Source organism: Helicobacter sp. MIT 01-3238 (assembly GCF_003364135.1).
In the GTDB taxonomy this organism is placed as follows: Bacteria; Campylobacterota; Campylobacteria; order Campylobacterales; family Helicobacteraceae; genus Helicobacter_B.
The window spans coordinates 1-46560 of the sequence record NZ_NXLN01000022.1 but is presented as its reverse complement, the minus strand read 5'-3'; the positions used below and the strand labels follow the sequence as shown (position 1 = coordinate 46560).

Sequence of the window (46560 nt, the reverse complement as noted above, 5' to 3'; positions counted from 1 at the left end):
TTTTGGTATAACTTTTTACGATATAATCCAAAAATGTTTTTTGCATTTTTTTTACCTTAGTTTTTTTTGCGCTTTCTTAGCGATTCTCAAACAAATTTTTAACTCTTCAAGGAGAAAAATCTATGACTACTTTTGATAGGACTTCATCACTTGGCTTCATCTCTTACTTATCTCGCATACCACATAGATTTAGCGGGGGGGGGGGGCGATATAAGTATCCTCTAAACGCGCTAGGTTTATGTTTTCTTAATCTCTCCTGCCATTTTTTCTTGCCACTCGTTTTTTTATTTGCTCTCACTTCTTGTGCTTCCAAACCAAAATACATAACAGATTCTAACGATTACACTTCCTTTGGCATTGATTACCACGATATAGAAAATATGCTAGATGACAATGTAAAATCTTTTTTAGGCTCTGATTTTGTGAAAAATTTAGAGGGCAAAAAAATCCTTGTGATTTCGGATATAGAAAATCTAACAGATGATGATATAGATATAGAGCTACTAAGTCGCAAATTTGCAAGGCAAATCCGCGATAGCAAAAAGTTCGTCCTTACAAACGCTATCTCAGGAAGCGGTAGCAAAAGAGATAAAATGATAAAAGATTCTCGCGCTCTACGCAATGATGAGGAATACAACCAATACACCACCAAAGAAAAAGGAAGTCTGCTCGCACCTGATTATTCTCTTGCTGGCAAAATCACGCAGTGCACAAAAAATATTGGCAAAAAGGTAAGAGTGGATTATCAGTTTTTGATAGTTCTAAGCGATATAAAAACAGGCGTGGTGCTATGGGACAATGAGGAAATCATCTCAAAAATCATAGCAAGGGATAAATTACAAGAATTTGATGGGATAGAATCTAAACAAAACAACCGCTATGAAAGATATACAAAACCAAAGAAAGACAAACAACATTCTTACGCGGGCGAGAAAACAAAGGAGTTTTTTAGAAATGCGGGGTATAAGACAAAGGAGTTTTTAGCCAAATCTTATGACATAACAAAAAATTTTATTCTTGGTTTTGGATATAAAAATCATATAGTTTTAGGAATGGATTTGGGACTTGGTGGAGGGAGAATAAATATGCCTCCAATTGATTTTAATTTGATAAGAGTAAACAATAATTATTGGAGTGGTCCTACCACCAAAACAGAAAACCACACTATGTATATGGATGACTTTGATAGCTCTCACACATTTATAATGCCAATCAATGTTCGTATGGGATATTTGCGTGATATTGGGGAAAATTGGGCTTTTGCACTAAATTTTATTTATAACTATACTGTTGCTTTTTTTGATTCCTACAAGCTAGAAGCAACTACTTATAGTATTGAGTTTGGAAGCAAAAAATTAACTTCTACAATCCAAAGACTTGGTGGTGAGATTTTGATTTATTATAAATTGCTAGAGAAACTTCATATTTTTGTGGGTAGTGGAGTATTGAAAGATATTAGCTCAAAATATAATATTTCATTTGAGGTCGGTAGTAGAAATTGGTTTGAGGACGATATATACATAAATGTTGAGGGGCAAAAAAGATTTAATTTTGAATCAAAAATAGATTCTTGGTATCCTATTGTAAAAATTGGTGGACTTTTTATTTTTGGCTACTTTGGCGTAGATAGCACAATTTATTGTAGCTGGGTTACGAAAGAAAGAAATTATTTGGGAACAAACTGCGGAGTTTCAATAGGAGGTCAAATAAAATATTAAATATTTCTAGCTATTTCCATACAAAAGTTATGGACTAAAAAAGTTAAATGATGCTATTTTTTGACATTGATGAAGTTTAAGAAATATTTTTATAAACTTCATCGTTTTTTTTTAGTTAGTTTTTTACACAATTATCACATTGACTTGCGCAAGCTGGCAAGACAATGCTTACACAAAAACTTAAACAAATACAACAGCCACAAGCCAAGCTAAAATCACGCTAGATTCTAGCTTGCTCCATTTTAGCGATTTGGTTTTGCGAAGTTTTGTGAATCTGATTTAGAAAATGTCGACTTAAAAATAGCCCCCTTAAGCCGACACAAATCTTATCACCCCAAATTTTCCTCTATTAGCTTATGAACTCTCGAGTTAAACTCTTTCACACTTTGCAAGCCGCCAGATTCTAGTAGCACTGCGCAGTCATAGAGTAGATGAGCGCATTCTTGCACTTTGGCAGATTCCGCACCTTTTAGCTTGCTAAATATGCTATGAGAGACATTGATTTGCAAAGTCTTGGGCGATTTTGGTGGCTCTTGTCCCATTTGTCGCATTAGATTTGCCATCATAGCGTTTGCCTCCTCGCCCACAAGCGCGATAGGTGAGCTCAAATCATCACTTAGCTCCACTTCTTTTATCTCACTTCCCAAAGCCTCTTTGAAGTCTTTAATGATTCCCTCAAATTCCTTTTTCACACCCTCATCTATACTGCTTTCTCCTAGCTCTTTTAGTGCTTCACTTGATGCGGCATCTTTTAGCGGAGTTTTGTCATACTCTCCGACACTTGGCATCACAAAGCTATCGATTTCATCGCTTAGAAGCAGCACGGTATAGCCCTTTTTGGCATATTTTTCCAAAATCGGCGATGCTTTTAGTAGCTCTTTGTTTTCGCCGATGAGATAGTAGATACTTTTTTGCTCTTTTTGCATTGCTTCTTTGTAGGATTTTAGGCTTACACTCTCGCTTAGCTTGCCATCGCTAGCCACACTATCAAACCGCAAAAGCTCCAAAATCTTTTCTTTGTTTTCAAAATCACTATAAAGCCCCTCTTTTAGTGCTTTGCCAAATTGAGTATAAAAAGTCTTATATTTTTGACTATCTTTTGCTAGATTTGCGATTTCGCCTAGAATCTTTTTTGTCGATGCGGATTTAATATTTGCTAAAATCTTGTTTTGCTGCAAAATCTCACGGCTGACATTTAGTGGCAAATCCTCACTATCAATGATTCCGCGCACGAAGCGCAAATATTGTGGCAATAGCTCTTTATCATCATCAGTGATAAACACACGCTTGACATATAGCTTCACACCACTTCTATAATCCACCCTAAACAAATCAAATGGCGCAACACTTGGGATAAAAAATAGTGTGGTGTATTCTAGATTGCCCTCTACGCGTGTGTGGATATAGCTTAGTGGCTCGCTATTATCGTGTGTAAAGCCTTTGTAAAATTCCTTATAGTCCTCATCTTTTAGCTCATTTTTTGGGATTTTCCATATCGCTTTGGCGTTGTTTAGCTGCTCTGTTTTGGATTCTTTGACTTCTTTTTTGTCGCCCTTTTTTGATTGTCCTTTGCCCTCGTCACTGGTATCTTCGCTTTTTTCATCGCTAGAATCCTCATACTTTGTTTCCTCATAAGTTAGAAAGATAGGGAAAGCAATGTGTTCAGAGTATTTTTTGATGATAGATTCTATCTCCCAGCGACTTGCGAAATGCTTCTCATCATCTTTTAGATATAGCGTGATTTGCGTGCCGTGTGTGTCTTTTTGACAAGGAGTGATTTCATACTCGCCACTACCATCACTTATCCAGCTATATGCCTGCTCATCTGCCTTACCAGCTTTTTTGGTGGTTACCACTACTTTGCTAGCCACCATAAAGCTTGAGTAAAACCCCACACCAAACTGCCCTATAAGCGCGGAATCTTTCTTTTTATCTCCACTTAGTGCATTTAGAAAGCTCTTTGTGCCAGATTTTGCTATCGTGCCTAGATTTTGAATCAGCTCCTCCTCGTTCATACCTATACCAGAATCCGCCACACTCAAAATGCCCTTTTTCTCATCAAATGTTATATCTATGCGCGGACTAAAGGTAATTTGCTTATATGCTTCATCGCTGATTGTTAGGTAGTTTAGCTTATCAAGCGCGTCAGAAGCGTTGCTTACTAGCTCACGCAAAAAGATTTCTTTGTTTGAATAAAGCGAATGAATCATCAAATCTAGTAGTTGCTTTATTTCGGTTTGGAATGCCATTTTTTTGCTCATTTGTAGCTCCTTAGATAAAAATTTGGCAATTATAGCATTTAATTGATAAATATTTGGAAACTTTATAGCTATAATATCAAGTTTAGTTAGTCTAAAGATATAAAGTTTTTTATATACAAAAAGTCAAATACATAAAAATCCACAAAAACAAGTAGTCCCAAAGATAGATTCTATCACACCCAAATATTCGCTCAAATCACGCAACGCCCCGCAAAATCTGCTACAATAGCACGACTTAATCCACAAAACCTAAATCCCACAAAATCCCCACAAAGAGTATCAATGCAAAATCACGAGCCTTTTTGCCCTTACTTAAGCAAAACACCAGACAAATGTGGTGGTTGCGAGATAGACGCACCCTATCCTGCCCAGCTAGCCAGCAAAAAAGAGCGGATTTTAGAGATTTTTGGCAAAGACTTAAATTGTGTAGATTTTCGTGTATTTGCCTCGCCAGAAGTGGGCTATCGTGCAAGGGCGGAGTTTCGCATTTATAGAAAAAACACAGCTAACCAAGTCGCAACTGCTAAAAATCTAGCCCAAATGGATTTGGCAATGATGAGCAAGCAAAAAACCACAAAAGCAAATCCCCAAAAAAATCTAGCAGACAAAAATCAAACAAACAAATCAATCAAAATCCCTATAAAATCTTGCCCGATTTTGCTACCAAATATCAGCCTTGCGCTCAAATCTTTTATAGATTTGATAAATGATTTGGCGCGAAGTGAAAACAAGCAAGACTATGAAGTGCTCTCTAACAAGCTATATGCCATAGAAGCACTTGGTGTGGCAAATCCACCACTTTCTACAAAAACTACAAATGACTTAGATTCTGCGCCCAAAAATTCTCATAGCGTTATTTTGACACTTATCTATCACAAAAAGCTAGATAAAAAATGGGAGCAAAAAGCAAAAGAGCTAAGCCAAAAACTCCCGCAAAATCTAGCTCTCATAGGACGAAGCAAAAACCAAAAAATAACCCTGCAAACCGACAAACTACTAGAATCTATCACACTAGAAAAAACATACATATTTTTGCGAAGCGAGGGGAGGTTTAGCCAGCCAAATGCCTATATAAATCCGCTAATGATAAACTTTGTCAAAGACGCGATAAAATCGCACAAAAAAGAGGATTTGTTGGAGTTGTATTGTGGCGAGGGCAATTTTTGCGTAAGTTTGGCTAGCGAGTTTAGGAGCGTCCTAGCCACAGAAGTGGTAAAGTCCTCTATCCCAGCATTGAGAGAAAACGCCCAAAACAATGACATAGCAAATATCACAGCACTGCGACTAAGCGGGGAGGAAAGCATAGAAGCATTGGAGGGAAAAAGGGAGTTTTTTCGCGCTAGAGAGGTGGATTTGAAATCTTTTAGATTTTCACATATTTTGATAGACCCGCCAAGAAGTGGGATTAGTGGAAGTAATATTAGTCAAAGTGAGATTAGTGGAAGCGAAATTAGCAGTAGCGCACCAAATACAAATCAAACAAATAACAAAACAAACACAAAAAATGCAATCAAAAATCCCTTGCAAAAAGCTAGAGAAATGCTAGATTTTATCGCCAAACACGACTATATCATTTATATTTCTTGCAATCCTTTAAGCCTAAAAAACGATTTAGAAATTCTGCTACAAACACACAAAATCACGCATTTTGGGCTTTTTGACCAATTCCCACATACTCATCATATAGAATCCGCTCTAATCCTAAAAAAGCACCAAAAATAACCACTTCACGCCAAACTTTGCCACGCTTTTTTTAATATTTTTACAAACCACACCAATCAAACACCCACACTCCACAAGCAAAAAATCTTAAAAATCCGCAAATTCCCTAACAAAAGCGCACCAAATCCTTATCCGCCCGACAAAAATGTGCTATAATCCGCCCTATGTGTAACCAAGACCACCTCCAAAACATTTCTCTAACCTCACTAAATGGCTACCTCTCACGGAGAATCGAAGCATACATAGCCACGCTTTTGCGCCCTTATGGATTGGGTGTGGAGCAGATGATTGCGCTAATGATTCTTGCCAAAAATAGCGATATTTTTGGCGATGAGTGCCAAAAACACAAAAAAAATAGCTGTATGAATGTCTCCCAACTAAGTGAATTTCTACTAAAAGACAAAACCACCACTTCGCGCCTTATCACCTCCCTAGAGCAAAAAGGCTTTGTCAAAAAATTTTATGACAGCAAAAAAGACAAGCGAATCGTGTATATAGAGCTAACAAAGCAGGGCGAAGAAAAATGCAAAGAAATACAATCAGGCAATATAAAATCCCAAACCGATGAAATATTTCAAAAAGCCCTAGATAAAAACGAGAAAGAAGCATTTAGACAATCATTACTAAAGATTTTGGAGGTGCTAGATGAAAAAGCTAAATAAAGACTTTATCTTTTTTGTGCTAGCTTTTGGGCTTTTTGCTTGCGCGTTGAGTGCTGCTCCAAACGCGACAAAACCTCAAAGCACAGCACAAAAAGGCACAGCTATTGAAGCACTACCTATCAAACAGGGTAGTCTAAACAAAAACGAATCTTTCATCGGCAGTGTGCGCTTCAAAGAAGTCAGCTCTATCGCTTCAAGCTCACAAGGCATAGTAAAAAGCGTATTTTTTAGCATAGGACAAAGCGTAAAAAAAGGGCAAAAACTCCTAAGCCTTGATACAGATTTGCTAGCCCAAGACATAAGCATAAAGCGCGCAAAAATCGCAGACGCACGCTACACGCTAGAGCGACAAAAAAACGAGCTAGAACGATACAAAAACCTACTACATTCCCAATCAATCTCTATCCAACAATACGAAAATTTAGAATACGAAATCAAATCTCAAGAAGCCAGAATCCAAGCCTTAGAGGGCGAGCTAGCTATCTCAAAAACCCAAATCGCCCAAAAAACTATCTACGCACCATTTGAGGGAATCATTGTCGAGCAGGGCGTGCGTGTGGGTGAGTGGGTGAAAGAGGGACAAGCGATATGCCAAATCCTAAATTCTCGCGACACCGAAGTCATCATTGATGTCTCAAGCGCAGTGGTTGGCAAGCTAAGCCTAAAACAAAAAGTAGATTTACTCATAGGTGGCAAATCTCACAGCGGGCAAATCTCCGCACTTATCCCCAAAGCAGATTCTCTCTCTCGCACCTTTCCTGTGCATATTGCTGTGCGAAATGATGGGAGCTTTTTGGACGGAATGGCAGCACAAGCAAGGCTTGACATCTCTGGACAAGCCCAAGAGGAGCAAAAAGGAGGACAAGCCGGATTCCTAGTCCCACGCGATAGTATCGTATATAGTGCTGGCAAGCCACATATTTTCATCGTGCAGACTATCTCTCAAGCTATGCAAGCTAGAATCGTGCCTATCACTATCATCACTACTCAAGGCTCTTTTGCCCTTATCAAAAGCCTAAAGCAACCACTAAAAGAAAACGACTTAGTCGTGGTGCGCGGACAAGATAGCCTAAAAGACGGCTCACAAGTGTGGATAACAAACCCCCGCAAAATCTCATACAAAGATTCTTACCCAAAATCTTAAAAGGGTAAAATCCCAAAACCCACACAAAAAACAAATAAGAGCAAGAGAGAGATAGAGAATGTCTGCGATATATTTATTTCTAAAAAACCGCGTGCTATGCGCTGTTTGTGCGATATTTATCCTGCTTTTTGGATTTATCTCGCTAGAGAAAATCCCATATCAGCTACTCCCACAGATAAATCGCCCCACCATAAGTATCTACACTACTTGGGCAGGAGCCTCGCTCTATCAAGTAGAAAAAGAAATCATAGACACCCAAGAAAAACACCTAAAAAACCTAACCCATCTCCAAAGTCTTACTTCCACTTCACGCGACGGTATGGGAATCATAAACCTAGAATTTTCCCTAGAAGCCGATATGCAAAGCGTATTTTTGCAAGTCAGCTCCAAGCTAGAAGAAATCAGTGGCTACCCCGAAAATGTCCAAAAACCTATCATCAAAGCCACAGGCGAGATAATCCCAATCAGTGTATATCTTTTTGCAAAAAGTTTGGATTCTAGGCAGCCCATAGAGAAGCAAAAAGACTTCATAAATGGCGAGATAGTCCCACTATATGAGCGAATCGAGGGCGTGGGCGAAGTGATAATTTCAGGTGGAGTATCAACCCAAGCCCATATCTACCTAAACGCCCAACAGCTAGCCTACAACAACATAACCATAGAGGAAATAATAAGCGCGATAAAAACCCAAAACCGCAATATCTCCGCAGGCAATATAGACTTTGACCAGCGCAACTATCGCTTACAAACTATCGGAGAATATCGCTCGCTAAATGAAGTGCTAAACACCATTATCAAAGTCCAAAATGGCAAGGTTACAAGGCTAAAAGACACGGCAAGCATTGAGATTTCTCACGAGAAAAAAACAAGCCACAATATCCACAACAACGATGAAACTATCTCTATCCAAATCCGCCCCACCGCAGAAGCAAACATACTAGAGCTAACAAAAAAGGTGGAGGATTTGACAAAGCACCTAAACACCCAAGTCCTACCAAAATCTAGCCTACAAATAGAGTGGGGGCGCGACCAAAGAGGGTTTATCCTAAATGCACTATCCCAACTAAAGCTAAGTATCGCACTAGGAATGACCCTAGCAATCCTCGTTCTGTGGCTTTTTTTGCGCAATTTTACTTCGCTTTTTATCATAGCCCTTGTGATTCCTCTAAGTATCATAGGGACTTTTATATCCCTGCATTTTTTCAATCGCACGCTAAATATCATCTCCCTAGCAGGCATTTCTTTTGCCATTTCTATGGTGATAGATTCTGGTATCGTGGTGCTAGAGTCGATTTTGCGAAATCAAAAAAAATCCAAAAACACCATAGAATCCACTGCTAGAGGTGTGCGCGAAGTGCTAGGTGCACTTTTTGCCTCCACTATCACTACGATTGGGATTTTTGTGCCTATTATTTATTTGAAAGATGAGAGCGGGCAGCTATTTGCCGACATAGGCATAGCAGCAAGTAGCGCGATTATCATTGCGTTTTTTGTATGTGTGTTTATTTTGCCCGCATTTTTGCTTAAACAAAATGCAAAATCTTCTAGCGCGAAATCCACCCTAGAATCAACCAAACCAAGCACAAAATCTAGCCAAGATTCTAGCCCACACCATAGAGTAGAATCCAAAGATTTACACTATACAAAATCCTATTTTGATTCTCTACCACAGGCAAATCCACTAAAATCATCTCTACAAACATTTTGGTATAAATCTAGCCAAAATTTCTACGCACTTTGCAAGACTTTGCACTACAAATTTTCGCACTCCAAATATTCACAAAAACTTCCACAAACACTCATCACTATAAATGCCCCTTTTGTCAAAAATCTACTTCATAGCACCAAGCAAAAATGCGTAAATATAAATTTCCAATCAATCTCGCAAAAATATATCCAAATGATTTTACGCTACACAAAGCCACTAGCCAAATCCTGCAACAAAGCCACTCAAACCCTCATAAATTCCACAAATATAGCAAGCGCAAAATCTAAGCAATCTTGCAAATCTCTATATGCAAAATACAGCGCAAAAGCACTGCCATTCATTGCCAAAACCACCACTCATCTAAAGACTTTTTTGCAACTTTTCCAAGCCAAAAAAACTGAATTTTATGCGTGGCTTGAGGAAGTGGGAAAATTTTTAAGTGGCAAGATAATGAAAGGATTATATTTTTGTGTGCAAACACCAAAATCTAGGATTATTAGCATTGTTTCATTTTTGGGAATTACGCTAGGATTTAGCCTGCTTGCATTTCCCAAAAGCGACTATATGCCAAAAGGAGAGCAAAACTTCATCATAGCCTATCTAGCCCCTCCGCCCGGACTATCGCTAAATGAAAAACAATACATTGCAAGCTCGATTTATGAGCATATCTCGCCGTTTTTGCGCGTAAATGGCTACACACAAAAATCCCAAAAAAAATGTCAAAAAACAAAAGACAAAAAATCCTGTGTGCCTGTGATAAAAGATTTTTTTGTAAGCGTGGGCAATAGCATTTATTTCTACCTTGTCGCGCAAGACCCAAAGCAAGCAAGTTCTCTTATAGATTTTGCTAGAAACATCATCGCTCAAATCCCAAATGTTTCAGGCGTGGTGCTTCGTCAAGAGATTTTTAGCGTGGCTGGTGGAAGTAGTATTGATATAAACCTTAGTGGTGGGGATTTGGGCAGGCTAGCAGACGCGGCACTTCGCACGCAAGAAGTGCTAAATGAAAAATTCCCAAGCCTAAATGTCCGCATAGTCCCATCTCTTGCAGAAAATAACCGAGAGCTAAACCTCTACCCAAACACATACGCCCTGCGAACAAATGGCTTAGATGTCGCTAGCTTTGGCAACATAGTAGAAGTCATCACAGAGGGCAAAAATCTAGGAAGTGTCCGCGCTGGTGGGGTAAATGAGCAAGACTATATCGACTTAGTGCTAAAAGACAGCGAGCAAAATCGCTCCCCCGAAGACATACTCTATGCCCAAGTGTATGCCCCAAGCGGGCATATCATAATGCTAGGAAGCCTAAGTGAAGTAAAAAACGAGCTAGGCATAGCACGCATAAGACACTATGAACAAAAGCGCAATATTTTGCTCATACTAAACCCCACAAACCTAACCAAAAACGCACCATTAGAAGAAGTCATAGATTCTATAAAATCTAGCGTGGTAGAGCCTCTAAGCACAGAATTTAGCGACATAGACATAAGCCTTAGTGGCAATGCAAACAAACTTAGCAGGCTAAAAGGCGAGCTAGCTTTTGGATTTGGCTTGGCAGTGGTGATTACTTATTTGATTTTGAGCGCACTTTATGGGAGCTTTTTTTATCCATTTTTTATTATTTTGTCCGTGCCTTTAGCTACAAGCGGTGGGCTTTTGGGACTTTTTCTAGTCGATAAGCTAATCGCACAGCAAAATCTAGATGTCCTCACAATGCTAGGATTTATAATCCTCGTAGGAAGTGTCGTAAACAACGCGATTTTAATCATATACCAAGCCCGCATAAATTTCTTGCACTATGAAATGTCGTGGTGGGATAGCGTGTTTGATTCTACCCACACAAGACTTAGTCCGATATTTATGAGTATGCTTACAAGCGTGCTAGCACTGCTTCCACTTGTGGTGTTTGCTGGTGCGGGCAGTGAAGTCTATCGCGGGCTTGGTGCAGTGCTTATAGGCGGACTTGTGGTGGGGGGAATCATTAGTATATTTTTGATTCCTGCGCTATTGCTAAACTTCCCACCAAGGGAATCTTTGCCAAAAGAAGCTATGCCAAAAGATTTTAGCAAATCTAGCGAATCTAAAGATTTTTTATCGCAAGATTCTAGTTTAGATTCTAGTTTGTGGGCTTCTAATTTGCAATCGCAAGATTCCAAAAATTCATTTTTGCAAAATACACCCAAAAACAATACATAAAGGACAAAAATGAGATTTTACATTTTCTTTGCTGTTTTGTTCTCTTGCGCTTTTTTCATAAGCACTGTAAACGCGCTAAATATGCAAGAAGCGATTACCAAAGCTACGGAATATTCTGCCAAAATTTCAGCCCAAGCTAGCACCACAAGCGCAGCTAGATTTTACAAATACTCTACTTATGCGGGATTTTTGCCAAGCCTTAGTGCGGGCTACACCTTTAGCCACAATGCCCCAAGCCTTAGCCCCACCTACTCACTAAATAGCCTAAATATCACGGCAAATATGAATGTATTTCGTGGTTTTAGCGATTATCTAAATTTCGCAGAAGCAAGACAAAATCTAGCAAGGCAAAATCTAAGTCTTAGTAGCGTCAAAGCTGATATTATCCTCTCTACCAAGCTAGCTTATATCAAAGTCTTGCAAAATCGCGCACTGCTAGCCACAGCAAGCGAATCTGCCAAGCTACTAGAGGGGCAACTAAAAAAGGCGGATTCTTTCTATCAGCAAGGATTGCGTGCCAAAAACGAAGTGCTAACAATGCAGCTTCAGCTCTCAAATGCCAATATCACGCTAGAATCTGCCAAAATGAATCTAAACTACGCGCTAGCCGAGCTATCAAACCTGCTAGGAATAAGCATAAACGATGATGAAGTAAGCGAGATAGACACAATCGACTTAATAGAATACAATAAAGACAATCTACTATCACTCGCGCTAAATAACAACCCCGACTACTTAAGCCAAAAATCTCGCCTAGAATCTGCAAATATTGAGTTTAGACGCGCTAAGGGAGTGTTTTTGCCACAGGTGGATTTGGTGGGTGTGAAGTATTGGTATATTGATGGTGCGGGGCAAGCAAGCGCAAACTACGGGCTACAAAGCCAAGTGCGACTAAATGTCAGCCTAAATCTTTTCAACGGACTAAAAGATGGATTTTCCTACCAAGTCAAGCGGTATGATGTGCTTGCATCCAAATCCACACTTAGTCAATACGAGCGCAATTTGGAGCTAAGCCTAGAATCTTTGCTGCGCGACTACCAAAACGCCAAGCACCAATTCCAAATCGCCCAAGATTCCCTCCAAAAAGCAAAAGAAAACTACCAAATCATAAACAATCGCTACTTACAAAACCTATCCACTTACACCGAGCTAATCAACGCTCAACTACTCCTAACCACAATGCAAACAAGCATAAACCAAGCCCGCTACAACCTCATCTCTATCCAAGCAAATATCGAGCGACTAAGCAATCCCTAGCCTACTAAAATCTATCAAAATCCACAACGCGTTTTTTTTAAAACCTTATCTTTTGATTCTTGCAATCTTAAAATATACCTTGCACGATTTTGTCTCACATATTTTTTAAAACTTCAGGCACAAAATCATACTTTACACAAAAATCATAACGCAAAAATCATACTTGCACAAAATCAAAAAGCATTAAAATATTTGCTTTATAATCAACTTTTGATTTTGCCAAATCTTAAATCAAGCAAATCAACTATCCAAACACCTATCAAACGGACACGCTATGAATGACACACTTACCTTTTTAGCTCTGTTTTTGATATGCTTTGTGCTAGCAGGCTGTGCCTCCATAGTCCCTAGCACGCACTATCTCAAGTCCAAACCACAAAGCGATTTTGAAGAAAGGGATTGGCTATCTACTCCTATCGCCCTGCCCTACTTAGAAGAGCTACAAGAGCCTAAAAAAAGTGGTGCACTGCTAGTGAGTGAGGGAAGCCACGCAATACTTCATCGCATAAGCCTAGCGCGAATGGCACGCTACTCTATCGAAATCCAAACCTATATCTACAAAAACGAGCTTGCTTCACGCGTGCTTATGCACGAAATCTATGAGGCAGCAAATCGTGGCGTAAAGGTAAAAATCCTAATCGATGATAACGGACTAGACTCGGACTACTCTGATGTCATCGCACTAAATCATCACCCAAATATACAAGTGCGGATTTTCAACCCCTACCGAAACAGAATCAAACTTTTTCGATTGCCAGAGATGATTTTGCGATTTGACAAAATCAACCGCCGTATGCACAACAAACTTTTTATCGCGGACAATATGGCTCTAATCATCGGCGGGCGAAATATCGCTGATAGCTACTTTGACTCTAGTGTGAATGTAAATTTTGCTGATACAGAAGCGTTTTTTATCGGCAAAATCGCCAAAGACGCCAAAGAAAGTTTCAAGCAGTATTGGGAATATCATCGCTCTATTCCTGTGGAGTTTTTGCCCTCAAAGCGCAAGATGAGGAAATTTATGAAGCACTATCCCAAAATCATCAAATCCCTAGAATCCGATGAGGAAAAGTGGGAAGAATACTCCCAAGCCATAAATGAAGCTATCGATAACTATCAGCAAAAACAAAATAAAATGTATTGGGGGGAAGCAAAACTCATAGCCGATGATGTAAAAAAAATCGATGAGCGCAATCCCACAAGCAAAATCTATGAGGAGCTAAAAGACATTTGGGAGGGCACAAATGATAGTATCTATATCTCATCAGCATACCTTGTCCCGGGCAAAAGGGGGCTAAAAATGATGCAAGATTCTATCCAAAATGGGCTAAATCTCTTTGTGCTTACAAACTCCCTCTCAAGCACAGACTCACTCCCTGTATATGCAGCGTGGGAGAGGTATAGAGATAGTCTTGTGCGACTTGGAGCGCAAGTGTATGAATACCGCAGAGGCGAGGACAAAATCAAAATACGCGGACGAGCTTCCAAAGGAGCAAGCCTACATAGCAAAGTGCTAGTTTTTGATAAGCAAATCACTTGGATTGGCAGCTTCAATCTAGACCCCCGCTCAACTGTGATAAACACCGAAGTAATGGCGACTTTTGATAATGCAGAATTTGCCACAGAAGCTACAAAACTTATCCACATAGATATGCAAAGAGCGTGGAGACTAGAACTACAAGGGAGCAAATCTAACAAAAATGACAAAAAGCGGGGAGGCAAACTGCGGTGGTGTGCGCCTGAATATGTCGAGGACTCTGCCGATGAGGCAAATAAGCAAAGTAGCCTTATAGATGACTTTGTGCGAGAGGGTGGAGAGCTGTGCTACAAGCACTCGCCTGATACAAGTGCATTTTTGCGCTTGCTAAATGTGTTTATGCGACTTCTACCAGAGAATCAAATCTAGTAGAATTTTTTTAGTTTTTTAAGAGAATCAAAAATTTAATAGCATTGTAAAGTCTAATATAGATTTACATTTTTTGTTTTTATATTTTTATAGAAACTCGCTTTTTTAAATTCTTAATGATTTTTGCATAATTTTTTCGTTGCAAACATACAAACAAAATCTAAAATTCTACGCTTTAGGTAGAAATCTCCCCCTTATTTTTTCCCTATCCTTTTTTGGCAAATCTGCAAAAATCCATTGCAATGGAATAATACTCCTTGCATTATTAGCGATTGGACACCATTTGTTACAATCACTAATAATGACTAGATTTTAAGCAAATGTAGTTTGTGTGCAAAACAACAACACTACTTTACCAAATTTTCAAGCGACTCTTTTGCTTGCTCCTCGCTCACTGCGCCCACGATATTATGCGGGATATAGGCTTCCTCTAGATAGGCGATTTCATTAGCACTTAGCTTTACACTCATAGCACCCACCGCCTCATCAATGTATTTGGTTTTGTTCGCACCGATGATAGGCGAACCAGCACCTTTGGCAAGAAGCCACGCTAGGGAGATTTGGCTCATCGCCACACCTTTTTTCTTTGCGAGTTCATTTACGCGCTGTGCGATGATTTTATCCTGCGCCTCTGTCTTGTCATACTTGCCCATAGCGGTTTTGTCTGTCTTGCTACGAATCGTATCGCTTTTCCATTCCGCACGAGCCAAACGGCCACTTGCCAAAGGCGAGTAAGGCATAAGCGTAACGCCTTGTTGCTTACAAATTGGGATTAGCTCCCTTTCATCCTCGCGATAAAGCAGGTTATAGTGATTTTGCATAATGCTAAAAGGCGTGAGGTTGTTATCTTTGGCGACTTGCTGCATATTTGCAAACTGATAGCCATACATCGCAGACGCACCTAGTGCGCGGACTTTCCCAGCTTTTATAGTCTCGTGCAACGCCTCCATAGTTTCCTCAATAGGCGTAGTGTAATCAAAGCGGTGGATAATATAAATATCCAAATAATCCGTGCCAAGCCGTTTGAGTGTGCCATCAATCTCGCGCAAAATCGCCTTGCGTGAGAGCACACCTTTATTGAAATACACTTTTGAGGAGATGACGACTTCATCGCGTTTGGCAAATTTTTTGAGTGCCTTGCCGAGATACTCCTCGCTAGTCCCTGCAGAGTAGATATTTGCCGTGTCAAAGAAGTTTAGCCCTTTATCAAGCGCGTGTTTGATGATTGCCTCGCTCTCTTTCTCATCAAGCGTCCAATCGTGCAAAGTCCCCGCCTTGCCAAAGCTCATCGCACCTATGCAGATTTGTGAAATCTCAATGTCTGTGTGCCCTACTTTTATAAAACTCACGCCGTTTTTGGTGCGCGAAGTGTTTGCTTTCATACTTGCTCCTTTTGTGTTTGTATCTTTTGCCATTAGTGGTAGCGTGCTTATCATCGCCACACTAGCGAGTTTGGCAGAATTTGTGATAAACTCACGCCGTTTTTCATCGTGTAGATTTTGCATTTTTACTCCTTTTTTACGGGGATTTTGCGCTTAGATTTGCCTATCCCCACCTAAGTTTATGCTTTATAATTTGCCAAAAAGTTAATCGTTTGTGGGTCGCGGTGGTCTAAAAATAGCGTTTTGCCCGTGTCAAGTTTGGCAATTTTTGCTCTATCATCAGCGTTTAGTTTGAAGTCAAACACCGCGATATTTTCCTCCATTCGTGCCTTTCTCGTAGTTTTTGGAATGACGATGACATTGCGCTCAATAAGCCAGCGCAAAATCACTTGTGCAGGGGTTTTGCAGTATTTATCCCCGATAGATTTTAGCACTTTATTATTAAACATATCGTTTTTGCCCTCTGCGAAGCTCCCCCAGCTCTGCACCGCCACGCCTAAATCATTGTTGATTTTTTGCTCACTAGTTTTTTGGAAAAATGGGTGCATTTCGATTTGATTTACCGCAGGTTTTATGTCGTTAAATAGACAAAAATCCGTGATTTTATCGGCATAAAAGTTACTCACCCCAATCGCGCGGATTTTGCCCTCTTTGTGTAGTTTGCCCATCGCCCTCCACGCGCCATAAATGTCGTTAAATGGCTGATGAATGAGATACAAATCGATATAATCTAGCCCAAGCTTTTTTAGGCTCGCATCAAAGGCTTTGAGCGCGTCTTTTTCGTTTGCGTGGCTTATCCAAAGTTTTGTTTCGATAAATAAATCCTCGCGTTTTACCCCGCCATTTATTGCGGTTTTTAGTCCCGCGCCTATGGCTTCCTCGTTTGCATACGCCTGCGCGGTGTCGATTAGCCGATAGCCCACGCTAATGGCATCTTCAACGCACCTTTGCGCTTGATTATTTGGGATTTGATAAGTCCCGTAGCCTAGAATTGGCATTTTTACGCCGTTACTCAATTTGATTGTTTGCATATTTGCTCCTTTTTTAGCATTTTTTGTTTCTTTTGCAAGCAGGGGCGAAATCCCAGATATTGCGCCCACCGCACCTACTGCCACACCTGCTAGCGCGAGATTGCTAGTGTGTTTGACAAATTCACGCCGTTTTGTATCGCTGATTTTATCGCGCTGTGTAGCGCGCACATCGCGGTTTGTTTCATTCATTTTTGCTCCTTACATAGTGGATTTGCCCTCTAGATTCTAGAATCTAGAAATAAAAACGCAATTATAAAAGATGAGAGCAACTCTAAGTCAAGGGGTAAAATGCAAATTTTTGCTTTTTTGCTATTTTTTTCCCTTGATTTTCCCCCGCTTTTTCTTACTTTTTCAATGTCAGCTCATCAAGTGCGGCAAGGGCGTTTAAAGAGCGCGGATAGCCGATATAAGGCACAAGTGCGGTAATCACTTCGATGAGAAACGCCCTGCTATGCCCGATATTTAGGTTGCCTTGAATGTGCGCTTTGACTTGCGCGTCCGCCCCACCAAGCGAAGCCAAAATCACAAAGGTAAGTAGCTCTCTAAAGTTTAGCTCCAGCCCCTCACGCGTGTAATAATCCCCAAAGCAATTCGCGCTTAAAAACTTGCGGATATGCTTTTCATCATCTGGCGCGGCTGCATTGCCTTTATCAATCGCAGAGCCAAAAAACTTCCTTTGCGCTTCTAGCCCTTTGTCGGCTCGATTTTCCCGCGTAGTCGTGCCTTGTGGCTTTAGTGGGAGTTTGATTCCTTGCGCTTTAAAGACTTCGTTACTCAAAAGCAAAAAATCCATACTCTTGCCAATGCCGATATAGGGCGTGGTTTGGTAGATAATCTCTTTGATTTCAGTTGGATTTACGCCGTTTTTTAGCGCGGAGACAAGCATAGTGCGAAACTCCGCTTTGCCCTGAACCGCGATAAGTGCGGCTAAAATGAGCTTTAGCCGTGTTTGCAAATCAATGCTTTTGCTCTCTGCAAATACTTCATCAAAGGCGAAATTCGCGTAATTTTCTATAAACTCGGGGTCGGTTTTTGCTAGATTATTGCCTGAATTTGCGCTTACATTTCCAAAAAGTTTGGCGTGATTTTGTTTTGCTGTTGTGGTTAGATTCATCGTTGCTCCTTTAGTTTGATTTGATTTTGCGCTTGTGTTCGCGCTTAGTGGCAATGCGGTTGCTAACGCCGTGATTCCCGCAATTTTCGCCGAATCTGCCAAAAACTCACGCCGATTTTTATCGCGCAAATCTTGAGTATCTTGCAAATCCCGCCCTAAGTTGCGTAAATCACTTGATTCTTGCAAATCCCGCGACTTGCTCCGCGCGCCTTGCGCGTGTTTTATCTCTTTTTTCATATTTGCTCCTTTTTTAAATTTTAAAACACTTTAGAAAGCATTTCCCTATCGCTTTAGGCTTTCCCCTGCCGTGCGCTCGTTAAACCACTTGATTCGCTGTGGGTCTTGGTGGTCTAGCATTGGCTTATTTGTCTCTAATTTTGCGATTTTTGCCATATCTGCGCTATTTAGCTCAAAGTCAAAAATGCTTAGATTTTCCCTCATTCGTTCAGCCTTAGAGGTTTTGACAATGCTTATAATGCCCCGCTGATACACCCAGCGCAAAATCACTTGCGCCACACTTTTGCCGTGTGCTTTGGCGATTTTACTAAGCGTAGCGTCTTTTAAAATATTATCACGGGCTTGTTTGAGTGGGCTAAACGCCTCCATTTGAATGCCAAGTGCCTTTAGATTTTCCTGCGCTTTTGTCTGCTGAAAGTGCGGGTGGCACTCGATTTGATTGATTGCGGGTTTGATTTCATTATTTTGGACAAAATCCATAATCCGCGCGGGATTAAAGTTGCTAACGCCAATAGCGCGGACTTCCTTTTTCTTATACAGTTTACTCATCGCCCTCCACGCGCCATAAGTGTCATTTACAGGCTGATGAATGAGATACAAATCCGCGTAATCAATTTGTAGCTTCTTTAGGCTCTCATAGTAGGCTTTTCCCGCTAGTTCCTCATTTGCATAAGGGCGGAAAAGTTTGCAAGTGATAAACAGCTCCTCGCGCTTTATGCCTGTGGCTTTGAGCGCAAATCCTACGGCTTCTTCGTTTGCGTAGCTTTGTGCCGTGTCAAAAAGGCGATAACCCGCCTCTAAGGCTTGCTCTACGGCTTTTTGCGTGGCTTTTGTGTCGCCTAGCTTTAGTGTGCCAAAGCCTGTGGCAGGCATTACAACGCCGTTATTAAGCGTGAAGTTTGGTATTTTGGCGGGATTTGCGCTTTGATTTGCGTTAGTGTTCGAGCCTAAATTTGCGCTTAAATCTATCGCCCTTGCGTTTTCGCCAAATAGCATTCCACCACCAAAAAGTGCCAATCCTGCGCCGAGTTTGGCAGAATCAGCCAAAAACTCACGCCGTGTTTTATCTGTCGTATTTTTCATTGCTACTCCTTTACAATGGATTTTGCTACTTCAGATTCTAGAATCTAGAAATAAAAACACAATTATAAAAGATGAGAGCAACTCTAAGTCAAGGGGTAAAATGCAAATTTTGCAAAAAAAAAGTGAAAAAATGAAGTGGGGTGATAAAAAGCACGCAAAAAATGGCAAAGATAAGATAATCAAAAATAATGCAAAAAAAAGCGCAAAATAACGCAAGCAAAAAAATATAAAGAAAGAAATTGTAGGGCAAAAATGCGAGATAAAAAATGCAAGAAAATCCAAGCAAAGTTTAGCAATCTAGCGCGTGTGAAATCCTCACACGCATTCTAGATTCTAGAATTTAAAGAACATTTAAGGCAAATCCACCACAAGCACTTCGTTTTCAAGCATTTTGGGGATATAGAGCGTGTCTTTTGTGCCAAACATATCCGCAGGTCCTTTCATAGCGGGTAAATTCAAAGCCGTTTTTGTAAAGACATTAGCCTTTGCATTTTTGCCAAAAAGACTATCGCGTGAGAAGCCATTTTTCGCGCTAATGCGATAGATTTTGCCATTTAGATTTTCTCCCCAATCACTCACAAGCAAATTCCCGTTTTTGGCTAGTGCTACGCCGTCATACGCTCCTTTTTGCGCATCTAAAATCTTTATCGCCTTTGTCTTAGTATCAATGGCTAAAATCTGCCCCCCGCTCTTGCCATGGGGGTGATAGCACCCGACAAAAAGCCTTTGCTTTGCTTTGTCTAAAAGCATTCCATTGCCACCGCCACTTTTTGCTAGCTCAAGCCTTGCAAACTCGCTTGTTTGCTTGCTTTTCAAATCAAAGGCATAGATAATGCCATTGCCCGTGTCGCTCAAAAGCAAGGTATTGCTATCAAGCAAGACAATGTCATTTAAGAAAATCGCGCCTTGAATGTGGGATTCAAGCACCTTTTTGCCTTGCGTATCAAACGCCACAAGCCTATCAATATCCACGACATAAAGTGTGCTATCAATCTCTATCATACCCTTTGGGGCGTTGAGATTGCTTGCAAAATCCTTCTTTACTACCTTGCCACTTTTATCTAGCTTTGAGATAAAGCCGTCATTATCCTTTGCTAGCGAGTTTGGCTCTTTGCCGATATTTGCCACAAAGATATAATCCCTACCTACAAATACGCTCTCTGGACTAAAAAAGCCACCCCAAACCTTACCACTAGCGACACTTTCAGCAAATGCGCTTAAAGCAAAAAAGCCCACCAATCCAAAAACCACAAAAGCTCTGCACAATACTTTCATTTTTAATCCTTTTAAGTTAAATTTGCAATATATTGCATAGGCGGAATTGTAGTGTGTTTGGGATTTTAGTTGTGCGAGTTTTTTGTCAAATTTTAGCAGTTTTTTGAAATTGCTTTGGTGTTTGTCCGTAGCGATTTTTAAATCGTTTGATAAACCAAGAGGGCGAGCTAAAGCCACAAGTCGTGCAAATCTCATTGATATTTTGCGTAGAGTTTATAAGCAAGTGTTGCGCTTTTTTGAATCGCTTTTCATCAATGTATTGCTTTGGACTAAGCTTAAAATTATGCTTAAAAGTTTTAGAAAACGAGCTTATGTCGCTTTTTGCGTATTGTGCCATTTGCGCCACACTCAAAAAAGCCTCATCACAATGACTAAACAAATCCATATACTTTAAGCTAAGCGCAGAAAAAATCTCATCTACAAACGCGCTAAACTCATCGCTATGAAGTAGCAAAAACGCAAATATTTCCTCAAACTTTAGCTCAACCAAAGGCTCAAAAATCTGTGTGTTGTCCTCAAAGTAGGGCGCGAAACTTTGCAAAATATCAAGCAGTTGGGCGTGGTTTGATTTTAGGGCGGGTGCGCTTATGCGTTGGTGTGGCTTTTTGCGCAAGGCGTGATATTTTTGCATAAGGCTAAGCAAAAACGCATTATCAAAGAAAAAGAGCCACGCTTCATACGCGCCGTTTTCTATGGCGATATTGCTCAAAGTATATGTGCCACTTTTTAGGAACAACGCTTCATTTTGCGCTATCACAAAGCGCGATTTTGCGTGGTGCATTATTTTAGAGCCTTGCTTTACAAAGATAATGGCGTTGTTTTCAAAGCACACAGGGGTTTCAAAAGAGCTATGATTTTGCCTAAATTTGGCAAAAGAGCACGAGCTAAAACTTCTAAAATGTATATTTCTCACTCGTGGCAAGTCCGTTGGGAGCGTTATGCTAGATGCCATTTTTATCCTATCGCTACAATTTTTTAAACGCGTTATTGTATAAAATATTTTTTAAGTATCCAAAATGTTTGAATACTTACAAGTTTTATGCCTAGCAAATTTGCAAAATTTATCGCTTATCAAACGCGCTTCCAGCCGAGTCGGCGAAATCAACCGCTTTCCCAGCGTATTTTTCGGTGGCTTTTATATCCTCTTGCACCCACGCGATTTTATTTCGCGCACTTTTATATGCGCTATCGCCCATAAAAAGGCTAAATGGTGGCTTTGGCATACGCGAAGTTTCATAAATCACTTTGGCAAACGCTTGAGGGTTACCCGCTTGCTTGCCGTTATACGAGCGTGCGTTTGCAATAGCTGCCTCGCGCTTTTTGTCATAATCTGTGATTTGTATATCACTCATTTTATAGCTCGTGCCCAAAAACTCCGTGCGAAAGCCCGCAGGCATCACATTTACCACCGCTATGCCAAAGTCGGCTAAATCAAGCATTAGCCCCTCGCTTAGCGCGGATAGCGCAAATTTGCTCATACTATATGGCGTGCTACCATTTGGCACGCGAAATCCAGCAATCGAGCTAAGATTATAAATCCGCGCTTTTATATTCTGCGCATTTCCGCCCTCACTCTTTGCCTGTGGGCGCATAATTTTTAGCGCGTTTTGCGCGACTAAAAAGGGCGCAAAAACATTGACTTCAAACTGCTCCCTTAGCTGCTTTTCGCTCACTTCCTCTACAAAGCCACCAAGCCCGTATCCTGCGTTATTTACGACATTATCAAGTCGCCCAAATTTGCGCTTTACTTCAGCGATATTTTGCGCGACTTGCTTATCTATGTTTTTTTCAAATGTAAGCGTGAGTGCGAGGAAATTTTCACTCTTTGCCAGCTCGCCAAATTTCGCTTCCAAATTGCCCTTTTTGCGCGAAGTGAGCGCGACTTTGTCGCCTTTTGAAAGCAAGTATTTTGCTAGGGCAAAGCCAAGCCCACCGCTCGCACCTGTGATATACCACGATTGTTGATTTTTCATTGCGTCTCCTTTGCTTTGTGGATTTTGGGATTTTTGCGGGTTTTGTGAGTTTGTTTGATTTGTTTGCGCTGTGTCTTTGAAGTCTTTTGCCACCAGAGGCACGGCAGTGGCTAACGCCGTGATTCCCGCAAATCTTGCGAATTTTGCGTATCTTGTGAATCACGCCTTAAGTTGCGCAAATCACTTGCGCTTAAATCTCGCGCGAAATCTTGCAATTTTCGCTGTGTTTTTTCATTCATATTCGCTCCTTTTATAATGGATTTTCCCCTCTAGATTCTAGAATCTAGAAATAAAAACGCAATTATAAAAGATGAGAGCAACTCTAAGTCAAGGGGTAAATGCAAATTTTGCAAAAATTATCTAAAATATGTAATGTGTGAATCAAGTGGCGTTTGAAAATATGTTTTTGGCTTTTTTATGCCAAATTTGGCTACAATAGCGCAAAATCTAAAAAGGACGCAAATGCCAAGTATCAAAATAAATCTAAGCGAAACTCAAGCAAGGTTTATGCTCCCACTGCTTGATGAACTGCATATCGACTACACGCAAGAATATGAGCTAAGCGATGAGGAGCAATCACGGCTTAAAGAAACGCTTGAGCTTTACAAAAATGACAAACTTGAGTTTGTCTCTTCAGCTGAATTTCAATCCCAAATGGCAAAGCACAAAAAAGATTTAGAAAGCAAATATGGACATAATTTATAGCCAAAGATTTATAGATGAGTTCAAAGACATTTTAGAGTTTATCGCGAAAGATAGCCTCACAAACTCGCTAAATTTTGAAGCAGAGCTAAAAGCAAAATCGATGCGCTTGGCTTTATGCCATATCGTTTTAGACAAAGCACAAAAATAGATGATAAAAATGTGCGTGATATGGTGTTTAAGGGCTATGTCATCATTTACGCAGTGGAGCAAGAGTGCATAAAAGTGCTTGGAATCTATAAAGCAAAAGCGTGGAAACCTTGAAATTTTTGCAAAAATTTGTGCGTGTGAAATTTTATGTGCGTTTATATGTGTGAAAAATATTTGCATTAAACTTTAAGCCAAATATGCTAACATCTCTTGCAATTTTGCCAAAAACATAAAAAATCTAAAGGCAATCTAAAAGCCACGAATAAATGGAAATGACAAAAATGACAACAGCACTAGCTAAGCGCGAAAATCATACCGACTTTGAACCGCATAAAGACTCATCTTTGGCAAGTGCATCGCAACTAAAAACCCAAGACCTTACCTTTGCAAATTGCGATTACAAAGAGCTTGTAGCTGATATGCACAAGCAAGGTTTGCAAGTGGATTGTATCCTAACCGACCCGCCCTATAATATTTCGCGCAATCATCAGCTTGGGTTTTCAAATATGGGCAGAGCGGGAATGGATTTATTTGTCTAAAAACAATGTTTTAGACGGAGTCCAATCTTTAGCAAAACCATCTGCTTTTTGTAACCACCTTTTGATTCTATCTTTGGGTGCAACGCTTTCTCCCCAATACTCCACAAAAAGTGCGTCTTCCATAAGAAATGCGGCTTCTATCATTTCGTATTCTATAAGTTTTAATGCTCTTTGAATATATATTCCACCATTATCATCGTTGCTTGGATTTGCAACGCTACCTGCAGAAAATAAATCTCTAGCCTGATGACATAAGACACCGTGATATGTTAAAAGATATAAAACCATATCATCATATTTATTTTTAGAACGACCTGATTTTACTATTGAAGGACACAGTAAAGCCGCTTCAGCTCTTAGCTTAGTTTTTTCTTCCAAACCAAGATTAGTATATAATCTAGCTTGTAATGGCGTAGTGTGAGTGTCTGCCTCTCTATCATCTATCCACCACAAACGCCCATCTGGATGAATTTTTCTAGCATAAGACCTTATATAGCGCATTTTTTCTTGCATAGGCAATGAACGAAAATTATCATAAGAAACACCCATTTGTTTAAATAGCGATTCTTTTTGCTTTGTTATATCAGGTTGTAATTCAACTTCAAATCTTGGAACATGAGAGGTTCTCACATGAATTACACTATTTTCATATTCAGCCCATCGCACTTGCGGTGTTCCACCCATTTTACCAAACACAATATAGATATGCTTTACTTCATCTATACGGTGCGTTTCTAATACGTTATTTGCAACACTCCGCCAAGTATCATTAAGAGTAAATTTTACTTCGACACCATATTGTCCCATAGCAATATCTGGAAATGCTTGTGGATGCGGGTTAAAATCAATATTAAATTTATTGGATGTTTTTGTGAGATTATGCAATACTTCTCTAACCCTGTTTTCAAATTGCAATGATGTTTTAAATATACCTTTTTGAGATTCTGCGGTAAGCTCAATACAGCATTTATCCAAAATTGATTCAAAATCATTCTTTGTCATATATTACCTACTCTAAATTATAGATTTGATAGAGCTAGCAATATGCCACGCCAAGACAGGTGGAACAGCATTGCCTATTTGTCGTTCCGTCTCCCTTAATCCGCAAGGAAACACAAAACTATCGGGGAATGATTGTATTCTTGCTGCTTCGCGCATTGACATTCGTCTAGGTAAAGAATAATGAAATTGTATATTCCCATGACATTCTGCCCTAATAGTGTATCCTGCTCTATCAGCCAATAATTTTCTATTCCCTTGTTCTGCGCTAGCCTTTGCTTCACTCCAAATGTGTGAAAACTCCTTATCATAAGGATGCAATTCCAAATCTTGTAAAGCAGTTTTAGCATTTATTGGAATCTTGCACACTTGTTCCGGTGGAACAAATTCAGTTAAATCACTTCTAGTTCCGACAAATATAACTCTTTGTCTAGTTTGAGGAACTCCATAATACTCAGCATTATAAAGTTGATAGTTAAGATTGTAGCCCAATGAGTGAAAATCATCTAATATTTTATCAAGAGAATCCTTATGCTGTTTTAACAACAAACTGCCAACATTCTCTACTACAAATACTTTTGGTTTAATGCGTTTTATAGCTTTAACAATGCTTGTATATAAGCCACTTCTTGTTCCTTTTACCCCAACCATTTTACCATTTATTGATATGTCTTGACAAGGAAAGCCACCGATAATAATATCTGCATATATTGGCATACTATCAAATTTGTTGTTTATATCTCCCTCAACAATATGGTTTCCCAAATTTTTTCTATATGTTTTGCAAGCCGCACTGCTAATCTCATTTGCCCAAATAATTCTAAAACCAGTCTGCTTATAATATTTCTTAAGAAAATAAAACCCACCTACAAAACCTAAATCCATACCACCACAGCCAGAAAACATAGAAACAATCGTTGCTTGTTTCGCAGATTTTTGCGCTTTTTTGATTTTTGGATTATCAATGTCTGGTATAAAAGCTAAATTATCAAATTTTTGTATTGATTTTGATGCTGACATATCCACCTCGCCTAGTCTTTCATAGAATTATACAAAACTATTGTATATATTTTAAGAATTTTTTTTATCAAAAATTCTGCGCGAAAGAGTTTGATAGCAAGCTCGCTCCCATTAGCATTTCTAGCTTTATTACGCTTGTCGAAAAAAGCGCGACATTTAGCGAGTTTAGCGCGAATTTTGATAGGCTTTTTGTGGATAAACTTTTGCGCGATAAAACAGATGAGTATGTCGATAGTGTGAATTTTGCCAAGTGAATTTTCTAAAACAAGGGGCGTAAAAAGGGCGAGTGAAATGCGCAAAATTGTAGCGCGGATAATGAGCACAAAAAACGCGTGCGTAAAATCCACCCCCACTTAAAATCACACATTTTCTAGAATCTAGACAGACACACTCTCACGCGTGAATCGCACGCGAATTCCCTAATATTCACGCGCGATTCGCACAAATCAAACCCACAAATCCAAAAATCTACTTCGCTTTTTTTAGTGCAGTTTTGTATTCCTCATCACTTACTTTCTCAAGCCAATTCACATTATTGCCCGCCTTTACGCCTGTAAGCGCGATATGTGCGCCACTTTGTTTATCAGTCGCGCCGTGCCAATGCTTCAAATTTGGCGGGCAAAGGATTGTGTCGCCCTCACGCGCGATTTGCACATCGCCTTGCTCCGTGCCTGTGATGATGACGCCTTTGGTAACGATAAGCGTTTGCCCCGCAGGGTGTGTGTGCCACGCACTTCTAGCCCCGCGCTCAAACTCCACCAATCCCCCGCCAAAGGGACGATAGGGCGCGTCATTAAAAAGTTTGGTTACTTTGACTTTGCCTGTGAAAATCTTATCATCGCCTACAAATCCACCCAAACTCCCCGCTTTCACAATCTCTTGGGCTTCTTTTGCATTCGCCACATTTGCTAGACTTAGCACAATCGCGCCTGCTGCAATCACGCTTCTAAGCACTGCACTTCCAAAAAGTGCGCTTCTAAAAGCCCCGTTCATAAAAACCACATTTCCCAAATCCGCGCTTAGCGCGATAGATTTCGCTCCTTTCATATTCACTCCTTTTGCTCTAAATTTAGGCTAGCTAGCCACCTGCGGATACTTGACTTGTTTGCCCCGAAGTTAAACTTCTCTCCACCTTTGACTATCGCATTTGGGGCTAGCTTTTGCATTTCACGCGGTGCGGGGTCGATACCGCTCCCACCGCTCGTGCAAAATGGCACGATGATTTTGCCACTAAAATCCGCGCTTTCTAAAAAGCTAAAGATGATATGTGGCGCGTTATACCACCACACGGGAAATCCTATGATTATCACGCTAAAAGGTGTTATGTCGATAGTTTGGGTAAGCTCGGGGCGTGAGGCTTTGTCCTTGCACTCGATTGTGGTGCGACTTTGCTCATTTGTCCAGTCCAAATCCGCCTTGCTGTAAGGCACTTTTGGCGCGATTTCAAAAAACTCCACCTTACCAAACTTGCCAGATTCGCCCGCCTCGTTAGATTCACCACTATCGCTTACAAACTCACTCGCCACTTTTGCGATACTCTCCGCGACTTCTTTTGTGATACCACTCGCGCTAAAATACGCTACTAAAATATTCATCTTACGCCTCCTTTGGTTTTTGCGTTGGTTTTTGATAATTCTCAAGCGTTTTTATGATTTTGGCTGGATTTCCTCCTACGATGACATTTGGCGGGACATCTTTTGTTACCACCGCACCCGCAGCGATTATGGAGTTTTCGCCTATGCTTACGCCCGGGCAGATTGTCGCACCGATTCCTACCCACACTCTATCGCCTATTTTCACGCCCTTGCAAAATGTCGCTTGGCGATTGTAGGGGTTGAAGTCGTGGTTTATCGTGGTGATTCGCACATTTGGGGCTATCCACACATTATCGCCGATTTCTATCCCACCTCTATCCATAAATGTGCAGTTTTGTTGCAGTAAAAAGCCCTTGCCTACGCTAATGTTTTTGCCAAAATCCACAAAAAACGGCGGCATTATCCAGCAGTCCTGCCCCACTTCTTTGCCGATGATTTGGCTAAAAATCCCACGCACTTTATCGCTATTTGGTGGGAGTTTGTTTAGCTCGTAGCATAGGTTTTGCGTTTGCTGTATAACGGCTAAAATCTTGCCAAATTCAGGGTCATTCATATCCACCATTTCCCCGCTTCTATCTCTCTCAAATATATCTTTACTCATTGTTGCTCCTTTTTAGAATTTAAATTCTAGATTTTTATCCTCGCTTAGCGCACTTGGGATTGCTCTTTTTGGTTGTAACGCTCACCTATGATTTTTATCGCTGAAATCTGCTTCTCAATCTCGCTTATCTCGCTTTGGCTAAGGCGTATTTGCGTAGAGCGCAGGTTTTCCTCCAAATGCGCTAGCTTGCTTGTGCCTGTGATAGGCACGATAAATGGCTTTTTGTGAAGCAACCAGCTTTGTGCGATTTGCGCGGCGGTGTAGCCCCTTTGTTGCCCAAAGGCATTTAGCACTTCGACAATGCGTAAATTTGCGCGAATCGCTTCTTTTTGAAAGCGTGGCAATGCTATGCGGTTGTCGTTTTTCTCATCAAAGCGCGTCCATTCGCTTATCGCACCGCTTAAAAATCCACGATTGATAGGCGAGTATGGCACAAATCCTATGCCTAGCTCCTCGCATAGTGGCAAAATCTCTTTTTCTACGGTTCGGTGCATTAGGTGATATTCGCTCTGAATCGCGGTAATCGGCACAAGCGCGTGGAATTTCCTAATAATATCCGCGCTCACTTCGCAAAGCCCAAATCGTTGCACCTTGCCTTCTTTCATTAACTCATTTATCGTTTGTGCCACAGATTCGATAGGTGTTTGTGCGTCAAATCTATGCTGATAAAGTAGTGGAATGCTTTCAATTTGCAGTCGCTTTAGGCTACCCTCCACAGCACGGCGGATATTTTTGGGCGAACTATCGGGCTTGCCTGCGATAACCTTACCATTTTCAAAAGCAAAGCCAAATTTTGTGGTTACAAAGATTTTATCCGTATAGCCCTTTATCGCCTCGCCCACAAGGGTTTCGTTAGTGAGTGGTCCATAGATTTCAGCCGTGTCAAAAAGCGTGATACCGCGCTCAATGGCTTCGTGGATAAGCGCAATCGCCGCTTTTTTCTCTAGCCTCACGCTACGATGATGATTTAGCCCCATACAGCCAAAGCCAAGATTTGAGACGCGCATAGCATTTTCCCCACTGCCTAGAGTGCGGTAGTCTGTGATTTGCGCGATTTGGCTAAGTTTGAGATTTTTGCCCTCTTTTGGTGGGGTTTGGCTTTTTGTCGCGCCAAACGCCACATTTGGCACAAATCCTAGCACTCCATTTAATAGCCCCATTGAAGCGAGTGTCTTTGCACCATTGCCCAAAAACTCTCGCCGTTTTTCATTGTCTAAATTCTGCATTCTCGCTCCTTAAATTTAGGTTTCCCCTCTAGATTCTAGAATCTAGAAGTGTGAAAATGCAATTATAAAAGATGAGAGCAACTCTAAGTCAAGGGGTAAAATGCAAATTTTTGCAAAATTTTTTTTGTATTGTGGAAAATTTACAAAAAGGAGAGTTTCAAAAAAGGAAAAAAAAGGATTTAGGGCTTTATCTCTAATTTTTTTTGCGCACATTGATTGAGAAACATATTCATTAGCGATTGATAAGGCACGCCTTGTTTGCTTGCCATAGCCTTAAAATACTCTATGGTTTCGACATTGAGGCTGATTGAAATCTGCTTTTTTTGTGCTTTTTTGGTGTCTTTTGGCAAATCTTGCCCTGCAATCGCCTTTGCATAAGGATTTGGCATAGACTTTGAAAAATCATATTCTTTTTTCATAAAAACTCCTCGTATTGTTTTTGCTCATTTTGCGTTGCCCTGCGTGCCGAAATTATGCGAACCACGCCATTATCTTGCCTAAAGCAATGCACCACGACTAAGATTCGTAGCCTCTCACTCATTCCTAAAATCACAAACCTATCCTCATCTTTTGAGTGATTTTCATCATAAATCACCCTTGCACGCTCATCGTTAAACACGCTCTTTGCTTCATCAAAGGATACGCCGTGCTTGGAGAGATTGCTTTGTGCTTTTGTGCTGTCCCACTCAAAACTTATCATAGCGATATTATATAGCAAATATCATAATGTTTTGATTTTTGCAAAATTTTCGTGTTTTTTAGATTTTGTGAGGAAATTTTTGGTGTTTTTGCCCTTGACATTAGTCCCTAAAAAGACTATAATTCGTCCCCATAAAGACTAATTTAGTTAAGAAAATACCAAAACCACAAAGGGGTAAAGCAATGAAAAAAGAAATCACACACGCCCAAATCCACGATTTTAACAAGCTGTATTTTAAGATTGTGGGATTGTATACAAGGCTTGAGAATGTGCTTGGGATAAACACGCATCTTTGCAAGGTTTTACACGGCTTAGCAGTGAGTGATTTGCGCACGCAAAAAGACATCGCTCAAAGCTATGAAATGCCAAAGCAAACGATAAATAATGTGATTTTATCGCTCCAAAAACAAGGCTTTGTAGAAGTGCAAACAAGCCCCACAGATAAGCGCGAAAAACTTATATATTTGACGCAAAGTGGGACAAAATACGCGCAAGATTTTATCGTGCAATACACGGATTTTGAGCGAGAAATCTACCAAAGGCTTGGCACACAAAAGTTAGAAAAACTTATAGCAATTTATGCGGATTTTGAAGTAGCTTTTAGTGAAGTGCTAGGTGAGATTTCCGCGCGTAAAGCGCAAAATATGGAGCAAAGCACCCAAAATCAACAAACCCAACAAAACGGAGGTGCAAAATGAATGCGTGGATTGTGCTAGGAGTGGCGATTGTGTGTGAGATATGCGCGACTAGCTCGCTTAAATACAGCGCAATAAGTGGCAACAAACTCTTTATCGCGCTTTTTGCACTTTTTATGAGCGTGAGCTTTGCCCTGCTGTATCAGGCAATCAAAAGCATTGACTTAAGCATAGCGTATGCTGTGTGGAGTGGCGTAGGGCTTGTGCTAGTGGGAGTGGTGGGCTTTGTGGTATTTAGAGAGGAAGTAAGCGCGATAAAAGTGCTTTGTATGGCACTCATAGTTATCGGTGTAGTGGGACTAAAGCTCCTCTCAAAGGCATAAAATTTGAAGTGTAAGATTTGTAGGCAACTTGCGTAAAACACTCTATCACAAAAGCAATTTGCCATAATCGCATATCCACCACATTTCACAAAATCTCGCAAACTTTTCTCGCTCAATAAAATCTCTATCTTAGCTCACAAACCACTATTTTCCACTACGAGCAAATCCCAAGCTACACTTCCCCGCTTATCTCACAAACAGCAAACCCAAAAACACAATATAAAAAAACACGATGAAAAATTCTATGCGACTTTATTTTTACAACCCCTTGACATAATAATATATTTTTTATACAATCAAGTTTTTATATTATATAAAAATCATAACTTAAAAGGAGCGACAATGCCAAAAAATCCCCGCGTAATCGCCTATTTTGAATTTACGCACCTTTGCACCCACTGCGATTACACGCCCTGCGATTTCGTGTCCGGGAATCATCGGGTAGTTTGGTTTGCCGTGCTCGCCCAAAACTGCGTGCAAGTCGCTGTGGCAAATCCCTGCATAGAGGATTTCTATGAGTATGTCATTTGCGCCTAATGGGTGGCGCGTGAAGCTATGGGGCTTAAATTTGAAATCCTTGCTAAAAGCTGCGTAGCCTTTGCTTTGGATTCGCGCTCCGCTTTTTGCTTGGGCTATTGCTTCATTTGAGCCGATGATTTGGCTTGCGCTTGTTGCGCTTGCAGTGCTTTGCGCTTGTGCACTGCTAAAAATCGCGCCACCAAAAAGGGCTACACCCGCGCTTAATTTGGCAGAGTTTTTGACAAACTCACGCCTTGTTTCATCGCGACAATCGCGTTGCGTGTCGCGCAATTTACCTTGCAATTTATCTTGAATGTTTGTTTTCATTTTTACTCCTTTTAAATATGAGTTTTGCGCTTCTAGATTCTAGAATTTAAAACACAAAATGAAATTATAAAACTTGAGAGCAACTATCAGTCAAGGGAAAATCACGAAGTTTTTATCAAAATGCGTAAAAATGATTTTTGAAATGAAGTTATAATGCAAAATATTTCAACACAAAGGGATTTTGTGGCTTACAACCAAAGTTTTTTCACTCCTCACATTTTCACTTACACCGCTAAAGAGCTAGATTGCCTAAAAGCAAAGGACAAAAGGCTTGCAAAAGCGATTGACAAAATCGGCACAATCACGCGCGAGGGCGAGCGCGATATATTTGCAAGCGTCATTCATCACACAATCGCACAGCAGATTTCCACCAAAGCCCAAGCAAGCATTTGGGCGCGATTTTGCGCACTTTTTGGCGAAGTAGAGAATGAGAGAAAAAATGTGGAAAGTGCAAAAAACACAGATTCACAATCCAAGCAAAAAGCCCAAGCCCTCTTAGCCATAGACATAGACAAAATCCGCGCTTGTGGGATTTCCTCGCGCAAGGCACAATACATTTTAGACTTCGCCCACAAAGTGCAAAGCGGGGAGTTTGACATAGAAGCGGTGGCAAAAATGAGCGATGAAAAAGCCATAGAAAGCCTAATCAAACTTCGTGGGATAGGCGTTTGGACGGCAGAGATGATACTGCTTTTTTGCTTGCAGCGCAAGGATATTCTAAGCTATGATGATTTGGCGTTGCAGCGCGGGCTAAAAATGCTCTACGCGCTTAAGTGTGAGGGCAAAAATGGCAAAATCCCAAAAGAAGTGTTTGCGACATATAGGGCGAGATTTAGTCCCTATGGCAGTATCGCAAGCCTTTATCTTTGGGAAATCGCAAGCGGGAAATTTGAGATTTAGGGGGTTTAGAATTTTTATCGTATTTTATAAATTTTGGTGCTTTTATAAATTTTGCGCTTTTTATGAGCGCGGAAGCGAAAAGGCGAAAAATCTAAGGAGTAAAAAATGGCAAGTAGTGAAGCGTTTAAAGACTTTGTCTTGTGGCGATTAGAGCAGTGTGCTAGGGAACATTTAAATGGCGCGTTTGCCTTTAGTGCGCGAAAAATGTTTGGGGAATATTGCGTATATATCAGTGAGTTTGGGAGCTTGGAAAGCCAAAGGAGTAAAAAAGTGCTGTTTTTGCTCTGCGATGAGCAGGTGTTTATCAAAAAGTATGAAGTCTTAGATGAGATTACTAGCGAGTATGAGGGGTTTTTCGCGCTTGGATTCCCTTTTGTCGGTGCGAGGGAGCATTATATTTTAGACATTGAAAACCTTGAGCTACTAGCTAAAATAGTGCAATCCACCCTACCCTATCTACCCACACCAAAGCCAAAAAATACGCACCAAAACAAGCAAGCAAAAACAAGAAAGCCAAACTTGCTAGAGCAATAAAAATGATGATTTTTAATTATACGCCAAACTCTCGCTTATATTTTACTTTGCTATCTTTTTCAATGTGTCGCAAAATCGCACCATAAAAAATACTAAAATTGTGGCAAAAAATTTGTGTTGATAGATTATGATTCTATCCAAAGGCACGAGCTATGTGCCAAAATCCGCACAAAAATCTAAGCCAAAATCCACATAAGGAAAATCACAAATGAAAAAATACGCAAAAGAATTTTTAAAAAACCCTCTGCAAAATTCTGCCCTGCTGTATGCAATCGTAGGCGTTGCAAATACGATTGTGGGGCTTGGCGTGATATTTGCGCTAATGTATGTGGGAGTAAAGCCTGAAGTTGCAAATCCTATTGGCTATGTCATAGGGTTTTTGAACTCATATTTTCTAAATAAAAAATTCACTTTCAAGTCGGCAAACTCGCACAAAAGGGACTTTGTGAGGTTTGGCGTGGCTATGGGCGTGGCTTACCTCATAAACCTAGCCGTGCTACTTGGAATGCACTATGGGTGTGGCACAGATAAATACATAGCCCAAATCATCGCAAGTGTGTGCTACACCATAAGCGGATATTGCATTAGCAAACTTTGGGCTTTTAAGCCAAGCAAGTGAGGTAAAATCAAGCATCGATAGCAAAAAATGATAAAGCTACTTGCGATAAGTTTAGCAAAAAATAGAAAAAATTTCTTTTTGAATCATAGTGTGAAAATTTCAGCTATATCAACTAAGATTGCGTTTTTTGAATCGTCTTTGTGAAGTTTGATAAGAAGCTAAAAAAAGTATAAAAAAGAATGGCTCCGGATGCAGGATTCGAACCTGCGACCAAGCGGTTAACAGCCGCCTACTCTACCGCTGAGCTAATCCGGAATCTAAAAAATATCGCCTAAAAAACTAAAAAGAAATAAAGGCAAAATTCTACGAAAAAATCGCGCTAATGTCAAGGTTTTGCGCAACAAAAGCGCGGATTTTGTCTATTTTTATTTTTTAAAACTACAAAAAAGATTTGATTCTCACATTTTTGTCTTTGCTTTTATCCCTAGCAATGATAGCCCTTGCGTGATTGATAGGCTTACAAGTTTTGAGATTTTTAGATATATTGCTTCGTTTTTGCTACCCAAAATCTTAGTAGCATTGTAAAATCCGTGATATGCGCTTGAGAGGTTTTTTAGGTATTCACAGATTTTTTGCAAGCTCCTCTCCTCATACGCCATTTCCGCTATGCGTGGCAAAAGCAATGCCAAAAACGCTAGCTCCATTATATCGCTATTTTCTTTGCCCTCTTGGCTAGATTCTAGCTTCGCACTCAAAATCTCCCCCTCGCTCAAGCTAGATTTTGCACACATTGTGTGGATTCTAGCATTTGCATAGTTGATATAAAATATAGGATTGCTTGCGTCCTCCTTGCTAAGCATATCTATGTCAAACTCCAAATGTGTATCGGGCTTTTTTGTCAAAAACACAAACCTGAGCTCATCTGCACTAATCTCATCAAGCACTTCGCCAATCAAAATAAAATTCCCCGCTCGCTTGCTCATCTTGTATGGTTTGCCTTCTTTTAGCAGGCTTACCATTTGTGCTAGCAAGACTTCAAGCCTAGATGAGTCAAATCCCAAAAACTCCATAGAAGCCTTTACTCGTGGGATATAGCCGTGATGGTCGGCACCCCAAATATTTATCAGCCTATCAAATCCGCGCTTATACTTGTAACGATGATAGATAATATCCCCAGCTAGATATGTTGGCTCGCCATTTTCTCGCACCACCACCCTATCTTTCTCATCGCCAAATTGGCTAGATTTTAGCCAGATTTTGCTATCTTTATCATAGACACCGTTATTTGATTTTAGCTCTTTTAGAGTATTCTCCCACTGCGTATAGAGGCTTTTCTCACTTACGAAATTATCAAAACAAATGTGCAATCTCTCCAAATCAGTCTTAATAATCTCTAGCATAAGATTTTTGCCGAAATCTCTTAGTTGCTCAAGGTTTGAGATTATGTTTTTTAGCAAGAAAAAATCCTTGCCAAAATGACTAATGGCATCTTGTGCCGCTTTAGCAATATACTCGCCTTTATAAGTCTCTCCTGCCTCCTCCGCCTCTAGCAAAATCTGTGGTAAAGGGCTAGCATCTAGTATCCTTAGCCCGCTAAGTGCGAGTGAATACGCTAGCTTATCCATTTGAGCACCAGCGTCATTTATATAGTATTCTGTGGTGATATTTTTCCCTAGATATTCCCCCACACGCTTCAAGCTATCGCCATAGACAGCACCTCGTGCGTGCCCTATATGAAGCGGTCCTGTGGGATTTGCGCTGACATACTCAAGGAGGATTTTTTCTTGCTGTGATTTTTTTTGCGTTAGAGTATTTTCAAACGCACTCTGTATGCAGTGATGAAAAAACTCGGCACTCAAAGTGAGATTGATATAGCCATTCACTTGAGATACTTTGCTAAACTCGGCTTTTGATTCTAGTTTAGCGCATATTTCTTGTGCGATTTGTGTAGGAGGAAGTTTTTTAATCTTTGCTAGACTAAAAGCTATGGGTGTGGCAATATGCCCAAAATCTTTATTTTTAGGTAGCTCTAAGACTACCTCTTGCCCTACGATTTCACTTATGATATTTTTGATAGAAGCAAACATAATTTGTGATTTTATCTAGTTGGGCTTTATCTAGCTTGTGCTTTTTGTCGTTTCTGTAAAATTGCCAAGTGGATTATGCTTTCTTAGAGCGTCCACGCTTTTTGGGAGAATCTACCTCGCTAGAAGAAGTAGCACTAACAGAAGCAGTGGCTTTGCTTACAGAAGTCTTTGTACTAGAGCCTTTTGGACGAGCACGCCCTCTTGTGCTTTGGGAAATCTGTGGCTGTGAGGTGCTAGCTTCTATGATTGTTTGCCCTGAAGTATTGGCAACGCTACTAGACTCCTCATCATCATCTTTTATTGCCTTTTTAAAGCCCTTGATTCCTGTGCCGATACCTTTCATAAGTTCGGGGATTTTTTTGCCACCAAAAAGTATCAAAACCACCGCTATGACAATAGCCCAATGCCACCAGCTACCTGCTCCCATTTATCGCTCCTTTATTAAAATTTTGCAAACAAAAACGCTGATAAAATGCTTAAACAAAAAATGTTATTGTAAAATTTTTTATTAAATAAAAATCCCACAGAATCGCAAAATATTCTATTCAAAATCTTTTTGCTAGCCTTTCCACTCCTGCATAAGCAAATCAGTGATTGCCTCTTGGGTGAGAAACTCTAGCGAAGTAGCAATATGCAAAATCGCACTTTTTGCTTGTGCTATATCATCATTTATTATCACATAATCAAACTGCGAAATATGCTGCATTTCGTTATAAGCGTGCAAAAGTCGTAGCTCAATATGCTCCTTGCTATCGCTTTGTCGCTTCTCTAGTCGCTCACGCAAAATCTGCTTGCTTTTTGTCGTTACAAAAATAGATTTTGCTAGCTCGCCATAATGCTCTTTTATGCTTCTATGTCCCTGCACATCGACATCAAAAACCACTAGCTTGCCTTGATTTAGTGCTTTTTGGATAGGCTTTAGAGAAGTGCCGTAGTAGTGATTATGCACTTGAGCCCATTCCAAAAACTCACCCTTTTCTATATCTGCGATAAATTCCCTTTCGCTAACGAAATGATAATGCTTGCCGTCCCTCTCGCCATCACGCATAGCCCTAGTCGTAGTAGAGATAGAAAAATACATATCGCTTATGGATTCTTTTAGCGCGGTGCAAAGGGTGGATTTCCCCGCACCACTAGGACCTGAAAGCACCAAAATCCTACCGCATTTTTGCTCTAAACGATTTTGAATCTTTTTGGGATTTTTAGTGCAATCAACCGTGCTAGACTTTGGAGAATTTTTCTGTGATTGTTGTGATTGTGTATTGCGTGATTGCGTTGCTTGTGGTTGCATTTTATACCTTATATCGTAGTTGTTGCCCCACTTTTTCTAGCTCCGTTTTTTGCCCCGATTTTACTACGCTTTTATGCTTTGCTCTCTACTATTCTTGGCAGATAGCTAATCCTGCGAGAAGTCAATATCAATGCGAATATGCGCTCCCTCAAGCAGTGAGCTAATCTCCTCTGCACTTTTATTGGCGAGTAGCTCTGTGATAAGTCGCTTTTGCGTAGATTTGGCACTTGATGATTTGGTAGAATCTTTTGAGCTAGATTTCACACTAGAGCCAAAATCCAAGCTAGAATCTTTGGTATCAAAATCTTGTGCCACAACTTTTTCAAGCGAAGTGTCTAGCTCGGCGATAGCCGTATCTAGTCCGCTTATAGAATCTTTTGATTCTATTAAATTTTCTAGCTCTTCCAAAGATTTTGGCAACTCGGTTTTTGGCATATCGCCCTCATCTAGGCTACTTGCTTCTAAGTCGCTAGATTCGCTCGCTTCCAAGCTATCATCTAAGCTGCCCGCTTCTGCGCTATAAGCACTATCTATATTATCTATTTGCAAACCACCCTCCTCTAAGCCACTTGCTGCCAAATCTTTGCTTAAGTCATCTTGTGCCAAATCCTGCAAATCATTCTCTAGCACACTCTCTAGTTCCATTCCATTTGCCAAATCCTCTTTAGAATCCTGCGTACTAGAATCTTTAGTGCCTGCTTGCGCTTCATCGGGTTGTGATTCTGCCTGCTCGCTCAAACCTGCCAACTCAAGTGCTTCATCTATATTGCCAACCTCATCTTTAGCTGTGTCATCTACTTGGCTTACCTCACTAGGTGGCTCTCCCTCTGCCAAATCATTTTGCAAGACCGTTGGTGTCTCTTCTTCTAAGCCTTTTTGCAAATCCTGCTCCAAATTTTCTTGCAAATCCTTTATTACTTCCTCTTGTATGGATTGTGTGGCTACTTCTTTGTCTGCGCTTGCTTCTTGTGGGGCAAGAGACTGTGCTACCTCATCGCTTATCTGCTCTTTTGCCACCTCTGCTATGCTGGTATCCTCCACGCTAGCATTCGCGATAGACTCTTGTGGAGTTTCTACCACTGATTCTTGGCTAGAATCTTGTGTACTTTGAGCACCCTGCTCTGCCACACCCAAATCACTCAAAGGTTCTTCCCTACTTCCTGCAAAAGCCTCTTTATCCAAAGTATCCCCACTAGCCAAATCACTGCCCAAATCCTCCTCGCCTAGCACTTCCATAATATCACTTTCGCTCAAATCCGCAAACTCTCCTCCCTCGCTAGCCTCTTTGGCATTTTCTTGCGCGGATTCCTCTTGTGTGGATTCTTGGATAGGTGCTTGTGCTTCTTGTTGTGCGCTAGACTCACTAGCTTCTACATTACCAATCTCCTCCCCAATAGATTCTTGTGATTCTTTGCTTACACCCTCATCGCTTATGCCTGCTAGTGCCTCGCTAGCCAAATCACTATCCGCGCTAATTTCTGCGCTATCCACACTCTCTGCACCTTTTGCCTCATCTATATCATCTGCTAATCCTGCGATTTCATCTGCGCTATTTGCCATTCCCTCGACTTGTGTTCCTGCATTTTCAGCAAGCAAGTCTTGTATCTCTTGGGCTTCATCTTTGTCAAGCACGCCACCTTGAGCGGCAAAATCTGGGCTTGATTCTTGCGCTTCTTGCATATCTTGTGGCAAATCCCCTCCATTACCATTTGTGCCACTTGCACTATCTGCTACACCTGCTATGTCATCAGTCGCTTCATTTGCAACCGCTTCACTTGAAGTGTCTAAGCTATCAAGGCTATCATCCAAACTATCTAAGCTGGCTAAATCATCTTGTCTTTTATCCAATCCCACTCCCAAATCCGCACTTGCGCTTTCGCCCAAATCCAAATCGCCACTCAACCCCTCATCACTACCAATGTCATCTCCAAGCAGTTCATCACGCTCACTCATATCACTAGAAGCCACGCTAGAATCCGCACCAAAATCCGCGCTAGGAGCACTATCTGTGCCGCCTAGCCCATCTAGATTCCCAAGCACAGAGGCAGTGCCCAAATCATCTAACTTATCCAAGCTATTATCTAACTGCCCATCTAATGAACCATCTAGAGAATCACCCAAAGAGTTATCTAAAGAATTCTCATCAATGCTATCCAAATCCCCTGCCAAACTCTCTCTTATGTCTAAAGCAGAATCTAACTCATTAGGTTCTGCACTATACTGCCCTGCAGATTCCCCACCTAGCGCATCCACTGAAGCAGGCTCGCTTAAAAAATCAGGCTCATTAGAAATATCCTGCACCGCACCTAAATCATTGCCACCCAAATCATCTACGCTCGCCCCACTTTTTTCTCGCTCAAGCGCAGCTAGGCTTTTATGCTCGATATTTTCCCCCACCTCTAAGAAATTTTCCTCCTCATCTACTTGTTCTTTTTGCTCTTTTGCACTTTGGGCACTTGTCTTTGTCTCCACCGCGTCAGTATCAGGCAATGGTGGCAACTCCAAATTCCCCTCAAATAAATGCTCATCTTTCAAATCAAATTCATTAAGCGGTATATCTTTGATAGGTTCTATCGGTGTTTTTTGCTCCTCTTCAACAGCCCTATTGAAATCCTCGCCCCTATTTACAAGCTCTTTGCGCAATAGCTCCAAAATCTGCGTAGGCAAAAATGGCTTTTGGACAAGGTATTTAAACTCATTTAGAGGTTTGCGCCGTGAGTATATAAGACAGCTTAGAGATTCTGTGCCGATTTGCTTAGCGCGTTTTGTATCGCTACCTAGCGCATTCTCATCGACAAACAAAAAGCAATCCTCCAGCATAGAAGAATCAACCTCTTCTAGGCTAATAAAATGCTGCACTTGCAACCCCGTCTTTTTCGCACAAGCCTCAATCAGCTTTGACACCATTAAATCTGTGTTAGCTATGACAATCTTCATACACGCCTACCCATTTCGTAGATAAAATGCTACAATTATACCAATTTTTTGACAAAAGGATTGCCAAATGAATAAGTTGCTAGCAAATTTTGTTCTCTTTTTATTCCTATCTACTTCCAGCACACTACTCGCAAGAAGCGAACTTTTTATGATGCCTTATGAACAATCCCAAGCTCTAAAAAGCCTACAAGACGCATTTAAACGCGCTCAAAAAAGCATAGATATTTCAATTTATAGTTTTACAAACCGAGAGATTGCAAAAACCTTGAGAGATAGCGCAAATAGAGGTGTAAAAGTGCGCATAATATATGACAAAGATAGTGCCAAAGACGCCCGCTCCACCATAGGCTACCTCGAAAAATACAACAACATAGCCACCTGCACGCTAAAAGGTCGCAAAGCCCAAAACGGCAACTACTACGGCATAATGCACCAAAAAATGGCAATAGTGGATAAAAATATCCTCTACATAGGTTCTGCGAATTGGAGCAAAAACGCCTTTGAAAACAACTTTGAAACGCTTTTTTATGATGATGATTCTTATCTTGTAAATAAAGCACTAAACGCATTTGAAAAAATGATAAAAGAATGCGAGAAGTTCTAAAAAATTTTAGTATCTTTTAGCAAAACCTAAAATCCCTATTTGCCTCAATCACTAAGGCACACTTTCTAAAACCCAAGTAAAGCAACATTTGCAAAAATAGCAGACTTTAACCACCAAATTCTACACAGATAAATCTCTCGCCCATTCCATTTGGACTAAGTAGCTCACGCACTCTTAGCACTTCTTGCTGATAGATTTGCATTTTGGGATTTTGTGAGATTTCACTTTGTGAAATTTGATTTTGTGAGGCTTGATTTTGCAAATCTTTATTTTGTAGATTTTGATTTTGCGGATTTTGGCAAAAAAGAAAAAACTCCTCTAGTAGCCTATCTATGCCAAACTCCACAAGCGCAGCATTTAGTCGCCATTTGGCTTGCAATCTCACACCAAATGAACCAAAAAGCGCGATAATACGCGAAAAATCCACTTCATAAGTCAAATCACACTTGCCAAAAAGCCCGCGCAAATCCGCGCAAATTTCTTCAAAGCTAAGCACTCTATGTGCCTTATATCCACGCAAAGTTACCTCATCTCTTGCCACCTCGCTACCATAATCAAAGCTCAAAAACCTCCACGATTTGAGATTATCTTGGGATTTGATAAAATCACAAACACTTCTTATAAAAGGCTTTAGTCCAAGCGAAATCTCGCCGTTTTGGACTTTGTCTAGCTTTTTTTGAGAAATCATTTTTTGTAGATGATTTTTATAAAATCTAGTTTTTTTGTTTTGTGCGTGTGATTGTCCTATCTGTGATTGTAGCTTTTGTATTTGTCGCTCTATTTCATCATCGCTACGCCACACAATCCTATCAAAATCCTTGATAAAGCAAAAGTGATTTTCCCTCACCACCTCGCAAGCAAACGCATCAAAAAGCTCATTGCTTAGCATAAAAATACTTTTTTCATTAGCCAGCTTTAGCTCGCTTAAATCTTTTAGTGGTGTTATGCGCGGATTTTGCAACTGCATTTTGCGCAAAATCTCTAGTGGCTCTATGCTAAAAAACCTTGTTTGCTCTAATACTCCCACACTCAAAATATCTAAAAAATCAATAATATCGCTAAGAAGCATCCCACTATGCGCACCAAACTCCACAACACCAAGTGGCAACTCTAGCTTGCCACACTCAAGCAAGTCAATGATATGTCTTGCGATAGCACCACCAAAAAATCGCGACACACTCACAGCCGTGTAGAAATCCCCCTCTTTGCCGATTTTTTCATCTCCTTTTGTCGCGCGTGAGTAGTAGCCATTTCTCCCATAAAGCCACTCATTCATATATAGCCCAAAGCTTACCCCAAAATCATCTGCAAAATCCACTCCAAAATCGCTTGCAAAGCCCTTTGCAAAATCCACACTAAAATCCCTCATAAACCCTACCCCAAAATCAAAATCTATCAAAATGGATTCTAGGGTCGATGAGTGTATAAACGATGTCGCTAATAATCCCCACCACAAGACTAAGAAGCGTGAAAATATATAGCGTGCCAAACACCACAGGATAATCCCTACTCAATATACTCTCATACCCCAAAAGCCCCAATCCATCAAGGCTGAAAATAATCTCAATCATCAAACTACCGCTAAAAAAGATTCCCATAAAAGCCGCAGGAAAAGAAGCAATCACAATTAGCATAGCATTACGAAAAATATGCCCATATAGCACGCGATTTTGACTTGCTCCTTTTGCATAGGCACTTAGCACATATTGTTTGTGTAGCTCCTCTAAAAACGAATTTTTGCTAAGCAGCGTAAGCCACGCAAAACCACCGATAGAAAGGCACAGCACAGGAAGTGTGATATGCCACAAATAGTCTTTAATCTTTCCTATTGTGCTTAACTCTTTAAAATCCTCACTCACAAGCCCACGAAGCGGGAAAATATCCCATTGCACCGCAAAAAGAACGATAAGCAAAATCCCAAACAAAAACGCAGGAATAGCATTGCCTATAACAATAGCAAGTGAGCTAAGAGAATCTAGCAATGAGCCATTTTTGCGAGCTTTGTAAATCCCTAGCGGAATAGAAATAAGATAAATCAATATCGTGCTAAAAAGCCCCAAAGACACTGACACAGGTAGCTTTTCTACTATCAAATCCCACACGCTGATTTTGCGATAGTAGCTATTTCCTAGCTCAAAAGTCGCGTAGTTTTTTATCATTAGCCAAAATCTCTCCATTATGCCTTTATCAAAGCCATATTGCTTTTTTAGCTCCTCTATGAGTTCGTTTGGCAAGCCTTTGCTTGCTTTGTATTCACTTATCTTTATTCCCGCGCTTGCTTCGCCTTTTGCACTCATTTCAAGTTTGTTTGTCATATATTCCACAGGACCGCCCGGTGCTAGCTGAATGATAAAAAAATTTATAGCAATAATGCCTAAAAGTGTAGGAACAATGAGAAATAATCGCTTGCAAAGGTAGGAAAACATCGCCAAATCCTTATTTGCAGATTTTTAAAAAGATTGCAAAATATCATATTAAAGCTAAAACGACTGATTTTTAGCGTGATGTTAGATTTCTAAATACACTTAAAAAATAGCTAAAATCTCAAATCCACACAATAAATTCACGCACAAAATCACGCCGTAAGTGTTTCTAAAATCTTTAAGTCAAACCCACCAAGTGCTGCAAACTCGCGTCTATTGTTGCTGATTAGCTTAAATTCTCGTATGTCAAGTTTTTTTAGAATCTGCGCTCCGATTCCAAAGTTTTTTACCAAATCCGTTCTTGTCGAAGCGTCATTGACAAATACAAGATAGCCTCCCTCTTTTTGCAATTTTTTGACGCACTTTAGCAAAAAGTCAAATCGCTTTGCGTTTTGAAGTAGCTCAAAATCCGTTCGTATCGTATGCAATCGCACAAGAGGTGTATCTGGCGAGCCAAACTTAAACGCATAATGTTCTCTATCCAAATGGTCTTTTAGCGTGATTTTTTCACATACGCTTGAGAGAAACTCACTATTTTCACGCGAAGTGATACTAAGTAGATTTTCATTTTGGAGGCGATAAGCTATCAAATCTGACACATAGAGAATCTTTATATTATGCTCTTTACTAAAATCACTCAAAAATCTATCCCCTCTTGCTGCCATAGTGCCATCTTCTTTCATTATCTCACAAATCACGGCTATGGGCTTTACCCCTGCCATTTTGCACAAATCCACTCCCGCTTCGGTATGCCCTGTGCGAACTAGCACACCTCCGTCTTTTGCGATAAGCGGAAAAATATGTCCCGGACGGACAAAATCGCTAGGTTTTGCATTTGGCGCACACATAAGGTTGATAGTCAAATCCCTCTCATAAGCAGAAATCCCTGTCTTTGCTTCCCTAGCGTCAATAGAAACCGTAAAAGCTGTCTCGTGGTTGCTATCGTTTTTTGCCACCATAGGAGGCAAATCTAGCTGCAAGGCAATCTCTTTTGGGACACATACACAGATAAGCCCTCGCGCTTTGCTCGCCATAAAATTTATCTTTTGAGGCGTGCTAAAAATTCCTGCCATTACTAAATCCCCCTCATTTTCCCTATCCTCATCATCCATTACGATTACCATTTCGCCATTTTTTATTGCTTCTATTGCTTTTTCTACGCGGGTTAAATATTCCACAGCAAAATCCTTAAAAAACAAAATTTTGTGCGCATTATACTTCAAAAGTATTGACAAAAAACATAAAGTTTTATAGAATAGCGACTTTGTTTTGCGAAGTCGTATTGGGGTATCGCCAAGTGGTAAGGCAGCTGGTTTTGGTCCAGCCATTCCGAGGTTCGAATCCTTGTACCCCAGCCACTTTTTAGATTCTTTTTCTTTTCTTTAATATCCCCCTTTTTTACTTTTATCGCTTCTTATCGCGGGATAGAGCAGTCCGGTAGCTCGTTGGGCTCATAACCCAAAGGTCGGTGGTTCAAATCCATCTCCCGCAACCAAACCACTCATACTACGCAAACCAACATTAACACTACTCTAAAAAACTAAAAACAATAAAAAAAACACGCAAGTCAAAAACGAATGCTTGCAACAAAAAGCGCACTAAAAGCGTGCTAAAAAGCACACCAAACACACCAAACGCACAAGAAGCACAAACAACGCAAACACACAAAAACCCAAAAAAAAGGAGCAAGCCACAACGATGATTAGCTCTAAGCGCACGATAAAATCCCTCTCCGCACTCTTTATCGCCATTTCCTTTGCTTTCGCTGGCAATGCCCTAGTGGTTGGCTCTATGGGTGTGATTCTAAAGGAGCGCGAAGTAGGAGAGCTCATCATCGGCATTATCGGCGCGTGCTTTTTCATCGGCGCGAGTATGAGCACCATTAGCGCGCATATTTTCCTTGCAAAAATCGGGCACATTCGCGCATTTGGGCTTTTTTGCGCGGTGTTTGCCATTAGCATTATATGCCACAGCCTTAGCCAAAACCTCCTCCTGTGGGTATTTTTGCGCCTAATGCTTGGGTATTGTTATTATGCAATCCTAATGAGCATAGAATCGTGGATAAACCAAAAGGCAAAAAACGCCGTGCGCTCAAGGGTGTTAAGCTTTTATGAAGTCGTATTTTACCTCTCTTTTGGCTGCGGGCTTTTGCTTATCGGCTTGCCTTTTAGTGAAAGCGAGCTTTTCATCATCTCCGCGTGCTTGATAATGTTTTCCTCCATACCGCTAAACCTAATGCGTATTAAAGAGCCTCCCCTCCCGCAAAACTCCTCAATCTCCCTGCCAAGCATTGCTAGTATTCCGCCCTTAGCGCGTGCGGGAAGCTTCATCGCTGGTATGGTTATGGGCGGGTTTTTTGCGCTTGGAAGCGTGTTTGCCCTATCACAAGGGCTTAGCGTGCAGCAAGCCTCTGTCTTTATGTTTTGCGCGATGATTGGAGGATTTTTGGGGCAAAGCTGCATAGGCTTTATCTCTGATGCGCTAGGGCGCAAGTTTGCCATTATCATTAGCGCGAGTGTGGCGTTGCTCGCTGCTGTGCTCTTTTTGTTTGCCCCTGCAAATGTCGCGGTGCAGTGTGGCTTGGCAGTATTGCTTGGCTCTGGGATTTTTTGCCTCTATTCGCTTTCGCTTGCTAGGGCAAATGATATGCTAGAAGACTCCACAAAGCGCGTGGAGATAGGGCGCAGTGTGCTGTTTGTGTATTCTCTTGGCTCACTTGTCGCGCCATTGTTGCTAGGGATTGCTATGGAGTTTTTTGGCGCAAATGGCTTTATGGGATTTTACGCGCTAAGTTTGGCATTTTTGATTGCCTTTGGGCTTGATAAACCAAACAAAGAGGGCAAATCCACAACCAAGAATTTAAAAAATTTCATCGGCGACTAACCCGCGATTTTTGCTTTATCGCTTTTTTTGCACTCATCTTAGCCAACTCAACGCTAGCAATTCACATTTTTGGCAATCATATCAACTTTATGGATTTGTTAAAACTTTTGGTTATAATTTCACAAATTTTTGCAAAAGGGGCGAAATGACTGCAACAGCAACTAGCACAGCTATGACTGCTACCGCCGTCTATAACGAACTGCGCTTAGAGCATTCCCTAGAGATTATCGCACAAAAACTTTTCCTCCACACAGGCACTTTGAAGCGGTGGGAAGCT

General features: G+C 40.6%; 41 protein-coding genes, 3 tRNA genes and 2 pseudogenes. 20 read left to right on the top strand and 26 right to left on the bottom strand.

Annotated features, from left to right (window positions below):
- Window positions 1-122: 122 nt before the first annotated feature.
- Window positions 123-1718, top strand: coding sequence for a hypothetical protein (locus CQA40_RS08175; protein WP_115520376.1), 1596 nt, complete (start codon window positions 123-125; stop codon window positions 1716-1718).
- A gap of 329 nt (window positions 1719-2047) precedes the next feature.
- Here the strand turns inward: CQA40_RS08175 and htpG are convergent, their stop codons facing one another.
- Complete coding sequence (gene htpG / locus CQA40_RS08170) at window positions 2048-3979, bottom strand: molecular chaperone HtpG (RefSeq protein ID WP_115520375.1); 1932 nt, start codon at window positions 3977-3979, stop codon at window positions 2048-2050.
- A gap of 282 nt (window positions 3980-4261) precedes the next feature.
- Here htpG and CQA40_RS08165 point away from each other — a divergent pair, with 282 nt between their 5' ends.
- From CQA40_RS08165 to CQA40_RS08140, 6 genes are all read left to right on the top strand, one after another.
- The gene (locus tag CQA40_RS08165; protein ID WP_115520374.1) at window positions 4262-5701 is read left to right on the top strand and encodes a hypothetical protein; all 1440 of its coding nucleotides are present in this window, start codon (window positions 4262-4264) and stop codon (window positions 5699-5701) included.
- A 164-nt stretch (window positions 5702-5865) separates the two neighbouring features.
- Window positions 5866-6363, top strand: coding sequence for a MarR family winged helix-turn-helix transcriptional regulator (locus CQA40_RS08160; protein WP_115520373.1), 498 nt, complete (start codon window positions 5866-5868; stop codon window positions 6361-6363).
- The gene (locus CQA40_RS08155) at window positions 6347-7507 is read left to right on the top strand and encodes an efflux RND transporter periplasmic adaptor subunit (protein ID WP_115520372.1); all 1161 of its coding nucleotides are present in this window, start codon (window positions 6347-6349) and stop codon (window positions 7505-7507) included. The genes CQA40_RS08160 and CQA40_RS08155 overlap by 17 nt, the downstream gene beginning before the upstream one ends.
- A gap of 58 nt (window positions 7508-7565) precedes the next feature.
- Complete coding sequence (locus tag CQA40_RS08150) at window positions 7566-11411, top strand: efflux RND transporter permease subunit (RefSeq protein WP_115520371.1); 3846 nt, start codon at window positions 7566-7568, stop codon at window positions 11409-11411.
- A 9-nt stretch (window positions 11412-11420) separates the two neighbouring features.
- The gene (locus CQA40_RS08145; protein ID WP_115520370.1) at window positions 11421-12668 is read left to right on the top strand and encodes a TolC family protein; all 1248 of its coding nucleotides are present in this window, start codon (window positions 11421-11423) and stop codon (window positions 12666-12668) included.
- A gap of 274 nt (window positions 12669-12942) precedes the next feature.
- Window positions 12943-14574: a phospholipase D family protein gene (locus CQA40_RS08140; protein ID WP_115520369.1), complete on the top strand. Its 1632-nt coding sequence runs from the start codon at window positions 12943-12945 to the stop codon at window positions 14572-14574.
- 347 nt (window positions 14575-14921) lie between these two features.
- Here the strand turns inward: CQA40_RS08140 and CQA40_RS08135 are convergent, their stop codons facing one another.
- The 8 genes from CQA40_RS08135 to CQA40_RS11685 all read right to left on the bottom strand — a co-directional run bounded on the left by CQA40_RS08135 (window position 14922) and on the right by CQA40_RS11685 (window position 22908).
- On the bottom strand, window positions 14922-16079 hold the full coding sequence (locus CQA40_RS08135; RefSeq protein ID WP_220271909.1) for an aldo/keto reductase: 1158 nt from the start codon (window positions 16077-16079) through the stop codon (window positions 14922-14924).
- A 56-nt stretch (window positions 16080-16135) separates the two neighbouring features.
- Window positions 16136-17176: an aldo/keto reductase gene (locus CQA40_RS08130; RefSeq protein WP_309544452.1), complete on the bottom strand. Its 1041-nt coding sequence runs from the start codon at window positions 17174-17176 to the stop codon at window positions 16136-16138.
- A 154-nt stretch (window positions 17177-17330) separates the two neighbouring features.
- Window positions 17331-18338 carry a carboxymuconolactone decarboxylase family protein gene (locus tag CQA40_RS08125; RefSeq protein ID WP_258864509.1) on the bottom strand — a complete coding sequence of 336 codons (1008 nt, stop codon included), beginning with the start codon at window positions 18336-18338 and terminating at the stop codon, window positions 17331-17333.
- A gap of 45 nt (window positions 18339-18383) precedes the next feature.
- On the bottom strand, window positions 18384-19421 hold the full coding sequence (locus CQA40_RS08120; protein WP_258864508.1) for an aldo/keto reductase: 1038 nt from the start codon (window positions 19419-19421) through the stop codon (window positions 18384-18386).
- A 351-nt stretch (window positions 19422-19772) separates the two neighbouring features.
- Complete coding sequence (locus CQA40_RS08115; protein ID WP_115520368.1) at window positions 19773-20696, bottom strand: ATP-binding protein; 924 nt, start codon at window positions 20694-20696, stop codon at window positions 19773-19775.
- An 85-nt stretch (window positions 20697-20781) separates the two neighbouring features.
- Window positions 20782-21648, bottom strand: a complete 867-nt coding sequence (locus CQA40_RS08110; RefSeq protein WP_115520367.1) for an AraC family transcriptional regulator — start codon at window positions 21646-21648, stop codon at window positions 20782-20784.
- 109 nt (window positions 21649-21757) lie between these two features.
- Window positions 21758-22669, bottom strand: a complete 912-nt coding sequence (locus tag CQA40_RS08105; RefSeq protein ID WP_147290186.1) for an SDR family oxidoreductase — start codon at window positions 22667-22669, stop codon at window positions 21758-21760.
- Between the two features lie 110 nt (window positions 22670-22779).
- The gene (locus CQA40_RS11685; RefSeq protein WP_258864507.1) at window positions 22780-22908 is read right to left on the bottom strand and encodes a hypothetical protein; all 129 of its coding nucleotides are present in this window, start codon (window positions 22906-22908) and stop codon (window positions 22780-22782) included.
- A gap of 223 nt (window positions 22909-23131) precedes the next feature.
- Between CQA40_RS11685 and CQA40_RS08100 the strand changes: the two genes are divergently transcribed.
- The 3 genes from CQA40_RS08100 to CQA40_RS08090 all read left to right on the top strand — a co-directional run bounded on the left by CQA40_RS08100 (window position 23132) and on the right by CQA40_RS08090 (window position 24060).
- Window positions 23132-23374: a hypothetical protein gene (locus CQA40_RS08100; protein ID WP_147290185.1), complete on the top strand. Its 243-nt coding sequence runs from the start codon at window positions 23132-23134 to the stop codon at window positions 23372-23374.
- Between the two features lie 114 nt (window positions 23375-23488).
- Window positions 23489-23635: a hypothetical protein gene (locus tag CQA40_RS11680; protein ID WP_258864506.1), complete on the top strand. Its 147-nt coding sequence runs from the start codon at window positions 23489-23491 to the stop codon at window positions 23633-23635.
- Window positions 23636-23802: 167 nt separating this feature from the next.
- A complete protein-coding gene (locus CQA40_RS08090) occupies window positions 23803-24060 on the top strand; it encodes a hypothetical protein (RefSeq protein ID WP_147290184.1) in 258 nt (85 codons plus the stop codon).
- On the opposite strand, the gene CQA40_RS08085 is transcribed toward CQA40_RS08090, so the two are convergent.
- Together CQA40_RS08085 and CQA40_RS08080 are read right to left on the bottom strand one after the other, a co-directional pair.
- A complete protein-coding gene (locus CQA40_RS08085; RefSeq protein WP_115520363.1) occupies window positions 24049-25062 on the bottom strand; it encodes a restriction endonuclease in 1014 nt (337 codons plus the stop codon). The genes CQA40_RS08090 and CQA40_RS08085 overlap by 12 nt on opposite strands.
- A gap of 12 nt (window positions 25063-25074) precedes the next feature.
- Window positions 25075-26079 (bottom strand): DNA cytosine methyltransferase, encoded by a 1005-nt coding sequence (locus CQA40_RS08080; RefSeq protein ID WP_115520362.1) that lies wholly within the window; start codon window positions 26077-26079, stop codon window positions 25075-25077.
- Between CQA40_RS08080 and CQA40_RS08075 the strand changes: the two genes are divergently transcribed.
- A complete protein-coding gene (locus tag CQA40_RS08075; protein WP_115520361.1) occupies window positions 26070-26333 on the top strand; it encodes a hypothetical protein in 264 nt (87 codons plus the stop codon). The two genes, CQA40_RS08080 and CQA40_RS08075, sit on opposite strands and share 10 nt — an antisense overlap.
- 214 nt (window positions 26334-26547) lie before the next feature.
- Here CQA40_RS08075 and CQA40_RS08070 read toward each other — a convergent pair whose 3' ends face one another.
- The 6 genes from CQA40_RS08070 to CQA40_RS08045 form a co-directional block, all read right to left on the bottom strand.
- Window positions 26548-27072 carry a cupin domain-containing protein gene (locus tag CQA40_RS08070; protein ID WP_115520379.1) on the bottom strand — a complete coding sequence of 175 codons (525 nt, stop codon included), beginning with the start codon at window positions 27070-27072 and terminating at the stop codon, window positions 26548-26550.
- Window positions 27073-27128: 56 nt separating this feature from the next.
- Window positions 27129-27674 carry a flavodoxin gene (locus CQA40_RS08065; protein ID WP_115520360.1) on the bottom strand — a complete coding sequence of 182 codons (546 nt, stop codon included), beginning with the start codon at window positions 27672-27674 and terminating at the stop codon, window positions 27129-27131.
- Between the two features lies 1 nt (window position 27675).
- On the bottom strand, window positions 27676-28275 hold the full coding sequence (locus CQA40_RS08060) for a sugar O-acetyltransferase (protein WP_115520359.1): 600 nt from the start codon (window positions 28273-28275) through the stop codon (window positions 27676-27678).
- Window positions 28276-28319: 44 nt separating this feature from the next.
- Window positions 28320-29501: an aldo/keto reductase gene (locus CQA40_RS08055; protein ID WP_258864505.1), complete on the bottom strand. Its 1182-nt coding sequence runs from the start codon at window positions 29499-29501 to the stop codon at window positions 28320-28322.
- A gap of 179 nt (window positions 29502-29680) precedes the next feature.
- A complete protein-coding gene (locus tag CQA40_RS08050) occupies window positions 29681-29920 on the bottom strand; it encodes a CopG family antitoxin (protein WP_115520358.1) in 240 nt (79 codons plus the stop codon).
- Window positions 29917-30201, bottom strand: a complete 285-nt coding sequence (locus CQA40_RS08045; protein ID WP_115520357.1) for a BrnT family toxin — start codon at window positions 30199-30201, stop codon at window positions 29917-29919. The genes CQA40_RS08050 and CQA40_RS08045 overlap by 4 nt, the downstream gene beginning before the upstream one ends.
- 182 nt (window positions 30202-30383) lie before the next feature.
- Between CQA40_RS08045 and CQA40_RS08040 the strand changes: the two genes are divergently transcribed.
- Both CQA40_RS08040 and CQA40_RS08035 read left to right on the top strand, forming a co-directional pair.
- Window positions 30384-30899 (top strand): MarR family winged helix-turn-helix transcriptional regulator, encoded by a 516-nt coding sequence (locus CQA40_RS08040; protein WP_115520356.1) that lies wholly within the window; start codon window positions 30384-30386, stop codon window positions 30897-30899.
- Window positions 30896-31219 carry a multidrug efflux SMR transporter gene (locus tag CQA40_RS08035; protein ID WP_115520355.1) on the top strand — a complete coding sequence of 108 codons (324 nt, stop codon included), beginning with the start codon at window positions 30896-30898 and terminating at the stop codon, window positions 31217-31219. Before CQA40_RS08040 ends, CQA40_RS08035 begins: the two co-directional genes overlap by 4 nt.
- A gap of 351 nt (window positions 31220-31570) precedes the next feature.
- Here the strand turns inward: CQA40_RS08035 and CQA40_RS11675 are convergent.
- Window positions 31571-31855, bottom strand: a pseudogene (locus CQA40_RS11675) (alcohol dehydrogenase catalytic domain-containing protein); the annotation flags it as partial.
- Between the two features lie 363 nt (window positions 31856-32218).
- Here CQA40_RS11675 and CQA40_RS08025 point away from each other — a divergent pair.
- The 3 genes from CQA40_RS08025 to CQA40_RS08015 all read left to right on the top strand — a co-directional run bounded on the left by CQA40_RS08025 (window position 32219) and on the right by CQA40_RS08015 (window position 34118).
- Window positions 32219-32965 (top strand): DNA-3-methyladenine glycosylase, encoded by a 747-nt coding sequence (locus tag CQA40_RS08025; protein ID WP_115520353.1) that lies wholly within the window; start codon window positions 32219-32221, stop codon window positions 32963-32965.
- 105 nt (window positions 32966-33070) lie between these two features.
- Window positions 33071-33499, top strand: a complete 429-nt coding sequence (locus CQA40_RS08020; protein WP_181882893.1) for a transcriptional regulator — start codon at window positions 33071-33073, stop codon at window positions 33497-33499.
- Window positions 33500-33707: 208 nt separating this feature from the next.
- Window positions 33708-34118 (top strand): GtrA family protein, encoded by a 411-nt coding sequence (locus CQA40_RS08015; protein ID WP_115520352.1) that lies wholly within the window; start codon window positions 33708-33710, stop codon window positions 34116-34118.
- Window positions 34119-34298: 180 nt separating this feature from the next.
- On the opposite strand, the gene CQA40_RS08010 is transcribed toward CQA40_RS08015, so the two are convergent.
- From CQA40_RS08010 to CQA40_RS07990, 5 genes and pseudogenes are all read right to left on the bottom strand, one after another.
- Window positions 34299-34373, bottom strand: a tRNA-Asn gene (locus tag CQA40_RS08010).
- A gap of 143 nt (window positions 34374-34516) precedes the next feature.
- Complete coding sequence (argS, locus tag CQA40_RS08005) at window positions 34517-36145, bottom strand: arginine--tRNA ligase (RefSeq protein ID WP_115520351.1); 1629 nt, start codon at window positions 36143-36145, stop codon at window positions 34517-34519.
- Window positions 36146-36424: 279 nt separating this feature from the next.
- Window positions 36425-36572: pseudogene (gene tatA / locus CQA40_RS11670) on the bottom strand (twin-arginine translocase TatA/TatE family subunit); the annotation flags it as partial.
- Between the two features lie 132 nt (window positions 36573-36704).
- Window positions 36705-37436, bottom strand: a complete 732-nt coding sequence (gene gmk / locus CQA40_RS07995; RefSeq protein WP_115520349.1) for a guanylate kinase — start codon at window positions 37434-37436, stop codon at window positions 36705-36707.
- Window positions 37437-37541: 105 nt separating this feature from the next.
- Entirely contained in the window at window positions 37542-40373 is a 2832-nt protein-coding gene (locus CQA40_RS07990) for a hypothetical protein (RefSeq protein ID WP_115520348.1), read from the bottom strand.
- A gap of 67 nt (window positions 40374-40440) precedes the next feature.
- On the opposite strand from CQA40_RS07990, the gene CQA40_RS07985 reads away from it, so the two are divergent.
- Window positions 40441-40977 (top strand): phospholipase D-like domain-containing protein, encoded by a 537-nt coding sequence (locus CQA40_RS07985; RefSeq protein ID WP_115520347.1) that lies wholly within the window; start codon window positions 40441-40443, stop codon window positions 40975-40977.
- Window positions 40978-41083: 106 nt separating this feature from the next.
- Here the strand turns inward: CQA40_RS07985 and CQA40_RS07980 are convergent, their stop codons facing one another.
- The 3 genes from CQA40_RS07980 to CQA40_RS07970 form a co-directional block, all read right to left on the bottom strand.
- Window positions 41084-42376: an SAM-dependent methyltransferase gene (locus tag CQA40_RS07980; protein ID WP_115520346.1), complete on the bottom strand. Its 1293-nt coding sequence runs from the start codon at window positions 42374-42376 to the stop codon at window positions 41084-41086.
- The gene (yejB, locus tag CQA40_RS07975; RefSeq protein ID WP_115520345.1) at window positions 42363-43403 is read right to left on the bottom strand and encodes a microcin C ABC transporter permease YejB; all 1041 of its coding nucleotides are present in this window, start codon (window positions 43401-43403) and stop codon (window positions 42363-42365) included. The genes CQA40_RS07980 and yejB overlap by 14 nt, the downstream gene beginning before the upstream one ends.
- A 149-nt stretch (window positions 43404-43552) precedes the next feature.
- The gene (locus CQA40_RS07970; protein ID WP_181882892.1) at window positions 43553-44578 is read right to left on the bottom strand and encodes a bifunctional 3,4-dihydroxy-2-butanone 4-phosphate synthase/GTP cyclohydrolase II; all 1026 of its coding nucleotides are present in this window, start codon (window positions 44576-44578) and stop codon (window positions 43553-43555) included.
- A 105-nt stretch (window positions 44579-44683) separates the two neighbouring features.
- Between CQA40_RS07970 and CQA40_RS07965 the strand changes: the two genes are divergently transcribed.
- The 3 genes from CQA40_RS07965 (at window position 44684) to CQA40_RS07955 (ending at window position 46283) form a co-directional block, all read left to right on the top strand.
- A tRNA-Gln gene (locus CQA40_RS07965) sits at window positions 44684-44758 on the top strand.
- A gap of 60 nt (window positions 44759-44818) precedes the next feature.
- A tRNA-Met gene (locus tag CQA40_RS07960) sits at window positions 44819-44895 on the top strand.
- A 206-nt stretch (window positions 44896-45101) separates the two neighbouring features.
- Window positions 45102-46283, top strand: coding sequence for an MFS transporter (locus tag CQA40_RS07955; protein WP_115520377.1), 1182 nt, complete (start codon window positions 45102-45104; stop codon window positions 46281-46283).
- Window positions 46284-46560 lie beyond the last annotated feature (277 nt).

Bases quoted from the DNA above. Each gene is read 5' to 3' on its own strand.
- CQA40_RS08175 (WP_115520376.1), top strand. From the start codon at position 123: ATGACTACTTTTGATAGGACTTCATCACTTGGCTTCATCTCTTACTTA.
- htpG (WP_115520375.1), bottom strand. From the start codon at position 3,979: ATGAGCAAAAAAATGGCATTCCAAACCGAAATAAAGCAACTACTAGAT.
- CQA40_RS08165 (WP_115520374.1), top strand. From the start codon at position 4,262: ATGCAAAATCACGAGCCTTTTTGCCCTTACTTAAGCAAAACACCAGAC.
- CQA40_RS08160 (WP_115520373.1), top strand. From the start codon at position 5,866: ATGTGTAACCAAGACCACCTCCAAAACATTTCTCTAACCTCACTAAAT.
- CQA40_RS08155 (WP_115520372.1), top strand. From the start codon at position 6,347: ATGAAAAAGCTAAATAAAGACTTTATCTTTTTTGTGCTAGCTTTTGGG.
- CQA40_RS08150 (WP_115520371.1), top strand. From the start codon at position 7,566: ATGTCTGCGATATATTTATTTCTAAAAAACCGCGTGCTATGCGCTGTT.
- CQA40_RS08145 (WP_115520370.1), top strand. From the start codon at position 11,421: ATGAGATTTTACATTTTCTTTGCTGTTTTGTTCTCTTGCGCTTTTTTC.
- CQA40_RS08140 (WP_115520369.1), top strand. From the start codon at position 12,943: ATGAATGACACACTTACCTTTTTAGCTCTGTTTTTGATATGCTTTGTG.
- CQA40_RS08135 (WP_220271909.1), bottom strand. From the start codon at position 16,079: ATGCAAAATCTACACGATGAAAAACGGCGTGAGTTTATCACAAATTCT.
- CQA40_RS08130 (WP_309544452.1), bottom strand. From the start codon at position 17,176: ATGAATGAAACAAACCGCGATGTGCGCGCTACACAGCGCGATAAAATC.
- CQA40_RS08125 (WP_258864509.1), bottom strand. From the start codon at position 18,338: ATGAAAAAAGAGATAAAACACGCGCAAGGCGCGCGGAGCAAGTCGCGG.
- CQA40_RS08120 (WP_258864508.1), bottom strand. From the start codon at position 19,421: ATGAAAAATACGACAGATAAAACACGGCGTGAGTTTTTGGCTGATTCT.
- CQA40_RS08115 (WP_115520368.1), bottom strand. From the start codon at position 20,696: ATGAAAGTATTGTGCAGAGCTTTTGTGGTTTTTGGATTGGTGGGCTTT.
- CQA40_RS08110 (WP_115520367.1), bottom strand. From the start codon at position 21,648: ATGGCATCTAGCATAACGCTCCCAACGGACTTGCCACGAGTGAGAAAT.
- CQA40_RS08105 (WP_147290186.1), bottom strand. From the start codon at position 22,669: ATGAAAAATCAACAATCGTGGTATATCACAGGTGCGAGCGGTGGGCTT.
- CQA40_RS11685 (WP_258864507.1), bottom strand. From the start codon at position 22,908: ATGAATGAAAAAACACAGCGAAAATTGCAAGATTTCGCGCGAGATTTA.
- CQA40_RS08100 (WP_147290185.1), top strand. From the start codon at position 23,132: ATGCCAAGTATCAAAATAAATCTAAGCGAAACTCAAGCAAGGTTTATG.
- CQA40_RS11680 (WP_258864506.1), top strand. From the start codon at position 23,489: ATGCCATATCGTTTTAGACAAAGCACAAAAATAGATGATAAAAATGTG.
- CQA40_RS08090 (WP_147290184.1), top strand. From the start codon at position 23,803: ATGACAACAGCACTAGCTAAGCGCGAAAATCATACCGACTTTGAACCG.
- CQA40_RS08085 (WP_115520363.1), bottom strand. From the start codon at position 25,062: ATGACAAAGAATGATTTTGAATCAATTTTGGATAAATGCTGTATTGAG.
- CQA40_RS08075 (WP_115520361.1), top strand. From the start codon at position 26,070: ATGCTGACATATCCACCTCGCCTAGTCTTTCATAGAATTATACAAAAC.
- CQA40_RS08080 (WP_115520362.1), bottom strand. From the start codon at position 26,079: ATGTCAGCATCAAAATCAATACAAAAATTTGATAATTTAGCTTTTATA.
- CQA40_RS08070 (WP_115520379.1), bottom strand. From the start codon at position 27,072: ATGAACGGGGCTTTTAGAAGCGCACTTTTTGGAAGTGCAGTGCTTAGA.
- CQA40_RS08065 (WP_115520360.1), bottom strand. From the start codon at position 27,674: ATGAATATTTTAGTAGCGTATTTTAGCGCGAGTGGTATCACAAAAGAA.
- CQA40_RS08060 (WP_115520359.1), bottom strand. From the start codon at position 28,275: ATGAGTAAAGATATATTTGAGAGAGATAGAAGCGGGGAAATGGTGGAT.
- CQA40_RS08055 (WP_258864505.1), bottom strand. From the start codon at position 29,501: ATGCAGAATTTAGACAATGAAAAACGGCGAGAGTTTTTGGGCAATGGT.
- CQA40_RS08050 (WP_115520358.1), bottom strand. From the start codon at position 29,920: ATGAAAAAAGAATATGATTTTTCAAAGTCTATGCCAAATCCTTATGCA.
- CQA40_RS08045 (WP_115520357.1), bottom strand. From the start codon at position 30,201: ATGATAAGTTTTGAGTGGGACAGCACAAAAGCACAAAGCAATCTCTCC.
- CQA40_RS08040 (WP_115520356.1), top strand. From the start codon at position 30,384: ATGAAAAAAGAAATCACACACGCCCAAATCCACGATTTTAACAAGCTG.
- CQA40_RS08035 (WP_115520355.1), top strand. From the start codon at position 30,896: ATGAATGCGTGGATTGTGCTAGGAGTGGCGATTGTGTGTGAGATATGC.
- CQA40_RS08025 (WP_115520353.1), top strand. From the start codon at position 32,219: ATGCAAAATATTTCAACACAAAGGGATTTTGTGGCTTACAACCAAAGT.
- CQA40_RS08020 (WP_181882893.1), top strand. From the start codon at position 33,071: ATGGCAAGTAGTGAAGCGTTTAAAGACTTTGTCTTGTGGCGATTAGAG.
- CQA40_RS08015 (WP_115520352.1), top strand. From the start codon at position 33,708: ATGAAAAAATACGCAAAAGAATTTTTAAAAAACCCTCTGCAAAATTCT.
- argS (WP_115520351.1), bottom strand. From the start codon at position 36,145: ATGTTTGCTTCTATCAAAAATATCATAAGTGAAATCGTAGGGCAAGAG.
- gmk (WP_115520349.1), bottom strand. From the start codon at position 37,436: ATGCAACCACAAGCAACGCAATCACGCAATACACAATCACAACAATCA.
- CQA40_RS07990 (WP_115520348.1), bottom strand. From the start codon at position 40,373: ATGAAGATTGTCATAGCTAACACAGATTTAATGGTGTCAAAGCTGATT.
- CQA40_RS07985 (WP_115520347.1), top strand. From the start codon at position 40,441: ATGAATAAGTTGCTAGCAAATTTTGTTCTCTTTTTATTCCTATCTACT.
- yejB (WP_115520345.1), bottom strand. From the start codon at position 43,403: ATGTTTTCCTACCTTTGCAAGCGATTATTTCTCATTGTTCCTACACTT.